Below are 57,671 nucleotides of genomic sequence, written 5' to 3'. Positions count from 1 at the left end.
GGCGCATCCTGCGCCTGAACGATCAACACTTCGAAGTGCTGGACGATCCGGTCACCGGACAACAGCGCATCCGCCATCCGCAGCGTTTCGATGCCTACGCACCGACCCTGCGCCACAATGGTCACGGGGCCTGGGTCTGCGAAACGGAAAACCCGCGCGAGTGGGAAGGCTCGACATTGATGCGGCGACTTGGTCACAGCGTCGACGGTTTCAACGATGAACAACTGGAACAGATTCGCCAGATCAGCGGCACCCATGAAGCCGCACTGCGGCGGATGCACATGGACAACTCGGCACCTCCGCCATTGCTGACCGATACCCTGCAACGCCTGGGCTCCCCCGTGCCTGCCAGCACCCCGCTACCCGCCGACAGCGTTGCACTGTTCAGCGAATTCCCCGACCTGCCCGACACGGTGGCGCAAGGCATTCTCGCCAACGCCAGCGCCGCGGAACGCCAACAGATCGAGCAGAAAAAGCGCCTGCCGCTGCGCCTGAAAGGCCTGGCGCGGGAACTGCAATTCGAGACGCAATCGGTGCGCGCCGCCCACGGTCTGTACGATAACGCGTTGATCAACATCGACACGGAACGCCTGGTGCTGGGCACCTTGCGCATCAACAGCGACACCTTCGGTGAGCTGCGCATCGAGATCAGGGAAGGCACATTCGACGGTGAACTGCGCTGCAGCGCCGGGCCTGAGAGCGCTGCGCGGGTCCGGGTGCTGATTCATGATGACGCGGGAAAATATGAGGTGCGTGACGGGTCGAATCAGCCAATCCATGCAGCGCAGGACTTTTTCGAAGCCTTGCTGCAGGCGACCCAGCACAATGGGCAAAACGCGCTGGGCTTCAAGCCGGGGGACGCCGAACGCCTCAGGCAGTGGGTCATGGTCAAGATCGAGCCTCTCGGCGAACGTCGAACGATACTCGCCGCACCGCCCATCCGCGCCGTGCCCGAGCATCAGACACTGCTGCTGGTGCGGGGCCCATTCACCAGCAGGGCCGGTGAAACCCTGCACGAGCGAATCCTTGACCTGCACGAGGATTTCAGCGACCGCGAAGTCGACGCCTTCGCCAATGCCCTGATTGCCAAAGGCGAGCCGATGCAAGCCATCGAGCAGCGGGAAAACGAACTCGATGAACTGCGCGTGATCCTCAATCGTTGGGAATATCAGCAGGAACCCACCTGGGGACCGGGCAGCACGGCTTTTCGTGATGAAGGCGGCCAACATATCGCCGAGAGCCTGCTCAACAGCTTCAAGCGTAAGTACAGCGATATCGGGCGCCGTGCCGATCCGGACAGCTACTCGCTGGACCTCTCCACCGAGATGCTGCCCCTGAACCTGGAAACCTGGTGGTCAAAACGCCCCCCGGAGCTGCAAAAGTTCCTCGACAAGATCACCGTCCTGAAACTCGGCAATACGCGGTTTTCCAGCGAGGCGAACGGCTTGCTCAAAGCCTTCCCGAACCTTCGCGAACTCAGCGCCAGACGTTGCGACCTGACCAGTCTTCCACACAGCATCGGTTCCCTGCACCGACTGGAACGCCTGCAACTGAGCGATAACGCGATCGTGCTGGATGCGGGCGCCGTCAAACAACTCAAGGACCTGACCTATCTGGAAATTCTCAGGCTCGACGATAATCCGCTAGGGTTGCCGCCAGACATCAGCCGCATGCCGAGGCTGAAAGTCGTGGGCCTGAAAAAAACCGGGCTGACCACATGGCCCGAGGGCACGCTGGCGAAGACCAGACCGCGCGGCTTCTTGCTGGACCTGCGGGAAAATCCGGTCGACCTGATCCCCGAAGTCGTCCCCGGCTCGGCAAAAGCCTGGGTGATCGCGCGTACCCGGCTGGATGTCGCCAGTCTGTCGGAGCTGAACCAGCTGCGGTACCAGGAAATCCGGCGCTCAGTGAATTTGCCGCCGGAGCCCCTCGTGGCCTCCACCAGTCCGATAAACGTGGTCATCCAGGCCACCGACCCGAACAACTGGACCGATGTGCCCGGCTGGGGAGTGGACCGGACGGCTCACTGGCTTGAACTGACCGACGACCCACAGGCCCATCGATTCCTGACCGTGGTGCACGAAACGAAAAACTCTGCCGATTATCTCGTCGGCGGTGAACCCCGCAGGCAACTGGTGCAGCGCGTGGCGCGCATGTTCGATGCCGTCTACATCGACAGCGCACTGCGGGAAAGGCTCTACACCATGGCAATCGCCCCGGTCGATTGCGCCGATGCCGGGGCGCAGTTGTTCAATAACATGGGCATACAGGTACTCGCATCCGAGGCTTACTCCTACTCCACGGACTCCGCGGAGCTGGAACGCAAACTGGTCACCCTGGCCCAAGGCGCTGCGCGGCTGGAGCACGTCAACGAGATCGCCCGCGCCGATGTCGCCAGTCGTGGCGGCAACCCGGATGATGTCGAGGTCTATCTGGCTTATCAGACCGGTCTGGCTGATCGCCTGCAGCTGCCCTGGCAATCCGAAGGCATGCTGTTCAGGCCAGTGTCCGGTGTCACCGACGCCATGATCGATCAGGCCTACAACACAGTTCTGGCGTTGAGCGAAGGTGACGGTCTGGTGAACAAGATGCTTGAGCAGGCATTCTGGAAAACTTATCTGGGTGAAACTTACCCGATTCAGATCGAGGCGAACAAACGGGAGTATCTGAACAAATACGAGTTGCTGGAGACCCTGCGATCCACCCAGCGCGAATGGGTCGAATCCACGCAATTGACGGACGTGGAACGAGCGGCGCTGCGCAACAGGCTTAAAGATCTGGCCAATGACCTGCCGGTCGCCGAGACGGTTGTCTTTGCCGATGAACCGATAAGCGACGCGAACTTCGACCGGTTCCTCGTCGATCTGGGGGACGGCGAAAAAGAACTGTCCAGGCGTTTTACGCGCGCGGCGTTGAGCAGGGCCGGGTTGTAATAGCCGTTGCATCCTGAGGCAAACCTGACAGCATTCGTTGCGGTCAGGTTTGCCGCAACCACGTCAGATATCCGAATCCCAGATCACGGTGACATTGCCGGAATAGCGGCTGGCCACGCCCGGCTGCAGCATGAATTCCATCTGGCTTTGTGCAATTTCGAAATGCAGAGTCCCGGGTGCCCGATCGACATAGAAACCAGGTTGAAACTGTTGCGATTGGGCTTGCCCGGTTCGCAGGCGCTGACGCCTGACCGGTTGCCCGGACAGGTCCGTCAGGCCATTGGGCAGACTGACGCTGACCTGAAGCTCGACCGATCGCCTGGAGACAGGATCATTCAACATGCATTCGTAGGGAAAGCCGCCGAACTGACATTCAATATGCATCTTGAAGCGCGATGAGGCCGAGATATTGAAGGTCTGGTCGCGGAACAGGCTCACTGGCCGGCGGCCTGCCTGCAGCCAGCTCGGCCAGCCACCGACCGGCACCAGGTGGACCTTGTTGCCACCCGGCGGAATATCGACCTTGAGCGTGTGTTGAACGTCGAGGTTGAAGTTCATGGTCAGCGTTGAACTGCTCGGCAGCATGACGTCACCAAAATCGAAGTCGCCGTTCGGGCCGACCGTGTAAGTCAGTGCGCCGAGGTAATGCCCCGAGGACATACCCAAAGGATTTGGGGTTTCCAGTTCATAGGCAAAGTCGAGGTAGTCCAGGCGCAGCCAGGGAATATCGAACTTGGCCTGTTTTGCGCACACCTCTGGTACCGGTGTTTTCCAGAAAAATCTGTAGGCGATCGAGTTAAACCAACCCACACCACTGTAAACACAGGGCGCCGGGCTATACACCCAGCTCGTTCCCCATAAAAGATTGTGCGCGACCCGGTAGTCTTCGGCGCCCCCCACCAATTGCATGACATCCTCAGTCACGTACTCGGAGCCGATACCCACGATCCGAACCCGTACCGTTTCCGGTTCGCCAGTGGTTTCGTGCGCGACCGTCAGCTCTCGCCATTGCGCCGGTACTTTCAACATCGCCCCCTCTCGAGGCGAGGCATGGTTGGCGCGAATGGGGGCGCGTGAATCAAACTGAATCGGCACCTGCAAACTGAAGGTCTGGTGTTCTTCGCATTGCCCTGGGTATTTGGCGCAATAACCACTGAGCGGCGTGGTATTGAGGAACTTGTTCATATGCGGGCGCGCCGAATCCGGCTTGAACAATGCGGTGATATCCACCTGCTCGGCCTGCACCGGCGCCGCGATCATCCCCAGCACCCAAGCGCTCGACAACCAATGAGCAATCTTCATCTTTCCCCGACTCCAGTCATGCTGTTCGTTTTGGAGCAAACCCGACTTCAAGGCGCCGCCGCACTGAAGACCAGATTCACATTGCCGTAGTAGCGACCCGGCTTGTACCCGCCGGCGGGCACCTGCGGCTGGATCTGCAGGGCAAAGCGCCCGCCCGCGACAGCCTGCTCGCGAGAAAGCACTTCAAGGGGTTGCGGGTCGTGGCTCAACGTCTTGCCGTTGAAGCTGACGAGCAAGTAAATGTTCTGCTCATCGCGGCCGTTGGACAGGTAGGGCTCGCTCTCGAGCCGCGCGTGGATGGCGCTGGTGTCGTGCTTGACGTCGAAGTTCTTGCGCATCCCCTCCAGCGACCGGGTGTGGATGTTCCACGGCAGAACTTGCTCGCGATGAATCCAGTCCGACTCGGCCGGTATCACGTAGAAACCCAAGGTCGGGATATCCACCGACACCTCGAATCGGTGCTCTTCTCGGGCGGCGAATACCGGGGAACTCATCAGTGCCGCGGCGCCTGTCCACAGGGCGATGGCCGATAGCTTGATCATTTCAGGTACCTGTTACGTCAAAAAAAGCGGCGGGCAACGGCGGCCACGTGCCGGTGGTTACTGGCTGGCAATGCGCAAGGCCTTTTTCGATGCGCCCTCGACCAGGTTGAAGCGGTATTCACGTCCCGGCTTCTTGTCGAATGCGAATTCTTTGCCCGCGCGTATGTGGTGTTTGGTGGTGGGCTCGCATTCGTTTTCCTGCTTGATCGAGCAGTTGCGGAATTCGTCGACGACCACCGATGTGTTGCCGTTATTGCGAATGCGATAAGTGCTGGCGCCGTTGTCGATCTGGCTGTCGTACCGGCTGTTGTTCGGCCTGACGAAGAACACCGTGCCGAACCCGGTCATGACGTTGACGCCGGCCGAGAGATTCTTTTTGTAGTCCTCGCGCTCGTCGCTGGACACCGCGAATTCGTCTTCCTTTTCCGGCACCACCGGGATGAAGCGCACGCGGAAATAACGCTCGGTGTCGCGCTCGCCCATGAACAACAGCCGCGTGCCCTGCATGCCGTTGGCTGGAACGATCAGGCGTGCAGGGCTGGCCATCAGTCCGTCGCGTGAGGTCGCGCCAGGGTCGCTTTTGACCGGTACTTCAGTGGCGTTGCCATCGGCGTCGTAGACGATTTCCAGAATGTTGACCTTGACGAAGGCCGTGCTGTCGCCGCTGTTGAACACGCGCTTGAGGTAGGTGCTTTTGTCTCCATCCAAATAGTCGTACACCGTTCCGATGTTGATTTGCGGGCCGGCTTGAAGCCCCAGGGGAAAAACACTCAAACCCATCAATAGAAATACACGCTTCATAACATTTGATCCTTGGTCATTGAACACACTGCCGGTACGACTGATCGATGCGTTGGCCATCAGATTTCCGAATCCCAGATCACAATGACAATGCCGGTATAGGTGCCGGCAACACCGGGTCTCAGCATGGATTCCATTTCCGATTGCGGGACCTCGAAATGCAGGGTTCCCGGTGCCCGGTCCACATAGAAGCCGGGCGTGAACTGCGGCGGCTCCACCGCACCGCGCAGCAGTCGCAGGCGTCTCACGGGTTGGCCGGAGAGGTCGGTCAGGCCGTTAGGCAGGCTGACGCTGATGTGTAAGCGGACTCGACGGTTCTCCGCACTATTCTCCAGTGCGCATCCGCCATCCAATCCTGGCCCGCAGTCCAACAGGAGCTTGAATCGCGTCGAGGCCGATATATTGAAAGTCTGGTCACGGAACAGTCGCACCGGCCGGCGTCCGGCTTGCAGCCAGCTTTGCCATCCGCCTTGCGGCTCCAATCGGATTTTGTTACCACCTGGAGGGATATCGACCTTGAGCGTGTGCTGAACATCAAGGACAAAACTCAGCGTCAGATCGGAATCGTTGGGCACCATCACGTCGCCCATGTCAAAGTCACCGCCCGGCCCGATGCGATAAGTCAGGTCGCCGGTGTAGAGCCCTGAAGACATACCAAGCGGATTGGGCGTACGCAGTTCATAGGCGAAATCCAGGTACTCGTAGTACATGGCCGGAATCTTGAAACTGGCGGTTTTTACGCAGGTACCCTGAATCGGGGTTTTCCAGAAAAACTGGTAAAAATCATCGGTGTACCAACCGACGCCGCTGTACTGGCACGGCGACGGGGGGTACACCCAGCTGCCGTACGGGCCGCCCCACAAGGCCCGGTGCCCTTCAAGCGTATTGGGTGCACCTGTAAGGTTGGTGACCTTGTCGTTGAGCACGTACCGCGATCCAAATCCGGCAATGCGCATCTCGACCTGTTCCGCCTCACCGGTTTCGGCATTCGTAACCGTCAATGCACGCCATTGCGCCGGCACGGTGAACATCGAACTGTTGCGCTGCGAGTCATGGGGTTGCATGGCCCTTACGGAATCGAACCGTATGGGCAGGCGGATGCTGAAGGTCGCGTTCTGTTCGCACTGATCGGGATAGTCCGCGCAGTAACCACTGACCGGAGTTTTGTTGATGAACGTATTACGTTGCGGGTTTGCCGGGTCAGGCCGGAACAACGCCCTGATCTCCTGATTGACCGCCTCGGCCGCAGGCGCCACAAACAGCGCCAGCAAGCACAGCCACTGCGGCATACACGTCTTGAAATTAACCATTCAACTGGCCTCCTGGCGAGTCAATGACGCATCCGCCAAGGTGTCCGGCGAGCAGCGCAGATCGCCGATCATCAACACGTTGTTTTCACTGCGGTGCTTATCGGTATCGAGCCGGAACTGGCACAGCAACTGGTCGGCGTAACGCACTTCGAGGGTCGGTGAACCGGCGTGCATTTCCATCGAGAAGAAGCCATCGACTTCACTCACCCCTCGACTGGCGTGATTGATCACGTGGTGGCCCTTGAGCGGCCGGCCTTGTGGGTCGACAAGACGTCCGAGCACGGTCAGGGTTTTCATCACGTAGACCTTGCGGTACTCCACGCCGCCCTTGTTCAGGTGATAGCGGGTGCGTGCCGGCTCGATGCTGGCCGCTGGCGCGTGATTGCCTTCGAAATCGAAGCTCACCGAGCTGTTCCTGTAGGCCGTCAGCGGTATGAAATTGCGCCCCGGACGCAATGCCGCGCTGCCGCCGCTGAGGTCGTCGGCGCGTAACGCGATGCCGTCGATATCAGACTCGACATCGACGATCATCCCGGCCCCTCGTCCTTGATGCTGACTGGTCAGGGCCATGCGCTGGCCACCGACGACCACGGTGCTGTCCAGGTTCAGGCCGCCGGTGAAGTTGTCGTTGAACGACGAGCGCTGGATAAAACCATCGCCGTTGATCGCGTCGGTGCGAAAGTTCGCCAGGCTCGACAGGCCGACGCCGTAGGTGTCGGTCAGCGCAGTCACCGAGACGCTCTGCAGAATGTGGTCTTGCAGGTCTTTGCGATAACCGAGCGAGGCGTTGGTGTCGCGGCTGCCATCACGGGCGGTGCGGCTGCCGATGCTGCCGGAAACCTGCTGCCCCGGCCCGCCGAGTGCCACGCTGATGCTCAGGTCGACCCCGCGATTGCGCGCGTCGCCGCTGCTGTAGCTGCCGGGACGATCGAACAGTGACAACCGCCAGTTGGCGTCGCTGCCCAGCAGCATCGTGCGTTGCGTCCAGCCGAGGTCGACGCCGACGCCTTCGACGTTGCCCTCACTGTGGGAGACCCGCGCGTTGAGCGAACTCTTGCGGCTGATGCGGTGGTTCAGCGCCAGCGATGAATTGCTGGTCTCGCCGGTGAACACATTGCGTTGGCGCACGCGGGTGCCGTCGGGCAGCGTGTCGAAGGTGTTGGTGGTGTCGAGCCAGCTGCGGTTGTGGCTCACCACCAGACTGCCGGAACCATAGTTGTAGAGCGCTTGCAGATCGGCGCCGGTGCCGTGGTCTTCGGTCTGGTACAGATTGGCATAGAGGCTGACGCTGTTGGCCAGGCTCCAGTCGATGGAGCTGCCGTACTGCAGCGTGTTACGCACCTGACGTGCCGACAGCCCGAGGATTATCCGTGGATGCAGCAGGTAGTTGATCGCGGCACCTGCCGTCGCATCGCCACTGTCCTGTTGATCCCAGTTGCTCAGCAGTTTGCTTTCCTGGCCGGCGAACAGGTTGTAGCGCCAGCGCTCCTCAATGTTGCGCCAGTTGGTCGGTTTGTAGATCAGCTCCTGAGTGGTCGAGGTGACCTGGCCGTCTTCTATCAAGCGCACTTCCACATCGTAGATACCGCCGGGTAACGGACGGGTATCGAGGGTTTGCAAACCGGCGGGCACCGCTTGGGTGTTGAGCAGCAGACCATCGCGATAAATCTCCACCGACGCCTGTCGATTGGCGGTGACATAGATCGGATAAACGCTGGGTTTGGGGCTGTCGATCGCCAGGCTGTCGGAACTGCCGTACATCACGCCCACGGCGGTGTCGGGGCTGGTGCCGAACGAACGGGGCTGACGGGTCAAGCCTTCGGAATTGGGGGTGAAATAGCCCAGGCGGAAAAAGCTGCCTTGCAGTTCGCGCTGGGTGTAGAGCTCGTGTACGGCGTGATAGGTCTTGTCATCCGGCCCGCCCAGACGCGCCAGTTGCATGTTGAAGGTCTGGCTCCAGTTGCCCAGGCTGCCGCTGGCCTCCAGGCCATAACGCCCGCCGAGGTTCTGATCCTGGCCGCCGTTGAGGTTGAGTTGGTTGCGCACCATCAGGCCGCTGCTGCCGCCTTCGGGCTGGTCGTAGAAACGTTTGGCCTCAGTGTCGCGCTCGGCATTTTCAGTGACGATCGACAGCAATGAGTTTTCCAGGTTGTAGTGCACCGCCAACATCTGCTCGGGGCATTGGCCGCTGCAGGTGCCCAAAGCCACGCCGGGTTTCAGAATGCTGGCCCAGGTGTCGCGTTCGCTGGCGCTGAAACGGCTGTCGCTGGTGTCGGTGAAATCGAGCAAGGTGACCCGATCATCCCGGGACAACACGATCATCGCCTCGCCGAGGGGTTGTTGATCAAGCTCGACCCGCACGGCTAATGGCACATCGAAGAAATGTTCCTCGAAATCGGCCGGCAGACCCTTGGCCTGGGCCAGTAAACTTCGAGGCGTATTATCAACGGAAGTCGGCGCCGCAAATGCGCTGCTACATAACAGCAACGCAAGCGTTGCCGCGATGGGCGTCATCGGGAACATGAACAAATACTCTGATTACAAGGAAGTCAAAGCCCGGTCGACAAACTTTATAGTTTGCCGACCGGTTACGTTACTTTGAGCAAGTAAACGCTTACCGTTGCAGTTGTTACTTATACGGAAGGTTCAACGACCAGCATGACGACACCGGTGTAGTCACCCGCATCTGGTTTACCGCCCAGCGCACTGATCTTGAACGGTGCGCGATAGCGGACGTTGGATTCAGCTTCGCCAACAACTTCCTGTGAAGTGGTCGTCAGGGTTTTACCGTTGAGCTCGACTTTCAGGTCGATGGTCTTGTTCCCGGCGATCAGTTTCGGCACGCCTTCCAGGCGGGCGTTCACTTTGCCGGCGGTGTGCAGCACATCAAAGTGCCCGTCGACGGTCTTCATGGAGTCAGTGCCCGGGTTGTAGCTCATGTCCTGGTCTTTGTTGACCAGGTCCGAATCAACCGGCACCGCGTAGAAATCGTCGGATGGAACATGGGCCACAATGCTGATGGAGTGTTTGGCTTCGGTGGCGGCAAACGCCATCGAGGAACTCAGAGCCAGAACAGCCAGAGGAGCAGCGAACGCGATTTTCTTGAACATCTTTCAGTACCTGTCGTTTAAAAAAAGGATCTAAGTATTGAAAGTTTCGCTGAAGCAAAACAGTCACGAGCAGTGATGTTCCAGCGCAACTCTCAACGCCGAAAGATGATCGATCAAACAATCTGGAAAGTAAGCAGGCAAGTTCCTCAAAGCGCGTAGCCAAAGGGCCACGACCATGGCATGAAAAATACTTGAATATTAATAAAGTCACTGTTCGGCTGTCAGATTCAGACTACATAAAGCCAATACACAGGCAATTAAGGTCGACAACGACACAGTAACTTCTGTAGGAGGGATATTACACAACCAATGTATTAAGGCGTGAATCGTCAATTTAGAGAGTTAACACTAATTTCAACTTGTTCGCCCGTTCTAAAAGCCTTTTTCGGCGCCGCGAAAGCGCCATTTTCAGCGGCGGTTTCGCCTGGCGTGGTGATCAGCCGTTGGTCGGGGGGGCTTGCGGACCACTTAAGATATATCTTAAGTTGTATCTAAACACGACGAGAGAGAACGCAAAAAATGAGAGACCATCATTCCCCCCATCGCGAACACGGCGACGGCCGCGACGGCTTCGAGAAACGCCCTGGCCGCGAACGCGGTGGGCGTGGCCCGCGGGTATTTGCCCCCGGCGACCTGAAACTGCTGTTGCTGGCGTTGATCGCCGAACAGCCGTGCCACGGCTACGACCTGATCCGCCAGATCGAAGGCATGTTCGACGGCGCCTACAGTCCCAGCCCCGGCGTGATCTACCCGACCCTGACGTTTCTTGAAGAAAGCGAATTGATTACCGGCGACGCCGAAGGCGGGAAAAAACGCTACAGCGTGACCGACGCCGGACGCCAGTCCCTGACCGAGCAAGCCGTCGCCCTTGAAGGTGTGCGGGTGCGCATCGATGTCAGCAAGCGTTCGTTGCGCGGCCATGATCGCCCGGCCGAAATCCACGAGGCGGTGCACAACCTGCGCCATGCCCTGCAACTGCATCACGGCCGCTGGAGCCCGGAAGAAATCCAGCGCGTCGCGGCCCTGCTCAACGACACCGCCAAAGCCATCGTCGACGGCCCTGCCGTTCAACCCGTTCAGGAGAAAGCCGAATGACTGAAGTGATCGCGCAAACCATTCACCGCGTCATGCACGAAATCAAACGCCGTCGCCTGGAGGTGTTGCGCGTGGTCGACCTGACCCCGCGCATGCGCCGGATTACCCTGGGCGGGCCGGAGCTGGCAGGCTTCGTCAGCCTGGGTACCGACGACCACGTCAAACTGTTGTTCCCGCAGAACGCCGAACAGGCTGCGGCCCTGGAAACCCTGGTGCTGGGCGCCGGCAAGGACAACGGTCCGCTGCCCGAGATGCGCGACTACACGCCGCGCCGCTATGACCTGAACACTCTGGAACTGGACATCGACTTCGTGCTGCACGGCGACGGCCCGGCCTCGACCTGGGCCGAACAGGCCAAACCGGGGCAGTTCCTGCACATCGGCGGGCCGCGGGGTTCGATGATCGTGCCGGACATGTTCGACAGCTACTTGCTGATCGGCGACGAAACCGCCCTGCCCGCCATCGCCCGGCGGCTCGAAGGCCTGGCGGCCAACCGCCGTGCGCTGGTGATCGTCGAGGTGGAGAACGGCAAGGAGCAGCAAGTACTGGAAAGCGCTGCCGAGGTCAACGTGATCTGGGTGCTGCGCGAAGGTGGCAAGGACAATCTGTTGACCACCGTGCGCCAGATCCAGGTGCCGGCCGGCAGCCTGTACGCCTGGGTGGCGACCGAGAGCAAGGTGTCGCGGCAGATTCGTCGGGTGTTGCTCGATGAGCATGGGCTGGATGAGCAGTTCGTCAAAGCGGTGGGTTACTGGCGGCTGGATGGCAGCGACGAGGAGTGACCACCGTACCTGTGGCGAGGGAGCTTGCTCCCGCTCGGCTGCGAAGCAGTCGCAAAATCAGCAACCGAAGTTATCCAGGCACAACCCGGTTGCAGGTTTTAGCACTGCTGCGCAGTGCAGCGGGAGCAAGCTCCCTCGCCACAAAAGTGCCTACATTCGAGCACGCCACCGATCCAGCCCCACCACCCCCAACGCAATCACCACAAACCCCAGTAACAATCCCCCGGCATTGATGAACACCTGTGGATAACCCAGTTTGTCCACATCAATGAACGGGTACGGATAAGTCGCCAGCACATGCCCGCGCAGCAACGAGTAAGCGAAGTACACCAGCGGATAAATCACCCACAACGCGATATGCCCCCCGCGCAATGAGCCTTTCGGTACACAGAACCACCAATACCCCAGGAACAGCAGCGGCATGACGTCATGCATCAACTCATCGGCCAGCCATTGCCAGCCCTCGGGATGCCATAGATGGCGAAGCAACACGCTGTACGCCAGGCCGACGACCGTGATGCTCACAGCAATGCCACTACTGACCCAGGGCTGTAAAAACCAGCGTCGCGCGGCGGACTCGCGGGACGTCAGTTCACAGGTCAGCACCGTCGCCACCAGGGTGTTGCTCAGCACGGTGAAATAGCTGAAAAAACTCATCAGCCCACCGATCAGACTGGCCCCCAGCGTCCAGCGCGAATAGAAAATCAGGTACATCTGGATACTCAATCCCGCCCAGCCGAGCATGGCAGCCACGACCACATAACGGCGGCGCAACGCGCACGGACTGACCATGTTCAGAGCGGTCGTTTGGTGCGCATCAACTTCACATACAGGCGTTCGACCTTCTCCCGGGCCCACGGGGTTTTACGCAGGAACGTCAGGCTCGACTTGATGCTCGGGTCGCTCTTGAAGCAGCGGATATCGATGCGTTCGGCCAGCCCCGACCATTCGTAGTGTTCAACCAGGGCGTTGAGGATTTGCTCCAGCGTCACGCCGTGCAGCGGGTCGATGTTGTGTTCGGTCATGCCGGGCCTTCAAGCAGAGTGGGAATTGGAAGTCGCGCACCTTACGTTAAATGTAGGTGAAACGGAAAAGATCGCAGCCTTCGGCAGCTCCTACAAAGGCATGCGATCTTTTGTCACTGTTACCAAATCCGAAAGGCTGCATGTCAGTAAAAGCCCTTTCTCTATTTGTAACAGATCATTATCCTTGCGCCCGCTTTAGCTGAAACGCTTCTGCTAGCCATTTCTTCCGTTTAATCCCCAGAAAAAGATCAAGAATTTCTTCTCTATGCCTGATTTCCAGCTTTCGAAAGACAGCGCTGTCTTCAAACCTGTTGCCTGTCGAAAAACCTTCAACCTGATAGGCGGACTCACCGCTTTGGGCTTTGCCACTTGCGCTCACTCGGCTCCGGCCTTCGATAGCGATTCGCCGTGGATGCTCGGCGACTGGAACGGCACTCGCAGCGAACTTGCGGAAAAAGGCTACGACTTCAAAGTCGACTACACCGGTGAAATGGGCAGCAATCTGCACGGCGGCTACGATCACGACCGCACGGCCCGCTACAGCGACCAGTTCGGCCTGGGCACCCATCTGGACTTGCAGAAAATCCTCGGCTGGGACGACGCCGAGTTCCAGTTGACCATCACCGAACGCAGCGGCAACAACATCAGCAACGACCGCATCAATGACCCGCGTGTCGGCGGCTTCACCTCGGCCCAGGAAGTCTGGGGCCGCGGCCAGACCTGGCGCCTGACGCAGATGTGGTATCAGCAGAAGTTCTTCGACGAAAAACTCGACATCAAGGTCGGCCGTTTCGGCGAAGGCGAAGACTTCAACAGCTTCCCTTGCGACTTCCAGAACCTGGCGTTCTGCGGCTCCCAGGTCGGCAACTGGGCGGGCGACATCTGGTACAACTGGCCAGTCAGCCAGTGGGCGATGCGGGTCAAATATCACCTCACGCCAGAGCTTTATGCACAGGTCGGCGCGTACGAGCAGAACCCGTCGAACCTCGATCGCAATAACGGCTTCAAGCTCAGCGGCAGCGGCACCCAGGGCGCAGTCCTGCCGGTGGAACTGGTGTGGACGCCGAAACTCAATGGCCTGCCGGGTGAATACCGCGCCGGTTACTACTACAGCAGCGCCAACGCCACCGACGTCTACAAGGACAGCAACGGCCAGCCTGCCGCCCTGAGTGGCGAAGCCTACCGCAGCGCTTCGAGCAAGCACGGCATGTGGCTGGGCCTCCAGCAGCAAGTCACCAGCCTGGCCAGCGATCATTCCCGCGGCCTGAGCCTGTTCGCCAACGGCACGATGCACGACAAGAAGACCAATGCCATCGACAACTACGTCCAGGCCGGTCTCGTCTACAAAGGTCTGTTCGATGCCCGGTCCAGGGACGACATCGGTTTTGCCATGGCCCGCGTCCACGTCAACCCGGCCTATCGCAAGAACGCCGAGGCGACCAACCAGGCCCACGCCGTCTTCGACTACGACAATCCGTCCTACCTGCCACCCCAGGACACCGAATACAGCGCCGAACTCTATTACGGCGTGCACGTGACCAACTGGCTGACCGTGCGCCCGAACCTGCAATACATCCGCCATCCCGGCGGCGTGAACGAGGTCGACGACGCGCTGATCGGCGGGATCAAGGTCCAGTCGTCGTTCTGAGCAACACCATAAAACCCTGTGGGAGCGGGCTTGCTCGCGAAGGCGTCATTACAGCCAACATTTGTGCTGCCTGAACCACCGCTTTCGCGAGCAAGCCCGCTCCCACAAGGGATTGCGTGAACCCAACAGCTTTTATCTGAACCATGCCCGCACAAGATCGTCATCTACAGTGAACTTGCGCGGGACTCTATGAAACATCACGGAGAATCACACTATGAGCACTGATGGTGCCTTGGGTCGAAGCCGTCTGTTGCCGACCCTGCTCGGCATACTGCTTCTGCTAATGGGCCTGGCCATGCTGGCCGGGGGGATCAAGCTGAGCATGCTCGGCGGCTCGCTGTACTACCTGCTGGCCGGCATTGGCATTGCGCTGAGCGGCGTGTTGCTGATCGCCGCCCGCCGCGCCGCGCTGGGCCTGTACGCACTGGTGCTGTTCGCCAGTACTGTGTGGGCGCTGTGGGAAGTTGGCCTCGACTGGTGGCAACTGGTGCCGCGCCTCGCGCTGTGGTTTGCCCTCGGCGTGGTGATGCTGCTGCCGTGGTTCCGTCGTCCATTGCTGATCAACGGCCCTGCCCCTATGGGCACTGGCGCCTTGAGCGTGGCCGTGGTCCTGGCCGGTGCCACCGCCGTGGCCAGCCAGTTCACCCACCCGGGCGAGACCTTGGGCGAACTGGGTCGCGACACCGCAGACATGACCAGCACCGCGCCGCAGATGCCCGAAGGCGACTGGCAGGCCTATGGCCGCAGCGAATTCGGCGACCGCTACTCGCCGCTCAAGCAGATCACCCCGGCCAACGTCGGCAAGCTGCAGGAAGCCTGGCGTATCCAGACCGGCGATCTGCCCACCGCCGATGACCCGGTGGAACTGACCAACGAAAACACCCCGCTCAAGGCCAACGGCATGCTCTATGCCTGCACCGCCCACAGCAAGGTGCTGGCGCTGGACCCGGACACCGGCAAGGAACTGTGGCGTTTCGACCCGCAGATCAAGAGCCCGGTGGGCTTCAAGGGCTTCGCCCACATGACCTGCCGGGGCGTGTCGTACTACGACGAAGCGGCCTACGCCCAGTCTGAAAACGCTGCCTCCGCCGTCATCTCTGAAGCCGGCAAAGCCGTCGCCCAGGCCTGCCCGCGTCGCCTGTACCTGCCAACTGCCGATGCACGCCTGATCGCGCTCAACGCCGACACCGGCAAGGTCTGCGAAGGTTTCGGTAAAAACGGCGTGGTTGACCTGACCCAGGGCATCGGGCCGTTCACCCCCGGTGGCTACTACGCCACCTCGCCGGCAGCGATCACCCGTGACCTGGTGATCATGGGCGGCCACGTCACCGACAACGAGTCGACCAACGAGCCCTCCGGCGTTATCCGTGCCTTTGACGTACACGACGGTCATCTGGTTTGGAACTGGGACAGCAACAATCCAGACGCCACCGAACCACTGCCAGAGGGCGAACACTACAGCCGCAACTCGGCCAACATGTGGTCGCTGGCCAGCGTCGACGAAAAACTCGGCATGGTCTACCTGCCACTGGGCAACCAGACCCCTGACCAGTGGGGCGCAGACCGCACCCCGGGCGCCGAGAAGTTCAGTGCCGGCCTGGTCGCGCTGGACCTGGCCACCGGCAAGGTGCGCTGGAACTACCAGTTCACTCACCATGACCTGTGGGACATGGACGTCGGCAGCCAGCCAACCCTGCTGGACATGAAGACCGCCGACGGCATGAAGCCGGCGGTGATCCAACCGACCAAGCAGGGCAGCCTGTACGTACTCGACCGTCGTGACGGCACGCCGATCATCCCGATCAAGGAAATCCCGGCTCCGCAAGGCGCCGTGAAAGGCGATCACACCGCACCGACCCAGGCCCGTTCGGACCTGAACCTGCTGGCCCCGGAACTGACCGAAAGAGCCATGTGGGGCGCCAGCCCGTTCGACCAGATGCTATGCCGCATCCAGTTCAAGGAATTGCGCTACGAAGGCCAGTACACCCCGCCGTCGGAACAGGGCAGCCTGATCTATCCGGGTAACGTCGGCGTCTTCAACTGGGGCGGCGTTTCAGTCGACCCGGTTCGCCAGATGCTGTTCACCAGCCCGAACTACATGGCCTTCGTCTCGAAAATGGTGCCTCGCGCCGAAGTCGCAGCCGACAGCAAGCGCGAAAGCGAAACAGCAGGCGTGCAACCGAACACCGGCGCACCTTACGCGGTGATCATGCACCCGTTCATGTCGCCGTTCGGCGTACCGTGCCAGGCGCCGGCCTGGGGCTATGTAGCCGGCATCGACCTGACCACAGGCAAAGTCGTGTGGAAACGCAAGAACGGCACCAGCCGCGACAGCTCGCCATTGCCTATCGGCCTGACACTCGGCGTGCCAAGCATGGGCGGTTCGATGGTCACCGCTGGCGGCGTCGGCTTCCTCAGCGGCACGCTGGACCAATACCTGCGCGCCTATGACGTCAATACCGGCAAGGAGCTTTGGAAATCGCGCCTGCCGGCTGGCGGTCAGGCTACGCCGATGACCTACACCGGCAAGGACGGCAAGCAGTACGTGCTGTTGGTCGTCGGTGGCCACGGCTCACTGGGCACCAAAATGGGTGACTATGTGATTGCGTACAAACTGTCCGAGTAAGTTTAAGTTTTAGCGGCAGTCAAAATGAAGGCGACTCCTGCGAAGGAGTCGCCTTTTTTATTATCACCACCATCCTCTGTAGGAGCTGCCGCAGGCTGCGATCTTTTGACCTTGGAAAATCAAAAGATCGCAGCCTGCGGCAGCTCCTACAAAAGCAAAGGCGCAGAGTGTGTGCCGAAATCCAGCTAACCTGTCTCTGCGCTGAACACGCCTTCGAAACACGGCGTTGCAGAAAATGACCGTTGAAACCACCGCCAACCTGCCCCATCTAAGACCCATACCCATTGTGCAGGTGCCCCCATGAGCGACCAGCAAGAATTCCCCGAAGACCCGAGCGAATACGCCGATCCGCAAAGCGCTCCACAGCACAAACCCGGCAAAGGCCTGGCCCTGCCCGGCCAGAACCTGCCGGACAAGGTCTACATCATCCCGATCCACAACCGGCCATTCTTCCCGGCCCAGGTCCTGCCGGTCATCGTCAACGAAGAGCCGTGGGCCGAGACCCTCGACCTGGTGGCCAAGTCCGAACACCACTCCCTGGCCCTGTTCTACATGGACACGCCCCAGGAGGACCCGCGCCACTTCGACACCTCGGCCCTGCCGCTCTACGGCACCCTGGTCAAGGTGCACCACGCCAGCCGCGAAAACGGCAAACTGCAATTCGTCGCCCAGGGCCTGACCCGTGTGCGTCTGAAAACCTGGCTCAAGCACCATCGCCCGCCGTACCTGGTGGAAGTCGAATACCCGCACCAGCCCACCGAGCCGACCGACGAGGTCAAGGCCTACGGCATGGCGCTGATCAATGCGATCAAGGAACTGCTGCCGCTCAACCCGCTGTACAGCGAAGAGCTGAAGAACTATCTCAACCGTTTCAGCCCCAACGATCCATCGCCGCTGACCGACTTCGCTGCCGCTCTCACTTCGGCCACCGGCAGCGAGTTGCAGGAAGTGCTCGACTGCGTGCCAATGCTCAAGCGCATGGAAAAAGTTCTGCCGATGCTGCGCAAGGAAGTCGAGGTCGCGCGCCTGCAAAAAGAGATTTCCGCCGAAGTTAACCGCAAGATCGGTGAACATCAGCGCGAGTTCTTCCTCAAGGAGCAACTCAAGGTCATCCAGCAAGAGCTGGGCCTGACCAAGGACGATCGCAGCGCCGACCTTGAACAGTTCGAGCAGCGACTGGTGGGCAAAGTCCTGCCGGCGCAGGTGCAGAAACGCCTTGAAGAGGAAATGAACAAGCTGTCGATCCTCGAGACCGGCTCGCCGGAGTATGCGGTCACCCGCAATTACATCGACTGGGCGACCTCGGTGCCGTGGGGCGTGTACGGCGAGGATAAACTCGACCTCAAGCACGCGCGCAAGGTGCTGGACAAACACCACGCCGGCCTCGACGACATCAAGGACCGCATCCTCGAATTCCTCGCCGTTGGTGCCTACAAAGGCGAGATCAGCGGCTCCATCGTGCTGCTGGTGGGGCCGCCGGGCGTGGGCAAGACCAGCGTCGGCAAGTCCATCGCCGAATCCCTGGGCCGGCCGTTCTATCGCTTCAGCCTTGGCGGCATGCGCGACGAAGCCGAGATCAAGGGCCACCGCCGTACCTACATCGGTGCGCAGCCGGGCAAGCTGGTGCAAGCGCTGAAGGACGTCGAAGTGATGAACCCGGTGATCATGCTCGACGAGATCGACAAGATGGGCCAGAGCTACCAGGGCGACCCGGCCTCGGCCTTGCTGGAAACCCTCGATCCGGAGCAGAACGTCGAATTCCTCGACCACTATCTGGACCTGCGGATGGACCTGTCGAAAGTGTTGTTCGTGTGCACCGCCAACACCCTGGACTCGATCCCCGGCCCGTTGCTCGACCGCATGGAAGTGATTCGCCTGTCGGGCTACATCACCGAAGAAAAAGTCGCCATCGCCAAGCGTCACCTGTGGCCCAAGCAGCTTGAGAAAGCCGGCGTGTCCAAGGGCAGCCTGAGCATCAGCGATAGCGCGCTCAAGGCGCTGGTCGACGGCTATGCCCGTGAAGCCGGCGTGCGCCAGCTGGAAAAAAACCTCGGCAAGCTGGTGCGCAAAGCGGTGATGAAACTGCTCGACGACCCAAAAGCGGTGATCAAGCTCGGCCCGAAAGATCTCGAAGCGTCGCTCGGCAAACCGGTGTTCCGCAACGAGCAGGTGCTGGCGGGGGTCGGCGTGATCACCGGCCTTGCCTGGACCAGCATGGGCGGTGCCACCCTGCCGATCGAAGCCACGCGCATCCACACCCTCAACCGTGGGTTCAAGCTCACCGGGCAACTGGGTGACGTGATGAAAGAGTCGGCGGAGATCGCCTACAGCTACGTCAGCTCGCACCTGAAGTCCTATGGCGGCGATCCGAAGTTCTTCGACGAAGCCTTCGTGCACCTGCACGTGCCGGAAGGCGCCACGCCGAAAGACGGCCCGAGCGCCGGCGTGACCATGGCCAGCGCCCTGCTGTCGCTGGCACGCAACCAACCACCGAAAAAAGGCGTGGCCATGACCGGTGAGCTGACGTTGACCGGGCATGTGCTGCCGATTGGCGGGGTGCGCGAGAAGGTGATTGCAGCGCGGCGGCAGAAGATTTTCGAGCTGATTCTGCCGGAAGCCAACCGGGGTAATTTCGAGGAACTGCCGGAGTACCTGAAGGAGGGGATTACCGTGCACTTTGCCAAGCGCTTTGCGGATGTGGCCAAGGTGTTGTTCTGATGCTCTTGTAGCGCCTGTACTGCCGTCTTCGCGGGCAAGCCCGCTCCCACAGGAAATTGAGTCGGTCACAAAACTTGTGTGCACCCTCAATCCCTGTGGGAGCGGGCTTGCCCGCGAAGGCGTCGGCACTGACAGCGCCAATCCCCAACCTGTCACACTTTGTCTCATCTTCAGTTATGCTCGCCGTTCGTCGCCAACGCCGGAGCCCCCGACCCCATGTCCTCCATTCGCCTGCTTGTCCCCCTCGCCCTAGCCTTGCTGGCCGCGTGCGCCACGCAACCTGCACACAACGTGACCGTGGAAAAACAGAGCGAATGCCCGGTGAAACTCAGCAACGGACAAAACCTGATCCTGACCCTGCCGAGCAATCCGACCACGGGTTATCGCTGGGCGATCCAGGATTCCGCCGGCGGCGTACTGCACGCCTTGGGGCCAGAGGTGTATCGAAATCCGGAAGATGCCGGCATCGTCGGTTCGGCCGGGGTTTCGACCTGGCGTTTCCAGGCTTTTGCAACCGGCACGGGACGTCTGCGCCTGACCTCGCAACAGCCGTGGGCGCCGGAAGTGCTGCCCGTGGACTCGTTCGACTGCGCGATCTCGGTTAACTGACCGTGGGCTGGCTGATTCTGGCGCTGATGGGCGCGGTGACCTTCCTTTATGGCCTGAGCGTACATGCCTCCATGCTGTGCCTGCTGGTCAAGCCGCTGCCGGTGCTGGCCTTGCTCGGCTGGCTGCACGACGCACCACCCGGCGAATATCGGCGCTGGATCAGCCTGGGCTTGATTTTCTCCTTGGTCGGCGACGTGTTGCTGGCCTTGCCGGGTGACTTGTTCGTGTTCGGCCTCGGCGCATTTCTGGTCGCCCACCTGGCGTATCTGAAAGCCTACCTCAGCGATTGCCGGCGCCTGGCCCTTTTACCCCTGATCATCGCCCTCGGCGTGGGTGCGGTGCTGTTGGGGATTCTGATTTCTCACGGGCTGGGCCCATTGCTGATTCCGGTGATCGTCTACGGCCTGGCGATCAGCGCCATGCTCTGGCGCGCGCTGGCCCGGCTTGGCAGTGATGTGCCCAAGCGTTCGGCCCTGCTGGCCGCCGGTGGTGCGGTGGCGTTTGTGTTTTCGGACAGTGTGATTGGCATCAGCCGGTTCGTGGTGCCGTTCGATGCGGCGCCCTACGTGATCATCCTCAGCTATTGGCTGGGGCAGTGGGGCATCACGGCCTCGGCGTTCTCCCAAGGCAAACGCTGATCCCTGTGGCGAGGGGGCTCGTCGGAATGCCGCACCACCCCGTTCGGCGGCGCAGCCGTCGTAAACCCTGTTAGTCGGGTGTATCTGTGATTACCCGGTTGCATGGTTTTGGGACTGTTTCGCAGTCCAACGGGGGCAAGCCCCCTCGCCACAAGAGCACTCTCGGCTTTCGAACTGCATCAACCCACCCGCTTTATCAGACAACCCGCGCATCCCCGCGCCAACTTGGCTAAAATGCCGGCCTTTTCACCGATACCGCTGGAACCGCCGTGAGCAAAGAACCCGATCGCCTTTTCGCCCAGCCTTTGGCCCAGGTGCCTGACTTCGCCTTTAACGAGGACGTGGTGCGGGTGTTCCCGGACATGATCAAGCGCTCGGTGCCGGGCTATCCGACCATCGTCGAAAACCTCGGCGTGCTCGCCGCGCAGTTCGCCCAACCGGGCAGCGTGCTCTACGACCTGGGCTCGTCCCTGGGTGCCGTGACCCAGGCCCTGCGCCGGCATGTGCGCACCGACGGTTGCCGCGTCATCGCTGTGGATAACTCCGCCGCCATGGTCGAGCGCTGCCGCGAATACCTCAATGGCCAGGACTCGATGTTCCAGGAGTTGCTGCCGGTCGAGGTGATCGAGGGCGACATCCTGGCGCTGGAGTTCCAGCCGGCCTCGGTGGTGGCGCTGAACTTCACCCTGCAATTCATCGCCCCGGACCAACGCACCGCGCTGTTGACGCACATCCGTCAGTCGCTGCTGCCTGGCGGCGCCCTGATTCTCTCGGAAAAACTGCGCTTCGAAGACGAGCAGGAACACGCGTTGCTCACCGACCTGCACATCGCCTTCAAACGCGCCAACGGCTACAGCGAGCTGGAAATCGCCCAGAAGCGCAGCGCCATCGAAAACGTCATGAAGCCCGACAGCCTCGAAGAACACCGCGAACGCCTGTTGGCCGCCGGGTTCTCGAAAGTCGTGCCGTGGTTCCAGTGTCTTAACTTTGCCTCGTTGATTGCCCTGCCATGATTGATCTGTCTCCCCTCGCCCGCCGTCTGGCCGGCACGCCGCTGGCCGAATGGGCCAACACCCTGCAGGCGCAACTCGACAAGAAAATGGAAAAGGGCCATGGCGACCTGGAGCGCTGGCAAAGCGCGCTGGACGCCCTGCCAAAGATCCAGCCGAGCGAAGTTGATTTGCTCAACGGCCTGAAGCTGGACACAGATTGCGACGATGAAACCCGCGCGCAAATGCGCTCCGCATTGATGGGCCTGTCGCCGTGGCGCAAGGGGCCGTTCGACCTGTTCGGGGTTCACGTCGACACCGAATGGCGCTCGGACTGGAAGTGGTCGCGGGTCGCCCCGCATCTGGACCTCGTGGGCAAGCGCATCCTCGATGTCGGCTGCGGCAACGGCTACTACATGTGGCGCATGCTCGGCGCCGGTGCCGACAGCGTGATCGGTGTCGACCCGAACTGGCTGTTCTTCTGCCAGTTCCAGGCGGTGCAGCGCTACCTGTCCGAACCGAACGCCTGGCACCTGCCCTTCCCCTTCGAAGACCTGCCGCCGAACCTAGAAGGCTTCGACACGGTATTTTCCATGGGTGTTTTCTACCACCGCCGCTCGCCCATCGAGCATTTGCTGGCGCTGAAGGACTGCCTGGTCAAGGGTGGTGAGCTGGTGCTGGAAACGCTGGTGGTCGAAGGCGACAAGCACCAGGTGCTGGTGCCGGAAGACCGCTACGCGCAGATGCGCAACGTGTGGTTCCTGCCGTCGGTGCCGGCGCTGGAGTTGTGGCTGCGACGTGCCGGGTTCAGCGATGTGAAGTGCGTGGATGTGAGCACCACCACTGTCGAGGAACAGCGTGGCACCGAGTGGATGAAGTATCAGTCGCTCAGTGACTTCCTCGATCCCGAGGATCACAGCAAGACGATTGAAGGGCTGCCGGCGCCGATGCGGGCGGTGATTGTCGCCCGTAAATAAAAGCAGGATCAAAAGATCGCAGCCTTCGGCAGCTCCTACACGTGTATCGCGATCCCCTGTAGGAGCTGCCGAAGGCTGCGATCTTTTGACTTCAAGCACCACTACCGTCGAGGAACAGCGGGACGCAGTGGATGAAGTATCAGTCGCTGAGCGATTTTCTCGATCCCGACGATCACAGCAAGACGATTGAAGGGCTGCCGGCGCCGATGCGGGCAGTTATCGTCGCCCGTAAATAAAAGCAAGATCAAAAGATCGCAGCCTTCGGCAGCTCCTACATGACCCCTGTAGGAGCGAGCCTGCTCGCGATGGACTCAAGAACACCGCGGGGAACCAGATTGCCCGCGTAATCGTTCACGACCATCGCGAGCAGGCTCGCTCCTACAGGGGGGTCTGTGTTTAGTCGGAAGGTTTTGCTCTTCGAGCCTTGAAGAACTCACTTAAAACAGCCCCGCACTCCTCCGCCAACACCCCACCCTCATGCAACACCCGGTGATTCAAAAAGCCCTGGGTAAAGAATTGCCCCTGGCTCTGCACAATCCCCGCCTTCGGCTCCAGCGCGCCATACACCACCCGCGTGATCCGCGAATGCACGATCAGCCCGGCGCACATGCTGCACGGCTCCAGCGTCACATACAGCGTGCTGCCGGGCAGGCGATAGTTGCTGACAGCCTCGGCGGCGGCACGAATCGCGACCATCTCGGCGTGGGCGCTGGGATCGCTGGTGCTGATCGGGCAGTTGAAACCTCGCCCGATGATTTCACCGTCCTGCACCAGCACCGCGCCCACCGGCACTTCGCCCAGGGCCGCGCCTTGGGCGGCCAGGGCCAGGGCTTCACGCATGAATTCGCGATCACGGCTGCGATCGATGATGGCGGCGGGACGAATCTGACGCATCACGCCACCTCGATGGCGGCCATCAGGCCGGTTTCCATGTGATCGATCACATGGCAGTGGAACATCCAGACCCCGGGGTTATCCGCCACCAGCGCCACTTGCGCGCGCTCGTTCTTGCCCAGCAGATAAGTGTCGGTGAAGTACGGAATCACCTTGTGCCGGTTCGAGGCGATGACCTTGAAGCTCATGCCATGCAGGTGAATCGGGTGCTGATACTGGGTCATGTTCTTCAATTCGAAAATGTAGCTCTTGCCCTTTTCCAGCTTGGCAATCGGGCGGTCGGCGCAGGTCTTGTCAGTGATGTCCCAAGCCTTGCCGTTGATCTGCCACAGGCTCGGCGGCTTGCCGTTGTCGACGTTGACCGACACCGAGCCGACCCATTCGAAATTGAAGTTGAGTTTCTCGGCATTGGCCAGGTCCGGTTCGGCGATCGGGTTGGCCGGCAGTGCCGGTGGCCATTCGCTCGGTGCGTCGGTATTGGCCACTGAACGCAAGGTACCCAGGCGCACCGGACCGTTGCGCAAGGACAATTCTTCACCGGCCGCAGGCGCCTTGATTGCCAGGCAAATGCGCATGCCGGGGCCGAGCCAGTATTCCTTGCCCAGCGGGCGCGGTTCGATGGGGTTGCCGTCGAGCGCATAGATCTGCGCTTCGACGCCGGGAATGTTCAGGCGATAGGTCAGGGTGTTGTCGAGGTTGAGAATGCGCACCCGGGTGATCTGCCCGGCCGGCAAGTCGATCACCGCCTGCGGCACACCGTTGATGGTCGCCAGGCGTCCCGCCGTGCCGCCACGGGCCGCTTCCCGGGGGATGCTGAACTCGACGAAATTGCCGACCTCGTCGACATGCCAGCTCTTCAGGCTCAGGGTCTTTTCGTACTTGAAACCGGTGGGCTCGCGCTCTTCGATGATCAGCGGGCCGACCAGGCCACGGCCGAGTTCTTCGCTGCTGTTCACATGCGGGTGATACCAATAGCTGCCGGCATCCGGTACGCGGAATTTGTAGTCGAAGTACTCGCCCGGCAGCACCGGCAATTGCGAGACGTAGGGTACGCCGTCCATCTCCAGCGGCAGGCGGATACCGTGCCAATGAATGGTGGTCGCCACCGGCAAGTGATTGATGAAGCGCACCCGCAGCCATTCACCCTGGCGCACCCGCAACTCGGTGCCCGGCGCCGACGGGCCGAAGGCCCAGGCCTGGGTCTTGTGCCCGGCCACCAACTCCACGTCCAACGGCGCGGCGATCAACTCATAGTCGTGACCGGCATCCGCATCGGCCATCTTGCCTAGCCAGTAACGCGACGCACCACCGGCTCCCACGCCAACCACCACAAGACCGGCCAGACCACCGAGTATTTGTCGACGGGAAAAGGACATTAACCAACCACCTCGCGAATCGGACAGGCCCCGGGGGCCCGCAAAAGGCGAATACGATACACCTGCGATTGCGAAACAGTAAGGGCTGCGCGGCGGATGGACGCAGATGGCCGTGTCTCTACACCCATTGCGCGGATAAAGAGACATAACTATGCAGCGCACCTTCATCGAACGAGGGCAGCATCCTCGGCATTCGAATTCTCAAGGAAAGAGAGTGCAATGAACACGACACAAACCCAGCCGTTGCCCAACGCCGCCGACAAGACCGCCCTCAAGGCGATCGCCACCACCGTGATCCAGACCTGCCCGAGCCTGCAGGACACGGCCCACGAAGTCGCCAGCGATTTGCTGAAGAAGTACCACGTCACCGGCCTCGATCCGGACGAGGTCTATTTCCATCGTTTCGACGCTTCCCAAAGCAGCTCGAAAGCCTTCACCGGTTGGGAGCACGTGCACGCAACGCCCACGTCGACCATGACCCTGACGCAACTGGTGATCCAGCGTTTTCGGGTCGGCGACCAGGACAACGCCGACCTGCTCGACGTGTATGGCGGCTTCTACACCGCGGGGCCCCACGCAGAGATCTACAACGAAAGCAATGAAGTGCGCCTGCACGGCAACGACGTGCTGAAGGACTTCTGGAGCATCAATTTCAGCGCGCTGTACGAAGAACGCCTGACCACCTTCTGGACCCGATCCGGCGACGATTTCCGCACCCTCGCCAAGTGCAACTTTCTCATCAAAGCCGTTAAAGCACGGGACAAAGGCCAGTTGAGTGACGAGGATTTCCAGTACGTCACTCAAGCCGTGATCGGCCCTGTCACCTGGCCCGTCAGCCTGCCGATGCTGCAAGCGCTGCACCCTTGCGCCGGCAACGTTCGCAGCCTCGATGTCGCCGGCTACGTCGCCATCAATGCGCTGCGCATTGTCGCGCCCAAGGGTCGCCAGATCGTCTACCTGCCCGGTGAGATCAATGCGTTCACAGTATTGGAAACCGCGACGGACATGCACTTCTGGGTGTTGCAGCAGATGAACAAAAAACAAGTGCGCCGACAGTTCATGACGCACTTCTCCCAGGCTGACCGGCAGGCAATCGACGAGAACATCACCGACCTCATGAACCGGCTGGTGAACTCCTGGGGCCAGTACGATCATCACCTGATCAACCAGGAAGATCAGGTCGTCAGCGGCGATGCCTTCACCTGGTTGCGCGACTCGACCAAGGACGCGATGTTCGCTGAAGCCGCGCTCTCGCTGACCTCCAATGGCGACCTGCGCAAAAAACTCTGGCTCGGCTACCTCAGCGCCGGTATGAAAGTCTTCGGCCCGATGGCAGTGGTCGGTTGGCCGGTCGCCCTGCCCGTGATCGGCGCCAGCATCGCCAGCATCGGCCTGAACATCGATCAGGCGGTGAACGGCAAAACCCCACAGGAGCTCAAGGCCGGTATCCTTGGTGCGGTGCTCAGCGGCATTGATCTGCTGTTCAATCTGCTCGTTCTCAAGGGGCCGGGCTCGCTGGAAGAAATCGGCCCTGAAATCGAAGCCGCCGAAGCCAAGGAAATGTCCGACCTGATTGATTCGACCAAACCCACGGTTGAGCCAACACAGATCGACACCGCTCGTAACGACCTGATTCGCGATGCCAACGCCTGGTATGAACTCAATCCTCCGGCGCCCCGCCTGCCGGTGACTGCAGCGGCGCAGATCACAACGCCAGCCGAGTTGCTCGACAGCGCATTTGCGGAAAAACCGGGGCTGATCATCGGAGAAAGCCGCGGCAGTATCGGCAGCAAACAATGGCTGATCGACAACATGCCCGCGCTGGCCCGGCGCGGAGTGAAGACGCTTTACCTGCAGGAGCTGCTGACAAACGTCAATCAGCTTGATCTGGACACCCTCGCCCGTACCGGTGAGATGCCCGCAGAACTGGACACCTACCTGAAGAAACTCGACCTCAAGGCAGGTAACGATCCCGAAGGCAGATTCAACCTCAGGCAGCTGGTGAGAACGGCCAACGCCCAGCGAATCCGGGTACAGGCCATCGATATGTCGAGTACCTATGACATCAACAGAAACACCTTCGATCCGGAACCGGACCGGCAAATGGCCAGGAGTTTTTTCGCCAGCCAGGTCATCCGCCACAACCAAGCGATCAATGGTTCCGCCAACTGGGTGGCGTTGGTGGATCGGGAAAACCTGTCGACCTTCAGGGGCTATCGCGGTATCGGCGAACAGACCGATGCCCTGAGCATCCGCATCGATGATGTAAAACCTGGCGCCGCGCAGCCCATCACGACGGACCTCGGGCTGGCCATGGAGTACGCCGACTATCCGCATTCCCCAGCGGTTGAAGTCGAAGGCCAGGCCGATCCCGGCAGCATCCCGTCGCTGATCAAAGGCGACTGGCGTGTGCAAGTGGAAACCCCATGGGCCTACAGAACGCCACAGGACCTGCGGGCGCTGTTGCCGGAACCGGGGATGTTCACCTTCCAGCGCTACCGCAGCAGCGTGCTGGTGGTCTATCGCAACGCCGAGGGGCGCATGGCCGACAGTGTTATCCGTTTGACTCCCGGCGGCAGGATCAATCTGGATACCCCGCTCGCACCGACCTACGAGTCCATGACGGTGGATAGTTACGAGGAACTGAAACAGGCACTGATCGCAAAAGGCATGCGGCCAATGGGCTGGCCAGTACTTCAAGACGTGGCACAGGCACTGCCCGACATCCCGCGACCGGCCATTCCCTCCAACTGGCAGGCCAACGAACTGCTTGAAGGTGAAACGATGGTTGATGAGCCCGGAAAATTCCAGGGCATCTATCGACTCAACTCCAATCCTTCAACCGCCATCATGCTCAATCACACGCCTTACTACGTGCGTTGGGAAGCCGACCTCAACGGCGGCGGGCACTGGGCCGTCATCGACCCGGAAAACCCTCACGCGTTCTCCAACTCGATCCCCGTGCGCCTGAACGCTGAGGGTGAATGGCAAACCATGCCGCGCGGCGGGCTCAACGGTGGTGGCAAGACACCCATGCTGCGCTTGCCCGCCTCGGAGTACGACATGCCCGAGCAGTTGAAGGCCGAACTGAAAGGTGGCGCGAACGGCCAGGACGACGAGTCGTTGCGCGACTTCTACGACAGCCTCAACGAGCACGATCCCTACCGCGATTTCAAGGCGATCAGAAAACGCCTGCATCGCGATGCCGTGCGCTTTTACGCCGAGCTACAACTTCCCGCACGTCCGCCGATCCCGGCGCTTGCTCCCGAGGCCAGTGCCAAAGACATCATCGCGAAAAGCCTCGAACATGCCCGAGGCCTGGTGATCGGCGAAAGCCATAGCTCCATCGCCAGCAAGCAGTGGCTGATCGAGAACATGGAGCTGCTGGCCAACAAGAACGTGAAGACCCTGTACATGGAACATCTGCTGACCGACTTCCATCAAGCGGCGCTGGATACGTATTTCGAAACAGGGACGATGGCGAAAGACCTGGAGAGCTACCTCAACGCACTCGATGTCGGCAACATGACCGATCCGCTAGGGCGCGACACGTTTCTGCAACTGGTCAAACAGGCCCGTCGTTTCAAGATTCGTGTGCAGGCCATCGATTGCATGGCGAGCTACCGGCTCAACGGCATGGAGAAGGTCGGATCGCTGGAGCCTGCGGTTGAGCCCACGGCGCGACAGAAAATGATGAACTACTTCGCTCGCTCGATCATTCGCAGCGACCAGGCCCTGCGTGGCGCACACAAATGGGTGGCGCTGATGGGCAACTCCCACTCCAACACCTTCGAAGGCGTGGCGGGTGTCAGCGAACTGGAAGAAGCCATCGGCATACGCGTTGAAGATGTCGCCGAAGGCGCCCCGGTGGGCATCGAGGCCGACCCGGGAAGGATCCTGCCGCTGGGCGGAACCGCGTTCGATCGCAGCGCCTTGGTCAAAGGTGATTTGCTCCTGCGAATGGCAACGCCATGGACAGCGCAGACCCAGTCGGAAATCGAAGCGGCCTTGCCCCACCGCGGGATGTACACCTTGAAACTGCAACCGCGCATGACCTTCCTGGTGCACCGCAGCCGCAGCAATGCAGTCGTGCGTACGCTCATCGAGAACGATAACGGCCGCTTCTACATCGAACGCCCCGAATGGCCTTCGATCAATGGCAAACGCTTTGGCAGCATGAAAGCGCTATTGAATGGGCTGGATCAAATGGGCATGACACTGGCCGGCTGGTCGAAACCGCTGTAACCGGCGCACAAAAAAACCGTGTGAAATCGGATTTCACACGGTTTTTGTGTTCCAGCCTTCAGCACATCAAGGCTGGCGCGGGATCATTCCCACTCAATGGTCGCCGGCGGCTTGCTCGACACGTCGTAGGTGACGCGGGAGATGCCTTCGATTTCATTGATGATGCGGCCGGATACGGTTTCCAGCAGTTCGTAAGGCAGGTGAGCCCAACGCGCGGTCATGAAGTCGATGGTTTCCACGGCACGCAGGGCCACGACCCAGGCGTAACGACGGCCATCGCCGACCACGCCAACCGATTTCACCGGCTGGAACACCACGAAGGCCTGGCTGACCTTGTGGTACCAGTCGGCCTTGCGCAGTTCTTCGATGAAAATGTGGTCGGCACGACGCAGCAGGTCGGCGTATTCCTTCTTCACTTCACCGAGGATGCGCACGCCCAGGCCCGGGCCCGGGAACGGGTGACGGTAGACCATGTCGTACGGCAGACCCAGCTCGAGGCCCAGACGACGGACTTCGTCCTTGAACAGTTCGCGCAGTGGCTCGACCAGTTTCAGGTTCATCTCTTCCGGCAGGCCGCCCACGTTGTGGTGCGACTTGATCACGTGGGCCTTGCCGCTTTTCGCGCCAGCCGACTCGATCACGTCCGGGTAGATGGTGCCCTGGGCCAGGTACTTGATGTTGTCCAGCTTGCAGGATTCGGCATCGAACACGTCGATGAAGGTGCGGCCGATGATCTTGCGCTTCTTCTCCGGGTCGGCTTCGCCGGCCAGGTTGTTGAGGAACTGGTCTTCAGCGTTGGCGCGGATCACCTTGACGCCCATGTTCTCGGCGAACATGGCCATCACTTGCTCGCCTTCGTGCAGGCGCAGCAGGCCGTTGTCGACGAACACGCAGGTCAGCTGATCGCCGATGGCCTTGTGCAGCAGTGCGGCAACCACGGACGAGTCGACACCGCCGGACAGACCCAGCAGGACGTTGTCGGTGCCGACCTGAGCGCGAACCTGGGCGATGGCGTCTTCAGCGATCTTAGACGGGGTCCACAGCGCTTCGCACTCGCAGATGTCGAGGATGAAGCGCGACAGGATGCGACCGCCCTGCTTGGTGTGGGTCACTTCCGGGTGGAACTGCACGCCGTAGTAACGACGCTCGTCGCTGAACATGCCGGCGATCGGGCAGCTCGGGGTGCTGGCCAGGATGTGGAAGTCTTCCGGCATCCGGGTGACCTTGTCACCGTGGCTCATCCATACGTCGAGGCCGAACAGGCCGTCGGCGTCGATGTGGTCTTCGATGCCGTCGAGCAGACGGCTCTTGCCGACCACGTCCACGCGGGCGTAACCGAACTCACGCAGCTCGGAACCTTCAACCTTGCCGCCCAGTTGCTCGGCCATGGTCTGCATGCCGTAGCAGATACCGAAGACGGGGACGCCCAGGTCGAAAACGGCTTGCGGGCAGCGAGGGCTGTTGGCTTCGTGAACCGACTCCGGGCCACCGGCGAGGATGACGCCTTTAGGAGCGAATTCGCGGATCGCATCTTCGTCCATGTCGAACGGGTGCAGTTCGCAATACACGCCGATTTCACGCACGCGGCGGGCGATCAGCTGGGTGTACTGGGAACCGAAGTCGAGGATCAGGATGCGGTGAGCGTGAATGTCGAGGGCCATGGGGGAAACTCTTAAAAGCAGTTGCAAGCTTCAAGCTGCAAGCTGCAAGTAATCGGAAACCGCGCGGCACTGCACTATCACAGCACCGCTTGCAGCTTGTAACTTGTGGCTTATAGCTGTCGGCGTCAGCCGACCCGATAGTTCGGCGCTTCCTTGGTGATCTGCACGTCGTGAACGTGGGACTCGGCCATGCCGGCGCCGGTGATCCGCACGAACTCGGGCTTGGTGCGCATCTCTTCGATGTTGGCGCTACCGGTGTAGCCCATCGAGGAGCGCAGGCCGCCCATCAACTGGTGGATGATCGCGCTCAGGGTGCCCTTGTACGGAACACGCCCTTCGATTCCTTCCGGAACCAGCTTCTCGGCGCCTGCCGAGGAGTCCTGGAAGTAACGATCGGAGGAACCCTGGGCCTGGGACATGGCGCCCAGCGAACCCATGCCGCGATAAGCCTTGTACGAACGGCCCTGGAACAGTTCGATCTCGCCCGGCGCTTCTTCGGTACCGGCGAACATCGAGCCCATCATCACGCAGGAAGCACCGGCTACGATGGCCTTGGACAGGTCACCGGAGAAACGGATACCGCCGTCGGCGATCAACGGTACGCCAGTGCCTTCGAGGGCAGCGGCGACGTTGGCGATGGCACTGATTTGCGGTACGCCGACACCGGCGACGATACGGGTGGTGCAGATCGAGCCAGGGCCGATACCGACCTTGACCGCGTCAGCGCCGGCTTCGGCCAGGGCCTTGGCGGCAGCGCCGGTGGCGATGTTGCCGCCGATGACCTGCACTTCAGGGAAGTTCTGCTTGACCCAGCGAACGCGATCGATCACGCCCTTGGAGTGACCGTGAGCGGTGTCGACCACCACCACGTCAACGCCGGCGTTGACCAGGGCAGCGACGCGGTCACCGGTGTCTTTACCGGTACCGACGGCAGCACCCACGCGCAGACGACCTTGATCGTCCTTGCTGGCCAGCGGGTAAGCCTTGGCTTTTTCGATGTCGTTGACGGTCATCATGCCCTTGAGGGCGAACTTGTCGTCGACGATCAGCACGCGCTCGATGCGGTGCTTGTGCAGCAGCTCACGCACATCGTTCTTGTCGGCGCCTTCCTTGACCGTGACCAGACGCTCTTTAGGCGTCATCACTTCACGGACAGTGGCTTCCAGACGGTTCTCGAAACGCACGTCACGGGAGGTGACAATGCCGACCAGGTCGCCATTGTGCAGTACCGGAACGCCGGAGATGTTGTGCAGGCGGGTCAGTTCGAACAGGTCGCGCACCGTGGCATCAGCCTCGATGGTGATCGGGTCTTTTACGACGCCGGCTTCGAACTTCTTGACCTTGCGGACTTCGGCAGCTTGCTGCTCGATGGTCATGTTCTTGTGGATGATGCCGATACCACCTTCCTGAGCCATGGCAATTGCCAGACGGGCTTCAGTGACGGTGTCCATGGCGGCGGAGACCAGTGGAATATTCAGCTCGATGCCACGGGTAAGGCGGGTCTTGAGACTGACTTCGTTAGGAAGCACCTCGGAATAACCGGGCACTAGGAGAATGTCGTCGAATGTCAGAGCTTCTTGGCTGATACGCAGCATCGCGGGGGCTCCCGAGCGGGAAAATGGAAGCGCGCCATTATAGTCAGACACCCCCTCGGGTTCAATGTAAAACTCTGACTATTATTGGCATTACTGACATACGGGAATTAATGCCCGAATCCAAGGGATTCACCACGTTCCTGTAGGAGCTGCCGAAGGCTGCGATCTTTTGACTTTGATTTTCAGAAACAAGATCAAAAGATCGCAGCCTTCGGCAGCTCCTACAGTCAGAGTTCGACTTTGACCCAGCTCACCGGCTGATCGAGCCAATCGGCGAATTCGTCGAGAAAGCTTTGCTTGAACCCGGCTTCGGCCCAGTTGTTGAAGATGAATCCGAGGTTGGAGAAGCCGCACTCCTGTAGGAACAGAAAGCCGTTGATGTCGTCTTCATGCCCGCATTCCGGGCAGGTGAAGTTATCGGTGCGCCCCGGCATCCAGTCTTCCAGGCTTTCGAACAGCGCTTCACCGACTTCCTTGCGACACTCGGCGCAGCCTGCTTCTTCAAGGAAACCCTTGGCCGGCGTATAGATGCAGCGTTTGGTAATGATCTCCAGACCATTGACCGGCTCGCCGAACGGCAAGGCTTCGGGGTGCAGGACCACTGCGCGGGCGCCGTCGGCGATGGCATGGGCCATGCGATTGCCGGTGCGGCCACAGGTGGTCAGCTCTTCCTGGATGATGTTCTTGCGCACCAGCCAGCGCACAACGGCCCGGGCCCGGGGCTCGTGCACCGGCAGAGTGGAGATTTTCGGGACGATGATGCTTTGGGAATTCATGGATACAGGCCTGGAGCATTGATGAAGGGTCTTGGGCATCCACAAATTATAGAGACTGAACACCGAACCTGTGGGAGCGGGCTTGCTCGCGAAAGCGGTGTGTCAGACACATTGATGTTCACTGACACTCCCTCTTCGCGAGCAAGCCCGCTCCCACAGAGTTTCGGGTTTTACAGCTCTACCACAACCGCTTGCGAAGCACGGGTCGCCTTGGCGCGGGCGGCTTCGATCGACTCGTCGCGCGCCAGGGCCACGCCCATGCGGCGCTGGCCGTTGACTTCAGGCTTGCCGAACAAGCGCAGCGCGGTATCCGGCTCGCTCAAGGCGGCACCGAGGTTGGCGAATGCGGTCTGGGTCGACTGCCCTTCCACCAGAATCACCGCCGAAGCCGATGGCCCGAACTGACGGATCAACGGGATCGGCAGGCCGAGAATGGCCCGTGCATGCAGGGCGAACTGCGACAGGTCCTGAGAAATCAGCGTGACCAAGCCGGTGTCGTGCGGGCGCGGCGAGACTTCGCTGAACCACACCTGATCACCCTTGATGAACAATTCGACGCCGAACAGACCACGGCCACCCAGGGCTTCGGTCACGGCTTTGGCAACACGTTCGGATTCAGCCAGGGCAATCGGGCTCATGGCCTGCGGCTGCCAGGATTCCTGGTAATCGCCCTTCTCCTGACGGTGACCGACCGGCGCGCAGAACGTAGTGCCGCCGACGTGACGCACGGTCAGCAGGGTGATTTCGTAGTCGAAATCGATGAAGCCTTCGATGATCACCCGACCTTTACCGGCACGGCCACCTTCCTGGGCGTAGTCCCAGGCTTTCTGCACGTCATCGACGCTGCGCAGCAGGCTCTGGCCCTTGCCCGAGGAACTCATGACCGGCTTGACCACGCACGGGAAACCGAGGTCTTCGACGGCTTTGCTGTAGTCCTCGAAGGTGTCGGCGAAGTGGTACGGCGAGGTCGGCAGGTCCAGCTCTTCAGCGGCCAGGCGACGGATGCCTTCGCGGTTCATGGTCAGTTGCGCGGCGCGGGCGGTCGGGATCACGGTGAAACCTTCGGCCTCCAGCTCCACCAGGGTCGCGGTGGCGATGGCTTCGATTTCCGGAACGATGAAATGCGGCTTCTCGGCCTCGATCACGGCACGCAGGGCAGCGCCATCGAGCATGTTGATCACGTGGCTGCGGTGCGCCACCTGCATGGCCGGCGCGTTGGCGTAGCGATCCACGGCAATCACTTCAACGCCCAGGCGTTGCAGCTCGATCACCACTTCCTTGCCCAACTCGCCACAGCCACACATCAATACGCGGGTCGCGGTGGGCGACAATGGGGTTCCGATACGGGTCATCTGAAGGTCCTCAAGAAGCGGATCATCGAGGGAAGCACGCTTCCCATGGGGAGAAAGCGCGGCATTTTACATGAACTTCAGCTGACGACAGCCTGTTTGCGCAGGCGCCAGGCCATGATCAGCCACACGACGGTGACCCCGGCGAATTTCGACCCCAGTGCGGTGAGGATCACCCCCGGCGTCAGGGCGTCGATCATGCCGAAAAAGATAAAGGTGTCGAGGGGAATGCTCAGGGCCGAACTTATCCACAGGCGATCATGCAGCGGGCGCTTGGTGATGCTGAACACCAGCCAGTCGATGCACTCGGAAACCGCGAACGCCGTGGCGCTGGCCAGGGCGATGGACGGATCGGAGGTAGCGTAGGACAACACCAGCGCCACCAGCATGGCCACGAGGGCGCCATGCCCGAAACGGGTTTGCACCATGTCGCGCAAAATAAACACCAGCCCGCCCCAGGCCGACCAGATGATGTCCAGATGGGGGGCGGTGGAGAAGGCGAAGTTGATCAGCACGACGCTACTGATGTAGGTGATCAGGAAGAGCATGGGAGTACCTGTAATTTGGTGTGCAGGGTACTTCAGCCCAACGCAAAATCAAAAGATCGCAGCCTGCGGCAGCTCCTACATGGAATGCGATCCCCTGTAGGAGCTGCCGAAGGCTGCGATCTCTTGATCTTCAATTATCGACCAGGTGTCTTGCCGATCATCCACACCAGCCCACTGGCCTTGGCCCGCTCATGACACAACCCCAGCACCTTGCGCCGTTCGTCGTTGGTCATGCGGCTCCAGCGGGTAATTTCCTCAACCGTACGCTGGCAACCGGTGCAGATATCATCGTCATCCAGCGCACAAATGCTCACGCAGGGCGATGCCACCGGGCGTTCTGGCGTGCTCATTCTTCCTGCTCGACCAGATCGCGGGCATAACGCTGCGAGTTGTGCACATAGTGGGCAGCGCTGGCTTCCAGCATCCTGATTTGCGGTTCGGTCAATTCGCGCACCACTTTGCCGGGCGACCCCATGACCAGCGACCCGTCCGGAATCTCCTTGCCTTCGCCGATCAGCGAATTGGCGCCGATGATGCAGTTCCTGCCGATCTTCGCGCCATTGAGAATCACCGCGTTGATGCCGATCAGGCTGTTGTCGCCGACGGTGCAGCCGTGAAGCATGGCGTTGTGGCCGATGGTCACGCCGGTGCCGATGGTCAGCGGATAGCCCATGTCGGTGTGCATCACGGTACCGTCCTGGACGTTGCTGTTCTTGCCGATCAGGATCAACTCGTTGTCGCCGCGCAGCACGGCGTTGAACCAGACGTTGGCGCCCTCCTCCAGCTTGACCTTGCCCACCAGCACGGCATTGGGGGCGACCCAGCTCTGTGGATGGGTTTCGACACGGGCGTCGCCCAGGCGGTATTTCATTGTTGTATTCCTCAGGGCTCGGGCTGTGCCATTCGAACGATGGCTTCAGATATTGATAAAGCTTTTGGGAGGTTGGTGCAGGCTGATTTTGGCGTCATACAGCAGGTTGATCAACTCGACGATCATGATCGCCGTCAGCCCCCAGATCTTGTATTCGCCAAAACGATAGCTCGGCACGTACCAGCTGCGGCCCTGATAGTCGATGCGATGGGTATGTTCGCGGGGGTCTTTGCGGAAGAACTCCAGGGGCACGCTGAATACCGCGGCGATCTCGGCATCGTTGGCCCGGTATTCGACAAAATCCGGGATCACCCCAACATAGGGCGTGACCATGATGCCATGCAGGCTGATCAGCGGGCTGAGCGGGCCGATCACCTCGACCAACCCCGGCGGCAGGCCGATCTCTTCCTCGGCTTCACGCAGGGCGGTGAACATCAGGTCGGGGTCTTCGGGGTCGCGGCGACCGCCGGGGAAGGCGACTTCGCCGCCATGGGTCGACAGGCCACTGGCACGCAGGGTCAACACCAGCTCGGGCTCGTCACTGCGGGTGATGGGCACCAGCACTGCGGCCTCGGGAAAACGACGATCGGTCTCCAGCGTGCGTGGAGTGTGGTGACTAACCCGATGCAGTAGCTCGTCCAGCATGAGTGTTCTCGATTTGTGCCTTACCCGGCATCATGCACCAATCGCTGCGGTCGCCCAACCCCCGCAACCGCCCCATGTCGCGAAACGACAACTTGCCGACCGGCACCGCCGCACGCCAAGATAGGCGCAGCATTCAGGAACCCCAGCATGAAATTTTGCAGCCAGTGCGGTAACCCGGTGACCCAGCGCATTCCCGAGGGCGATTCACGCCTGCGTTTTGTCTGCGACAGCTGTCAGGCCATCCACTACCAGAACCCCAATATCGTCGCCGGCTGCGTGGCGACCTGGGGCAGCAAGGTGTTGCTGTGCCGGCGGGCCATCGAGCCGCGCCGGGGCTACTGGACCCTGCCCGCCGGTTTCATGGAGAACGGCGAGACCATCGAACAGGCCGCCATTCGCGAAACCGCCGAGGAAGCCTGCGCCCGGGTGCGCAACCTGAGCATCTATACCCTGATCGATGTGCCGCACATCAGCCAGGTGCATGTGTTCTTCCGTGCCGAGCTGGCCGATCTGGATTTTTCTGCCGGCCCCGAGAGCCTGGAAGTGCAACTATTCGACGAAGCGGACATTCCTTGGGATGAGCTGGCTTTCCGCACGGTGGGCCGTACCTTAGAATGCTTCTTCGCTGACCGGCGGACCGAGATCTATCCCGTACGGTCTGAATCGATTCCGCCGCTTGCCCAGCCTGCCATTATCTGATGCCATATTGGTATCATTGGTAGCGGCTGAAGAATCGTCCGAACGCGGCTTGAGCCTTCGGCAGCTCCTACATAAAACATCTATAAATGAATAGTCGCGACACCTCCTGGGGAATCGTTTCAATGCGCTGGTTGCTTGCCCTGTTCTGTTTGTCTTTCGTCGCGGTGTCCCAGGCTTCTGCCCTGGAACCCCTGGACGGCAAGGTCATCGAGAAAATCCTGGTTCTCAAGTCGTCCCATCAATTGCAATTGATCAATGACGGCAAGCCGCTCAAGACCTATCGCATTTCCCTGGGCAAGCGTCCCAAGGGGCCGAAACTGATGGAAGGCGACAAGCGCACCCCGGAAGGCCTCTACTGGGTCGACTGGCGCAAGGTCAGTGATAAATTCAACCTGGCGATGCACATTTCCTACCCGAACATCAGCGACTCGGCCCGCGCCCGCCGTGAAGGCGTCGAGCCCGGCGGCATGATCATGATCCACGGCACCCCGGACACCGAGGACACCCCGGAAGACCTGTTCCACACCCTGGACTGGACCGACGGCTGCATCGCCATGCGCAACATGGACATGCGTGAAGTCTGGAACCTGGTGCCGGACGGCACGATGATCGAGATTCGTCCGTAATTCCCTCGACCATTGGTCGGCATCAAAAAATAAAATCAAAAGATCGCAGCCTGCGGCAGCTCCTACAGGGTTGATACCAATCCCACCTGTAGGAGCTGCCGCAGGCTGCGATCTTTGTCGTTTTAAAGCCCACCGCTAATACCACTTCAAACCACCCCACCTCCACCCGGCCACAATCAGCCAATTCTTGTAAAACACCCGCGTTGACATGGTATGCAAGTGGTATTAGTTTCGCCTCACAACCGGGCGACAACAATCCTATATCCGCATCGGACAATGCCTACATGAACGACCTACAGGCCCTGCGCCCCGACGACACTCAACCCACGCCGTTGTACCTGCAACTGGCACGCAATCTGGAAGCGGCGATCCATGCCGGCCAGTGGAAAGCCGAACAGGCCATGCCGTCGGAACGCCATCTGAGCGAGACCCTGGGTATCTCCCGCGTCACCGCCCGCAAGGCGCTGGAAGTGTTGTTCGAACAGGGCCTGATCCGCCGTAACCAGGGCTCCGGCACCTTCATCACGCCGCGCCTCGAACAACCGCTATCGCGACTGTCCGGTTTCAGTGAAATGCTCCGCCTCAAGGGTTTCGTGCCCGGTTCGCAATGGCTGGAGCGGGAAATCACCCTGCCGACCCACGAAGAGCTGATCCGCCTCGGCCTGTCGCCCAACGACAAGGTCGCGCGGCTCAAACGCCTGCGCAAGGCCGACGACACCGTGATGGCCATCGAGATGAGCACTCTGCCCGCCTCGATCATTCCCAAGCCGCAATCAGTGGGTGATTCCCTCTACGAATTTCTCGACGGCATCGGCAAGCCGGTGGTGCGCGCCTTGCAGCATATCCAGGCGATCAACGCCTCGGAAGAGTTCGCCGCGCTGGTCGGCATCGCCCCCGGCACCGCCATGCTGCTGATGACCCGGGTCGGCTACCTGGAAGACAACACACCCATCGAAGTCACCGACACCTATTGCCGCAACGACTACTACGACTTTGTGGCCGAACTGCGTCGCTGACAAAACAGCCGGTCGCTAAAAACCGAGATCCCGACATGTCCGAAGACAACATCCTCACCGCCCGCGGCTGGGTTCGCGGCCGACTGGTCCACGCCCACGGCAAGGTCGTGTCCATCGAAGGCGTCCCTTGCGATCCGGCGGACAACGACCTGCCTTATCTGCTGCCGGGTTTCATCGACCTGCACGTTCACGGCGGTGGCGGCAAAGACATCATGGAAGGCACGCCCGCCTTCGAAACCATCACCCGCACCCACGTGCGCTTCGGCACCACCTCGCTGCTGGCCACCACCATGACGGCGCCGAGCGACGAGATCACCAGCGTACTCAAAGCCGTCGGCGAATTCTGTGAGCAGCGACCACAAGGCTGCGCCCGGGTGCTCGGCGTGCACCTCGAAGGCCCCTACATCAACCCCGGCAAGCTCGGCGCGCAACCCAACTTCGCCCACACCGCGTTGATGGCCGAGGTCGAAGCGTACCTGGCACTGGCGCCGATCCGGGTGATCACCATTGCCCCGGAAATAGCCGGTCACGATGCCTTGATCCGCGACCTCAGCCGCCGCGGCATCCGCATGCAGATCGGCCACACCCTGGGCAGTTACGAGGAAGGCGTCGCGGCGCTGGAGGCCGGCGCCAGCAGCTTCACCCACCTCTACAACGCCATGAGTCCGCTGCATCACCGCGAGCCGGGGATCGTCGGCGCGGCACTGGCCCACGCCAAATACGCCGAACTGATCCCGGACTTGCTGCACGTGCACCCCGGCGCCATCCGCGTCGCCCTGCGCTCGATCCCGTGCCTGTACTGCGTCACCGACTCGACCGCCGCCGCCGGCATGCCCGACGGCGAGTACAAACTCGGCAGCCACACCGTGACCAAGTGCCTGGGCGGCGTGCGCCTGCCCGACGGCACCCTGGCCGGCAGCACCCTGACCATGGATCAGGCGTTGCGCAACCTGGTGAAAATCGGCCTGCCCATCGCCGAAGCCTCGCAGCGCCTGTCGCAATTCCCCGCCGACTACCTCGGCCTCACCGAACGCGGGCGCCTGCAACCGGGGGCCTGGGCCGACTGCGTGCGGCTGGATCGCTCACTGAAACTGACCGCCGTCATGGTCGAAGGAGAAGACATTGACTTCAAAAATGCTTGAAGAGGCGCTATCCTCGTTCGAGGCCGTGCAAACCCAACTGCAGCAACTCGACCCGCAGATGATCGAGATCGCCGGACGCCTGCGTCGTCAGCCCCCGCAAGTGGCCATGACCGTGGCGCGCGGCAGCTCCGACCACGCCGCCAGTTACTTCGCCTATCTGACCATGCAGCTGCTGGGCATCCCGGTGGCATCGTTGCCGATGTCGGTGGTGACCATGCAGCAGGCGCCGCTGAAGGTCAGCGGCCAGGTGGCATTCGCCTTCTCGCAATCGGGGCAAAGCCCGGACCTGGTCAACAGCCTGCGCCTGTTGCGCAAGCGCGGCGCCTTGAGCATTTCGCTGGTCAATGCCGAGGACTCGCCGCTGGAAGCCGCCTGTGAGTTCAGCCTGCCGCTGTGTGCCGGCACTGAAAGCAGCGTCGCCGCGACCAAGAGTTTCATCGCCACCCTGAGCGCCAGCGCGCGGTTGATCGGGCACTGGAAGGACGACGCCGAACTGCTCGAGGCCGGCTTGGCCTTGCCCGACGGCCTGCGCAACGCCGCGCAGCAGGACTGGAGCCCGGCCATCGAGGTCTTGCGCGATTGCCAGCGGCTGATGGTGATCGGCCGTGGCGCCGGTTTCGCCATCGCCCAGGAAGCGGCGCTCAAATTCAAAGAGACCTCGGCGATCCAGGCCGAAGCCTTCAGCAGCGCCGAAGTCCGTCACGGCCCGATGGCCCTGATCGGCGACAACTACCCGCTGCTGGTGTTTGCCCCACGGGGCGCCGAACAGGCCGGTCTGCTGAGCCTGGCCGCCGACATGCGCCAGCGCGGCGCCCGTGTCCTGCTGGCCGCACCGGATGACGTGCTCGAGCGCGACCTGACCCTGACCCGCGCCGAACACCCGGCCCTCGACCCGATCCTGGCGATCCAGAGTTTCTACGTGATGGCCGCCGGCCTGGCCGTGGCCCGCGGCATGGACCCGGACCAGCCGCGGCACTTGAGCAAAGTCACCCGCACCCACTGATGACCGGTGTCCCGTGTGTAGGAGCTGCCGCAGGCTGCGATCTTTTGATTTTGAAGATCAACAGATCGCAGCCTGCGGCAGCTCCTACACAAGCGTGCCAAGCGAACCTTTATTTGATGAGACCGAGCCATGCATAACAACAATAAAGAGCTGACTTTAAGCGCCCCGCTCAGCGGCCCGGTGCTTACACTCGCCAAAGTCCCGGACCCGGTGTTTGCCAGCGGCGCCATGGGCGACGGCATCGCCATCGATCCGCTCAACGACACGCTCCACGCCCCCTGCGCGGGTGTGGTGGTGCATGTCGCGCGCACCGGTCACGCGCTGACCTTGCGTGCCGACAACGGCGCGGAATTGCTCCTGCACCTGGGCCTCGACACGGTCGAGCTGCAGGGCCAGGGTTTCTCGATGCTGGTCAAGGAAGGCGCGCGCGTCGCCAATGGCCAACCCCTGCTGCGCTACGACCTGGACAAGGTCGCGCAACAATGCAAAAGCCTGGTCAGCCTGCTGATCCTCACCAACAGCCAGGACTTTCAGGCGCGGCCCATCACCCTCAAATCGGTGAAAGTCGGTGAGCCGCTGCTGCACATCATTCGTCGACAGACATCGACCGCAGAGGTCGATGTCGAGTTTGCCGGCGCCGAGATTGTCGGTCACGTGCGCATTGCTCACCGTGGCGGCCTGCACGCGCGGCCGGCGGCGTTGATCCGCCAGACCGCGCAAGGTTTCAAAAGCAAATCGCAGCTGCACTTCGCCGGCAAGTCGGCCACCTGCGACAGCTTGATCGGCCTGATGGGGCTGGCCATCGGCGAGCAGGCAGAAGTCCAGGTCAGTTGCCAGGGCCCGGATGCCGAAGCCGCGCTGCAAGCCTTGCTCACCGCGTTATCCACAGCCCTGGCTGAAGACAGTCACGCCGCCGCGCCACCAACAATCGCCCAACGCAATCGCCCCGCCGAAGCCGGTGTGTTGCACGGCGTCTGTGCGGCGCCCGGCCTGGTCGGCGGGCCGCTGATTCGCCTGAATGCGATCAGCCTGCCAGTGGATGCCGGCGATCATGATCCGCAACAGCAACGCCAGGTTCTGGACGCGGCACTGGGCCAGGTGCGCAGCGAAATCGACCACACCCTGGCCCTGGCAAAAAAACACAAGGACAGCGCTGAAGAGGCCATTTTCGCCGCACACCTGGCGCTGCTCGAAGACCCGGCCTTGCTGGACGCTGCCAGCCAATCCGTCGACCAGGGCACAGCCGCGACCCACGCCTGGAGCCAGGCCATCGACGCGCAATGCGAAGTGCTCCAGCAAACCGGCAGCACATTGCTCGCCGAACGCGCCAACGACCTGCGCGATCTCAAGCAACGGGTGCTGCGCGTATTGCTCGGCGATACCTGGCATTACGACGTGCCGGCCGGCGCCATCGTCGCGGCCCATGAACTGACCCCCTCCGATCTGCTGCAACTGAGCCAGCAAGGCGTCGCCGGGCTGTGCATGGCCGAGGGCGGTGCGACCTCCCACGTGGCGATTCTGGCCCGGGGCAAAGGCCTGCCGTGCATGGTCGCACTGGGCTCGACGCTGCTGGATCAGCAACAGGGGCAACCGGTGGTGCTGGACGCCGACGGCGGCCGCCTCGAACTGGCACCCGGCACTCAGCGCCTGGCCGACGTGCGCCAGCTGCAACTGCAACAGCGACAACGCCGGGCCGAACAACAGGCCCAGGCGCACACACCGGCGCTGACCACCGATGGCCTGCACATCGAAGTCGCCGCCAACGTGGCGTCCAGCACGGAAGCGGCAGACGCATTGGCCAATGGCGCCGACGGCGTCGGCTTGCTGCGCACCGAGTTTCTCTTCGTCGACCGCCTCACCGCCCCGGACGAACAGGAACAACATCAGGCCTATCAGGCCGTGCTCGATGCCATGGGCGACAAGTCGGTGATCATCCGCACCATCGACGTCGGTGGCGACAAGCAACTCGACTACCTGCCACTGCCCGCCGAGGCCAACCCGGTGCTCGGCCTGCGCGGCATTCGCCTGGCCCAGGTCCGCCCGGAACTGCTCGACCAGCAACTGCGCGCGCTGCTGCACCTGAGCCCATTGTCACGCTGCCGGATCCTGCTGCCGATGATCACTGAGGTCGATGAACTGCTGCACATCCGCCAACGCCTCGACGCCTTGTGCACCGAACTGGGTCTGGCGCAGCGCCCGGAGCTGGGGGTGATGATTGAAGTGCCGGCCGCCGCGTTGCTGGCCGAGCAACTGGCGGAGCACGCGGACTTCCTGTCCATCGGCACCAATGACCTGTCGCAATACACCCTGGCCATGGACCGCGATCATGCCGGCCTTGCCGCGCGCGTCGATGCGTTGCACCCGGCCCTGCTGCGGTTGATCGCCCAGACCTGCGCCGGTGCGGCACAGCACAAGCGTTGGGTCGGTGTGTGCGGTGCACTGGCGTCCGATCCGCTGGCCACGCCGGTGTTGATCGGCCTGGGGGTCAGCGAGCTGTCGGTGAGCCCGGTACAGATCGGTGAAATCAAGGACCGCGTGCGTCATCTCGACGCCAGCGAATGCCGGCGTATCAGCCAGGGCCTGCTCAAGCTGAGCAGCGCCAGCGCCGTGCGTCATGCCTGCCACCAGCATTGGCCTCTGAGCTGAGCTCTTTACAAAAGAAGAACAAAATCCAGGGAGATCCGCCATGTACCAACTTTTCATTGAAGGCCTGCAACGCCTCGGCCGCGCACTGATGCTGCCGATCGCGATCCTGCCGATTGCCGGCCTGCTGCTGCGCCTGGGCGATACCGACCTGCTGAACATCGCGATCATCCACGACGCCGGCCAAGTGATCTTTGCCAACCTGGCGATGATCTTCGCCATCGGCATCGCGGTCGGTTTCGCCAAGGACAACAACGGTACGGCGGGGCTTGCCGGGGTGATCGGCTACCTGGTGATGATCGCCACCCTCAAGGTGCTCGACCCGAGCATCAACATGGGCATGCTCGCCGGGATCGTCAGCGGCCTGATGGCCGGCGCGCTGTACAACCGCTTCAAGGACATCAAGCTGCCGGAATACCTGGCGTTCTTCGGTGGGCGACGGTTCGTGCCGATTGTCACCGGGTTCGCCGCCGTGGGCCTGGGCGTGGTGTTCGGCTATATCTGGCCGCCGATCCAGCACGGCATCAACAGCTTCGGCACACTGATGATGGAGAGCGGCAGCCTTGGTGCGTTCGTCTTCGGCGTGTTCAACCGCCTGCTGATCGTCACTGGCCTGCACCATATCCTCAACAACATGGCGTGGTTCGTGTTCGGCAACTTCACTGACCCCACCACCGGTGCGCTGGTCACCGGCGACCTGTCGCGCTACTTCGCCGGCGACCCGAAAGGCGGCCAGTTCATGACCGGTATGTTCCCGATGATGATCTTCGGCCTGCCCGCCGCGTGCCTGGCGATGTACCGCAACGCCCTGCCGGAACGGCGCAAGGTGATGGGCGGGATTTTCCTGTCGATGGCCCTGACCGCGTTCCTGACCGGCGTGACCGAGCCGATCGAATTCGCCTTCATGTTCCTCGCGCCGCTGCTGTTTCTGCTGCATGCGCTGCTGACCGGCCTGTCGATGGCCATCACCAATGCGCTGAATATTCACCTGGGCTTCACGTTCTCCGGTGGCTTCATCGACATGGTGCTGGGCTGGGGCAAGTCCACCAACGGCTGGCTGGTGTTCCCGGTGGGCCTGGCGTATGCCGTGATCTATTACGTGGTGTTCGATTACTGCATCCGTCGTTTCGACCTGAAGACACCGGGACGCGAAACCAGCGCTGCCGCCCCGCAGGCAGCGGTGGCCGACAATGAGCGCGCCGGGGCTTACATCAAGGCCTTGGGCGGCGCGGAGAACCTGATCACCGTCGGCGCCTGCACCACGCGGTTGCGCCTGGACATGGTGGATCGCAACAAGGCCTCGGATGCCGATCTGAAGGCGCTCGGCGCCATGGCCGTGGTGCGTCCGGGCAAGGGCGGGAGTCTGCAGGTAGTGGTCGGGCCGATGGCCGATGCGATTGCCGACGAAATTCGCCTGGCGATGCCGGCGCTGGGGCGTGCCATTGTGTCGTCGCCAGCAGCAGAAATCGACGCGCCTCCACCTGTCGCCGTGGCAACACCCGAGGCGCAGCTATGGCTCAATGCGCTGGGGGGTGGCGACAATGTGCTGCAACTCGACTGCATCGCCATGACGCGCCTGCGCCTGCAACTGGCCAATGGCAAGGCGTTGTCGGAGTGTGATTTGAAAGCGCTGGGTTGCCAGGGAGTGAGTCAGCTGGAAGGCGGGATCTGGCACCTGTTGATCGGCGACAAGGCGCCGAGTTTGAGTGATGCGCTGGAAGCGCTGGTCAATCGCAATGAGGTCAGTGCCAAGGTTTGATCGACGACGTACACATTGTAGGAGCTGCCGAAGGCTGCGATCTTTTGATTCTGTTTTTAAGATCAAAATCAAAAGATCGCAGCCTTCGGCAGCTCCTACAGTGTTTTTTCATTTCGGCAGTGGGGGATCAGAAATCCTCCAGGCGCCACACTTCATAAGCCGGTGTCTCGTAGGGATGGCTCTGTTTCAAAGCCGCCACCACCGCGTGAATCAACTCATCAGCCACTACAAGCTCGACTTTCCATTCCTCGACCTGTTCGACCTGCCCTGCCTCGCCAATGAACGGCTGACTGCCGTCCAGTGGACGAAACTGGCCCAGACCCAACACTTGCCATGCACAGTGATCGTAAGCACCGATCCGTCCGCCACCGGCAGCGAATACGGCACTTTTGACCTGTTCCACATGACTGGTCGGAACAAAGAAGCTGAGCTTGTACACGACGCTTAGTTCACCCACACGCGAGCGTTACGGAACATGCGCATCAACGGTGCATCTTCGTTCCAGTCATCCGAGCGCCACGAGTTCTGCACGGCGCGGAACACACGCTCCGGGTGCGGCATCATGATGGTCACGCGGCCGTCGCGGCTGGTCAAACCGGTGATCCCGCGCGGCGAGCCGTTCGGGTTGGCCGGGTAGCTTTCGGTGACCTTGCCGTGGTTGTCGACGAAACGCATCGCCACGCAACCGGACAGATCGGCTTCCAGCAACGCTTCTTCGCTGGCGAACTCGGCATGACCTTCGCCGTGGGCGATGGCGATCGGCATGCGCGAACCGGCCATGCCCTGCAGGAAGATCGAGTTCGACTCCTGGATCTGCACCATGGCAACACGGGCTTCGAACTGTTCGGAACGGTTGCGCACGAAGTGCGGCCAGAACTCGCTGCCCGGGATCAGCTCGTGCAGGTTGGACATCATCTGGCAACCGTTGCACACACCGAGGGTGAAGCTGTCGTTGCGCTCGAAGAAGCCCTGGAACGCATCGCGGGCACGGCTGTTGAACAGCGCGGATTTCGCCCAGCCTTCACCGGCACCCAATACGTCGCCGTAGGAGAAGCCGCCGCAAGCGACCATGCCCTTGAACTCGTTCAGGTCGACACGGCCGGCCAGGATGTCGCTCATGTGCACGTCGATCGCGTTGAAACCGGCGCGGTCGAACGCCGCCGCCATTTCCACCTGACCGTTGACGCCCTGCTCACGCAGCACGGCAACCTGTGGGCGGATGCCTTTCTTGATGTAAGGCGCGGCGATGTCCTGGTTGATGTCGTAGCTCAGCTTGACGCTCAGGCCAGGGTTGTCTTCTTCCAGCAGCACGTCGAACTCTTGCTCGGCGCAGTCGGCGTTGTCACGCAGGCGCTGGATCTGGTAGCTGGTCTCGGCCCATTGACGCTGCAGCAGACGACGCTGGCCTTCGAACACGGTGTCACCGTTGAAGGTGATGCTGATCTCGCCGTTGTTCATCGGCTGACCGATCACCGACACGCAATCGCCCAGGCCGGCAGCGCTGAACTGCGCGAGGATGTCCGGGGTGGCGTCCTGGCGAACCTGGATCACGGCACCCAGTTCTTCGTTGAACAGGATGGCGGCGATGTCGGCGGAGGTTTCTGCCAGACCGTCGAGGTTCAGGCTCAGGCCGCAGTGACCGGCGAACGCCATCTCGACGACGGAGGTCAGCAGACCACCGTCGGAGCGGTCGTGGTAAGCCAGCAGGTGACCGTCGGCGTTGAGGCCCTGGATCACGGCGAAGAAGGCCTTCAGGTCTTCGGCGTCGTCGACGTCCGGCGCCTGCTTGCCGAGCTTGCCGTGGACCTGCGCGAGGATCGAGGCGCCCATGCGGTTCTGGCCGCGGCCCAGGTCGATCAGGATCAGGTCGGTGGTGCCCTTGTCCATGCGCAGTTGCGGGGTCAGGGTCTGACGGATGTCAGTCACTGGCGCGAAACCGGTCACGATCAGGGACATCGGCGACGTGACGGACTTGTCCACGCCTTCATCGTTCCAGCGCGTGGCCATGGACATCGAGTCCTTGCCCACCGGAATGGTGATGCCCAGCTCAGGGCACAGCTCCATGCCGACCGCTTTCACGGTGTCGTACAGGCGCGCGTCTTCGCCCGGGTGACCGGCAGCGGACATCCAGTTCGCCGACAGCTTGATGTCGGAGATCTTGCCGATGCGCGAGGCCGCGATGTTGGTCAGGGTTTCGCCGATGGCCATGCGGCCCGACGCCGGAGCGTCCAGCAGCGCCAGCGGAGTCCGCTCGCCCATGGCCATGGCTTCACCGGTGTAGACGTCGAAGCTGGTGGCGGTGACGGCAACGTCGGCCACCGGAACCTGCCACGGGCCGACCATCTGGTCACGGGCCACGAGGCCGGTGATGGTGCGGTCGCCGATGGTGATCAGGAAGCTCTTGCTGGCCACGGCCGGGTGATGCAGGACGCGCTCGACGCAGTCGGCAATGTTCAGGGTCGACGGATCGAAATCGTCGCCCAGCTCGGCTTCACGCACCACCGAACGGTGCATGCGCGGCGCCTTGCCCAGCAACACTTCCAGTGGCATGTCCACCGGGCTGTTGCCGAAGTGGCTGTCCGTGACAGTAAGCTGCGGCTCGGCAGTGGCTTCGCCGACCACGGCAAACGGGCAACGCTCACGTTCGCAGATCGCTTTGAAACGCTCGAAGTCAGCCGGGCCGACCGCCAGAACGTAGCGTTCCTGGGATTCGTTGGACCAGATTTCGTGCGGGGCCATGCCCGGCTCGTCGTTTGGAATGTTGCGCAGTTCGAAACGGCCACCGCGGTCGCCGTCGTTGACCAGTTCCGGGAAGGCGTTGGACAGACCGCCCGCACCCACGTCGTGGATGAAGCTGATCGGGTTCCTGTCACCCAGTTGCCAGCAACGGTCGATGACTTCCTGGCAGCGACGTTCCATTTCCGGGTTTTCGCGCTGAACCGAAGCGAAGTCCAGGTCCGCCGAGCTGGTGCCGGTGGCCATGGAGGAAGCCGCGCCGCCGCCCAGGCCGATCAGCATCGCCGGGCCGCCGAGCACGATCAGCTTGGAGCCAACGACGATCTCGCCTTTCTTGACGTGTTCTTCACGGATGTTGCCCATGCCGCCTGCCAGCATGATCGGCTTGTGGTAGCCGCGAACTTCGTCACCGTGCGGGGTGGTGATCGACTGTTCGAAGGTACGGAAGTAGCCGGTCAGGGCCGGACGCCCGAATTCGTTGTTGAACGCGGCGCCGCCCAATGGGCCTTCGATCATGATGTCCAGCGCGGTCACGATGCGCTCAGGCTTGCCGTACGGCACTTCCCACGGCTGTTCGAAGCCCGGGATCTGCAGGTTGGACACGGTGAAACCGGTCAGGCCGGCCTTTGGCTTGGCGCCACGGCCAGTCGCGCCTTCGTCACGGATCTCGCCACCGGAACCGGTGGACGCGCCCGGGAACGGGGCAATCGCGGTCGGGTGGTTGTGGGTCTCGACCTTCATCAGGATGTGCACCGGTTCCTGCACCGCGCCGTACTGACGGGTTTCAGGGTCCGGGAAGAAACGACCGGCCACGGAGCCAACGATCACCGAAGCGTTGTCCTTATAAGCCGACAGGACACCTTCGCTGTGCATCTGGTAGGTGTTCTTGATCATGCCGAACAGGCTTTTTTCCTGGCTCTCGCCATCAATATCCCAACTGGCGTTGAAGATCTTGTGACGGCAGTGCTCGGAGTTCGCCTGGGCGAACATCATCAGTTCGATGTCATGCGGGTTGCGCGAAAGGCCCACGAAGGCGTTGACCAGGTAGTCGATCTCGTCTTCGGCCAGGGCCAGGCCCAGCTCGGTGTTGGCTTTTTCCAGCGCGGCGCGGCCGCCACCCAGCACGTCGATGGCGGTCAGGGGTTTCGGTTCGGCGTGGCTGAACAGGCCGGCGGCCTGTTCGAGGTTGCCCAGCACGATCTGGGTCATGCGGTCGTGCAGACCGTCAGCGATCAACCGGGCTTCAGCATCGCTGAACTGGCCGGCCACGTAGAACGCGATGCCGCGCTCCAGACGCTGGATTTTCGCCAGGCCGCAGTTGCGGGCGATGTCGCTGGCCTTGCTCGACCATGGCGAAATGGTGCCGAAACGCGGCAGCACCAGAAACAGACGACCGGTCGGTTCTTGTACCGGAACGCTTGGACCGTACTTCAGAAGGCGCGCGAGCACCTGCTGTTCGTCGCCGGTCAGGACGCCGGTAACTTCGGCGAAGTGAGCGAATTCAGCATACAGGCCGCTGACAGCCGGAACCTTCTGGCTCAGTTGCTCAAGGAGCTTGCTGTGGCGAAAGGCGGAAAGGGCAGGAGCGCCGCGCAGGATCAACATCTTCGGGACAGCCTCGGGAAGGGGTGTGCTTTGAGGCCGTGCATTCTAGCCTAAACAGCCCGCGACATCACCCGAAACGCTACGCACGGTTGCACTCGGGTGTCGATCTGTGTTTCTGCCCCGAAAGTCAGGTTAACCGGGCGTGTGACGACAGCTTATTTTTACTGTAACAAAACCCAGACAAGGCCCGTTCCTGCGGGGTTTCGGCCGAATTTGTGATCTCTAGCAGACAAGCCACTCGCTGTCGAGATATGGCGCCCGTGGTCCTTTGCGTATACTGCGCAGATGTTTTTCCCAATGGCTTTGCGTCCGCGGTACGCCAAATGGCTGATCGCAACCGGACTCTTCCTGATGCTCGGCGCCTGTGTTGATAAACCCAACACGCTCGAGCGCGTAAAGGAGGATGGTGTGCTGCGGGTGGTTACCCGAAACAGCCCCGCCACCTACTTTCAGGATCGCAACGGTGAAACCGGCTTCGAATACGAGCTGGTGAAGCGCTTCGCCGACGATCTGGGGGTCGAGCTCAAAATCGAGACCGCCGACAACCTCGATGACCTGTTCAATCAGGTCGGCAAGCCCAACGGCCCGGTGCTGGCGGCGGCCGGCCTGGTCAGCAGCGAAGAACGCAAGAAGCAGGTGCGCTTCTCGCACTCCTATCTGGAAGTCACCCCGCAGGTCATCTACCGCAACGGCCAGTCACGGCCGACCGACGCCAAGGATCTGGTGGGCAAGAAGATCATGGTGCTCAAGGGCAGCACCCACGCCGAACAGCTGGCGCAGCTGAAACAGAAATTCCCCGGCATCGAGTACGAAGAGTCTGACGCAGTCGAGGTCGTCGATCTCCTGCGCATGGTCGACGAAGGTCAAATCGACCTGACGCTGGTCGACTCCAACGAAGTCGCGATGAACCAGGTGTACTTCACCAACATCCGGGTCGCCTTCGACCTCGGTGACGCCAGCAACCAGAGCTGGGCCGTAGGGCTGGGCGACGACAACAGCCTGCTCAACGAAATCAACGACTACCTCGACAAGGTCAAGAAAAACGGCACCCTGCAACGCCTCAAGGATCGTTACTACGGGCACGTCGACGTGCTCGGCTACATGGGTGCCACCACCTTTGCCCAACACTTGCAGCAGCGTTTACCCAAATACGAACAGCACTTCAAGTCGTACGCCAAGAAGGAGAAAGTCGACTGGCGCCTGCTGGCGGCCATCGGCTATCAGGAATCCCTGTGGCAACCGGCCGTCACGTCCAAGACCGGTGTGCGCGGCCTGATGATGCTGACCCAGAACACCGCGCAGGCCATGGGCGTGTCCAACCGCCTCGACCCGAAACAAAGCATCATGGGCGGCGCCAAGTACCTGGCCTACATGAAGGACCAGCTCGACGACTCGATCCAGGAACCGGACCGCACCTGGTTTGCCCTGGCGGCCTACAACGTCGGTAGCGGCCATCTGGACGACGCGCGCAAACTGGCGGCCAAGGAAGGATTGAACCCGGACAAATGGCTGGACGTGAAGAAGATCCTGCCGCGCCTGTCCGAGAAGAAGTGGTACAGCAAGACCCGCTACGGCTACGCCCGCGGCGGCGAACCGGTGCATTTCGTGGCGAACATCCGTCGCTACTACGACATCCTGACCTGGGTAACCCAGCCGCAGCTTGAAGGCGACCAGGTCGCCGAGGGCAAACTGCTTGTGCCGGGGATCGACAAGACCAAGCCGGCTCAAGAGCCAGCGCCGCTTTAAAGCAACAGATCGCAGCCTTCGGCAGCTCCTACAGGTGTACACAAAACCCTGTAGGAGCTGCCGCAGGCTGCGATCTTTTGATCTTAACCCTTCAAGGCAGCCGCCAGAATCAGCGCCTTCATCTCCGACACCGCCGACTTGAAGCCAACGAACAACGCATGGGCCACCAGCGCATGCCCGATGTTCAGCTCGTTGATGCCCTTGATCGCCGCCACGGCTTCAACGTTGTGATAATGCAGGCCATGCCCGGCATTGACGATCAGGCCCTGGGCCAGGCCAAAGGCCACGCCATCGGCGACACGCTTGAGTTCTTCGGCGACTTCGGTCGGTGTCTCGGCATCGGCATAACGCCCGGTGTGCAGTTCGATGGCCGGGGCGCCAACACGGCGCGAGGCTTCGATCTGGCGCTCGTCGGCGTCGATGAACAACGACACTTCGGAGCCGATCTTCGACAAGCGTTCAACCGCCGCCTTGATCCGCGCTTCCTGCCCCGCCACATCCAGTCCGCCTTCGGTGGTCAGCTCCTGACGGGTTTCCGGCACCAGGCAAATGTGCGCCGGGCGGATGCGTTCAGCGAACTGCATCATTTCTTCGGTGACGCCCATTTCGAAGTTCATGCGGGTTTGCAGCACGTCCTTGAGCACCAGAACGTCGCGCTCCTGAATGTGCCGGCGGTCTTCGCGCAGGTGCACGGTGATGCCGTCAGCGCCCGCCTCTTCCGCGTCCAGCGCTGCCTTGACCGGGTCCGGATAACGGGTGCCCCGGGCCTGACGCAGGGTGGCAACGTGGTCGATGTTCACGCCAAGAAGAATACGGGTGCTGGTGGTCACGGAAAGCGCTCCAGAAGAAGAGAAAGTTCGGTGCACAGCATACGGTGTGATCAGGGCTTGCGAAACAGCTCGCGACTGACAAGTGGACGGCCGCCCAGGTGTACGGCCAACGCCTGGCGCATCAAGCGCTTGGCGGCAGACAAAGCGCCAGGGGCAGACCAGTCGGCCTCAGCCATGGCCAGCAGTTCGGCGCCGTTGAACAGACCCGGTTGCAGCAGGTAGACCCGCTCCAGCCCGGCATCCACTTGCAAACGGTAGAGGCCGTCCGGTGCGATGGGCTGATCGTGAATATCCGTCGTCAGGGAAAACCCGTAGCCAAGGTCATCGAGCAAGCGCCATTCGAAGGAGCGCAGCAAGGGCTCCAGGGGTCGACCTTCGGCCAGGGCCAGCAAGGTGGCGGCGTAATGATCGAACACCGAGGGGAGCGGATCTTCAGCGGGCAACAGGCGAATCAGCAGTTCATTGAGGTAAAGACCGCTGAACAGCGCCTCGCCATTGAGCCAGGTGGAAACACCGGCACTTTCCATGCGCCCGACGTTCTTCAGCTCACCCTTGCCCCGGAACTCGACTTCCAATGGCACGAACGGCCGCGCCAGCGTCCCGGCCTTGCCCCGCGCACTGCGCAACACCGCCCGCAGCCGGCCTTGCGGCGTCAGGAAATCCACCAGCGCACTGTTTTCACGGTAGGCGCGCGAATGCAGGACGTAAGCGGGTTGGGCGATGGGAGCGGTCGACATGGTGATGGGTTTACCTGTCAGGGATAGCAAAAAGATCGCAGCCTGCGGCAGCTCCTACAGGTATGCACAAAACCCGTATAGGAGCTGCCGCAGGCTGCGATCTTTTGATCTTTGAATCCAGTTACAGGTCGCCATAACCCAGCGAACGCAGCGCACGCTCGTCATCGGACCAGCCGCCCTTAACCTTGACCCACAGGTTGAGCATGATCTTGGAGTCGAACAGCAGCTCCATGTCCTTGCGCGCTTCGGTGCCGATACGCTTGATGCGCTCGCCCTTGTCGCCAATGATGATTTTCTTCTGGCCATCGCGCTCGACGAGGATCAAGGCATGGATGTGCAGGGTCTTGCCCTGCTGCTTGAACTCTTCGATCTCGACGGTGATCTGGTACGGCAGCTCGGCGCCCATCTGGCGCATGATTTTCTCGCGCACAAGCTCCGCGGCGAGGAAGCGGCTGCTGCGGTCGGTGATCTGGTCTTCCGGGAAGAAGTGATCGTTTTCCGGCAAGTGCTCGGCAATCACCCGCTCCAGTGCATCGAGGTTGTGCCCGTGCTGTGCGGAAATCGGGATGATCTGCGCATTCGGCAGCTGCTCCTGCAACCAGCTCAGGTGCGGCATCAGCTCGGCCTTGTCTTCGATGCGATCGGTCTTGTTCAGCGCCACGATCAGCGGGCCGGTCACGTACTGGACGCGCTCGAGTACCATCTGGTCCTCTTCGGTCCACTTGGTGCGGTCGACCACGAAGATCACCACGTCGACGTCTTTCAACGCCGCCGAAGCGGTCTTGTTCATGTAGCGGTTCAGGGCCTTCTCGCCACCCTTGTGCATACCGGGGGTGTCGACGTAGATCGCCTGCACGTCACCCTCGGTCTTGATACCGAGCATGTTGTGGCGGGTGGTTTGCGGCTTGCGCGAGGTGATCGCCAGCTTCTGACCCAGGATGTGGTTCAGCAGCGTGGACTTGCCCACGTTCGGACGGCCGACGATGGCAACATAGCCACAGCGCGTTGCGTTTGTATCAGTCATTGCCATTCTCCACACCCAGGGCAATCAGTGCTGCGGCGGCCGCTACCTGTTCGGCAATACGACGGCTCACACCCTGACCTCGGCTTTTTTCATTCAGTAAGATGATTTCGCATTCGACGAAGAACGTCCGGCAATGCGGCTCACCCTGGATATCCACCACTTCGTAACGCGGCAGCTCACAACCACGGGACTGCAGGAACTCTTGCAGGCGGGTCTTCGGATCTTTGTTGGTGTCGACCAGCGTCAGGCCTTCGAACTCACCGGCCAGCCAGGCGAGCACACGCTCGCGGGCCACTTCCATGCCGGCATCGAGGTAGATCGCTCCGATCAGCGCTTCGAGGGCATCGGCCAGAATCGACTCGCGACGGAAACCGCCGCTTTTCAGCTCGCCCGAGCCCAGGCGCAGGTACTCGCCCAGATCGAAACCACGGGCCAGTACAGCCAGGGTCTCACCTTTCACCAGGCGTGCGCGCAAACGCGACAACTGGCCTTCGCGGGCCAGCGGGAAACGCTCGAACAACGCCTCGCCGGCGACGAAATTGAGGATGGCGTCACCGAGGAATTCCAGGCGCTCATTGTTACGCCCGGCAAAACTGCGGTGAGTCAGGGCCAGGACCATCAGTTCCTGATCCTTGAAGGTGTAGCCGAGCTGACGCTCTAGACGGCTTAAGGAGACGCTCACGGTTTACCCACGCTGAGTTCGTGGTTCGATTGCACTGCCATCGTCGTGAGGCGGCGCAGGCTTGGGACAATTAACGCTGTGTTCAAAAATAACGTCCTGAATATCATTGGCTTCATGCTTTTTTCCGTCACCTTCTTCAGGTTCCAGAAATGCATTCGGCGCTGTGTTCAACAGCGCCGTGTTTGATTACTTGATCAGGCCAACCCGCGAGAAATTCGGCAGGTGACTGAGTTTGGGTTCCGGCCAGCTCATCCAGACCGCGAAGGCCTTGCCGACGATATTCTTGTCGGGAACCATGCCCAGCAGATCCTTGGGAATGTTCGGATCATCCCAGTAGCGACTGTCGTTCGAGTTGTCGCGGTTGTCGCCCATCATGAAGTAGTGCCCGGCCGGCACGGTCCACGAATGGTCCGGCATGGCGCGGTAGCGACTCATCTCCTTACGGATCATGTGCTCGGCGGCGCCGAGTTTTTCCTTGTAGAGCTCGGCGCTACCCAGCGTGCCCGGCTCGGAGCCCACCAGTTGCTCGGCAATCGACTGACCGTTGACGAACAGACGCTTGTCCGCGGTGTAGCGAACCGTGTCGCCCGGCAAGCCAACCACACGCTTGATGTAGTTGACGTTCGGATCGCTCGGGTAGCGGAATACCATGACATCGCCGCGCTGCGGATCACCGACTTCGATGACTTTCTTGTCGATCACCGGCAAGCGGATCCCGTAGGAAAACTTGCTCACCAGGATGAAGTCGCCGACATCCAGGGTTGGCTTCATCGAACCGGAAGGAATCTGGAACGGTTCCACCAGGAACGAACGCAGCACCAGCACGATGAACAACACCGGGAAGAACGACTTGCCGTATTCGACCAGCAGCGGCTCTTTGTTCAGCTTCTCGACCACGACCATGTCAGGCTGGCTGACGCTGCCCTGATAGGAAGCGATGGCGGCACGCCGACGCGGGGCCAGGATCAACAGATCGAGCAACGCCAACAGGCCGCAGACAAATACGGCGATGACCAGCAACAGCGGGAAATTTAGTGACATAGGACCTAACTATCCAACCTGAGCACTGCAAGGAAGGCTTCCTGTGGAATTTCCACGTTGCCGACCTGCTTCATGCGTTTCTTACCGGCCTTTTGCTTTTCCAGCAGCTTTTTCTTACGGCTGACGTCACCACCGTAGCATTTGGCCAATACGTTCTTTCTGAGCGCCTTGACGGTTGTCCGCGCCACAATCTGCCCGCCAATGGCGGCCTGGATTGCCACGTCGAACATCTGCCGCGGAATCAGATCCTTCATCTTCTCGGTCAACTGGCGACCTTTGTAGTGCGAATTGTCACGGTGCACGATCAGCGCCAGGGCGTCGACCTTGTCACCGTTGATCAGCACGTCCAGTTTCACCAGGCTGGCCGATTGGTAACGATCGAAATGGTAGTCCAGAGAAGCATAGCCGCGACTGGTGGATTTCAGACGATCGAAGAAGTCCAGCACCACTTCGTTCATCGGCAAGTCGTAGGTCACTTGTACCTGAGAGCCGAGGAACAGCATGTCGACCTGTACACCGCGTTTTTCGATGCACAGGGTAATGACGTTGCCCAGATGCTCTTGCGGCACAAGAATATTGGCGCGCACGATCGGCTCGCGCATGTCTTCGATGGCAGACAGGTCCGGCAGCTTCGACGGGTTATCGACGTAGATCGTCTCGCCGGTCTTGAGCAGCAGCTCGAAGATTACCGTCGGCGCCGTGGTGATCAGGTCCAGGTTGTACTCGCGCTCCAGGCGCTCCTGGATGATTTCCATGTGCAACATGCCGAGGAAGCCGCAACGGAAGCCGAAGCCCAGGGCGTCGGAGCTTTCCGGCGTGTATTGCAGCGACGAATCGTTGAGGGTGAGCTTTTGCAGCGCCTCGCGGAAGTCTTCGAAGTCGTCGGAGCTGACCGGGAACAGGCCGGCGTACACCTGCGGCTGAATGCGTTTGAAGCCCGGCAGTACGTCGACGTCCGGCGTCGAGCTCAAGGTCAGGGTATCGCCCACTGGCGCACCGTGAATGTCCTTGATGCTGGCGATGATGAAGCCCACTTCGCCGGCCTTCAGGTCAACGGTCGGGGTGTGTTTCGGGTTGAAGACACCGACGCTGTCCACCAGGTGGATCTTGCCGGTGGACTTGACCAGGATCTTGTCGCCCTTCTTCACGCGGCCGTGGCGCACGCGCACCAGGGAGACAACGCCCAGGTAGTTGTCGAACCAGGAGTCGATGATCAACGCCTGCAGCGGATCTTCGATGTTGCCGGTCGGCGCCGGAATGGTGGTCACCAGGCGCTCGAGCACTTCATCGACGCCCAGACCGGTCTTGGCAGAGCAA

General features: G+C 61.2%; 45 protein-coding genes and 1 pseudogene (2 of these 46 cut by a window edge). 20 read left to right on the top strand and 26 right to left on the bottom strand.

Annotated elements, in window-relative coordinates; genetic code table 11:
- Window positions 1-2,933, top strand: partial view of a dermonecrotic toxin domain-containing protein gene (locus ACEN83_RS04755; protein ID WP_495579628.1) — the 3' portion only. Its footprint begins 1,717 nt before the window's first position; the window shows 2,933 of its 4,650 coding nt (coding positions 1,718-4,650); its start codon lies beyond the left edge, outside the window; it ends in the stop codon at window positions 2,931-2,933.
- A gap of 63 nt (window positions 2,934-2,996) precedes the next feature.
- Here ACEN83_RS04755 and ACEN83_RS04750 read toward each other — a convergent pair whose 3' ends face one another.
- The 6 genes from ACEN83_RS04750 to ACEN83_RS04725 form a co-directional block, all read right to left on the bottom strand.
- On the bottom strand, window positions 2,997-4,235 hold the full coding sequence (locus ACEN83_RS04750; RefSeq protein ID WP_495580846.1) for a hypothetical protein: 1,239 nt from the start codon (window positions 4,233-4,235) through the stop codon (window positions 2,997-2,999).
- Window positions 4,236-4,282: 47 nt separating this feature from the next.
- A complete protein-coding gene (locus ACEN83_RS04745; RefSeq protein ID WP_495579627.1) occupies window positions 4,283-4,777 on the bottom strand; it encodes a CS1 type fimbrial major subunit in 495 nt (164 codons plus the stop codon).
- Window positions 4,778-4,834: 57 nt separating this feature from the next.
- On the bottom strand, window positions 4,835-5,578 hold the full coding sequence (locus tag ACEN83_RS04740; RefSeq protein ID WP_495579626.1) for a molecular chaperone: 744 nt from the start codon (window positions 5,576-5,578) through the stop codon (window positions 4,835-4,837).
- Window positions 5,579-5,637: 59 nt separating this feature from the next.
- The gene (locus ACEN83_RS04735; RefSeq protein WP_495579625.1) at window positions 5,638-6,888 is read right to left on the bottom strand and encodes a hypothetical protein; all 1,251 of its coding nucleotides are present in this window, start codon (window positions 6,886-6,888) and stop codon (window positions 5,638-5,640) included.
- Window positions 6,889-9,411 carry a CS1-pili formation C-terminal domain-containing protein gene (locus tag ACEN83_RS04730; RefSeq protein ID WP_495579624.1) on the bottom strand — a complete coding sequence of 841 codons (2,523 nt, stop codon included), beginning with the start codon at window positions 9,409-9,411 and terminating at the stop codon, window positions 6,889-6,891.
- Window positions 9,412-9,521: 110 nt separating this feature from the next.
- Window positions 9,522-9,998, bottom strand: a complete 477-nt coding sequence (locus ACEN83_RS04725; RefSeq protein ID WP_102699083.1) for a CS1 type fimbrial major subunit — start codon at window positions 9,996-9,998, stop codon at window positions 9,522-9,524.
- Between the two features lie 519 nt (window positions 9,999-10,517).
- Here ACEN83_RS04725 and ACEN83_RS04720 point away from each other — a divergent pair.
- Both ACEN83_RS04720 and ACEN83_RS04715 read left to right on the top strand, forming a co-directional pair.
- On the top strand, window positions 10,518-11,093 hold the full coding sequence (locus ACEN83_RS04720; protein WP_015093673.1) for a PadR family transcriptional regulator: 576 nt from the start codon (window positions 10,518-10,520) through the stop codon (window positions 11,091-11,093).
- Window positions 11,090-11,875 carry a siderophore-interacting protein gene (locus ACEN83_RS04715; protein WP_495579623.1) on the top strand — a complete coding sequence of 262 codons (786 nt, stop codon included), beginning with the start codon at window positions 11,090-11,092 and terminating at the stop codon, window positions 11,873-11,875. Before ACEN83_RS04720 ends, ACEN83_RS04715 begins: the two co-directional genes overlap by 4 nt.
- Before the next feature lie 150 nt (window positions 11,876-12,025).
- Here ACEN83_RS04715 and ACEN83_RS04710 read toward each other — a convergent pair whose 3' ends face one another.
- Window positions 12,026-12,667 carry a Pr6Pr family membrane protein gene (locus ACEN83_RS04710; protein WP_495579622.1) on the bottom strand — a complete coding sequence of 214 codons (642 nt, stop codon included), beginning with the start codon at window positions 12,665-12,667 and terminating at the stop codon, window positions 12,026-12,028.
- Window positions 12,668-12,669: 2 nt separating this feature from the next.
- A complete protein-coding gene (locus tag ACEN83_RS04705; protein WP_007975135.1) occupies window positions 12,670-12,900 on the bottom strand; it encodes a VF530 family protein in 231 nt (76 codons plus the stop codon).
- A 265-nt stretch (window positions 12,901-13,165) separates the two neighbouring features.
- Between ACEN83_RS04705 and ACEN83_RS04700 the strand changes: the two genes are divergently transcribed.
- From ACEN83_RS04700 to ACEN83_RS04665, 8 genes and pseudogenes are all read left to right on the top strand, one after another.
- A complete protein-coding gene (locus ACEN83_RS04700) occupies window positions 13,166-14,548 on the top strand; it encodes a carbohydrate porin (protein ID WP_495579621.1) in 1,383 nt (460 codons plus the stop codon).
- A gap of 214 nt (window positions 14,549-14,762) precedes the next feature.
- Window positions 14,763-17,174, top strand: a complete 2,412-nt coding sequence (locus ACEN83_RS04695; RefSeq protein WP_495579620.1) for a glucose/quinate/shikimate family membrane-bound PQQ-dependent dehydrogenase — start codon at window positions 14,763-14,765, stop codon at window positions 17,172-17,174.
- A gap of 300 nt (window positions 17,175-17,474) precedes the next feature.
- The gene (gene lon, locus ACEN83_RS04690) at window positions 17,475-19,892 is read left to right on the top strand and encodes an endopeptidase La (RefSeq protein ID WP_256358810.1); all 2,418 of its coding nucleotides are present in this window, start codon (window positions 17,475-17,477) and stop codon (window positions 19,890-19,892) included.
- 216 nt (window positions 19,893-20,108) lie between these two features.
- A complete protein-coding gene (locus ACEN83_RS04685) occupies window positions 20,109-20,501 on the top strand; it encodes a protease inhibitor I42 family protein (protein WP_495579619.1) in 393 nt (130 codons plus the stop codon).
- Window positions 20,502-20,503: 2 nt separating this feature from the next.
- Window positions 20,504-21,139, top strand: a complete 636-nt coding sequence (locus tag ACEN83_RS04680; protein WP_495579618.1) for a lysoplasmalogenase — start codon at window positions 20,504-20,506, stop codon at window positions 21,137-21,139.
- Between the two features lie 269 nt (window positions 21,140-21,408).
- Window positions 21,409-22,152: a carboxy-S-adenosyl-L-methionine synthase CmoA gene (gene cmoA, locus ACEN83_RS04675; RefSeq protein ID WP_428608324.1), complete on the top strand. Its 744-nt coding sequence runs from the start codon at window positions 21,409-21,411 to the stop codon at window positions 22,150-22,152.
- Entirely contained in the window at window positions 22,149-23,105 is a 957-nt protein-coding gene (gene cmoB / locus ACEN83_RS04670; RefSeq protein WP_495579617.1) for a tRNA 5-methoxyuridine(34)/uridine 5-oxyacetic acid(34) synthase CmoB, read from the top strand. The genes cmoA and cmoB overlap by 4 nt, the downstream gene beginning before the upstream one ends.
- 94 nt (window positions 23,106-23,199) lie before the next feature.
- Window positions 23,200-23,341, top strand: a pseudogene (locus tag ACEN83_RS04665) (DUF1698 domain-containing protein); the annotation flags it as partial.
- Between the two features lie 160 nt (window positions 23,342-23,501).
- Here ACEN83_RS04665 and tadA read toward each other — a convergent pair.
- Together tadA and ACEN83_RS04655 are read right to left on the bottom strand one after the other, a co-directional pair.
- The gene (tadA, locus tag ACEN83_RS04660; protein WP_007973921.1) at window positions 23,502-23,999 is read right to left on the bottom strand and encodes a tRNA adenosine(34) deaminase TadA; all 498 of its coding nucleotides are present in this window, start codon (window positions 23,997-23,999) and stop codon (window positions 23,502-23,504) included.
- Window positions 23,999-25,375 carry a multicopper oxidase family protein gene (locus tag ACEN83_RS04655; protein ID WP_007973923.1) on the bottom strand — a complete coding sequence of 459 codons (1,377 nt, stop codon included), beginning with the start codon at window positions 25,373-25,375 and terminating at the stop codon, window positions 23,999-24,001. Before ACEN83_RS04655 ends, tadA begins: the two co-directional genes overlap by 1 nt.
- Before the next feature lie 219 nt (window positions 25,376-25,594).
- Between ACEN83_RS04655 and ACEN83_RS04650 the strand changes: the two genes are divergently transcribed.
- Window positions 25,595-29,620 carry a membrane-targeted effector domain-containing toxin gene (locus ACEN83_RS04650; protein ID WP_495579616.1) on the top strand — a complete coding sequence of 1,342 codons (4,026 nt, stop codon included), beginning with the start codon at window positions 25,595-25,597 and terminating at the stop codon, window positions 29,618-29,620.
- 83 nt (window positions 29,621-29,703) lie between these two features.
- Here the strand turns inward: ACEN83_RS04650 and guaA are convergent, their stop codons facing one another.
- The 8 genes from guaA to ACEN83_RS04610 form a co-directional block, all read right to left on the bottom strand.
- Window positions 29,704-31,281, bottom strand: coding sequence for a glutamine-hydrolyzing GMP synthase (guaA, locus tag ACEN83_RS04645; RefSeq protein ID WP_007973927.1), 1,578 nt, complete (start codon window positions 31,279-31,281; stop codon window positions 29,704-29,706).
- A 125-nt stretch (window positions 31,282-31,406) separates the two neighbouring features.
- On the bottom strand, window positions 31,407-32,876 hold the full coding sequence (gene guaB / locus ACEN83_RS04640; RefSeq protein ID WP_007973930.1) for an IMP dehydrogenase: 1,470 nt from the start codon (window positions 32,874-32,876) through the stop codon (window positions 31,407-31,409).
- Window positions 32,877-33,103: 227 nt separating this feature from the next.
- Window positions 33,104-33,652, bottom strand: a complete 549-nt coding sequence (locus ACEN83_RS04635; protein ID WP_007973932.1) for a hypothetical protein — start codon at window positions 33,650-33,652, stop codon at window positions 33,104-33,106.
- Between the two features lie 170 nt (window positions 33,653-33,822).
- Window positions 33,823-35,004 (bottom strand): formate-dependent phosphoribosylglycinamide formyltransferase, encoded by a 1,182-nt coding sequence (gene purT, locus ACEN83_RS04630; RefSeq protein ID WP_007982831.1) that lies wholly within the window; start codon window positions 35,002-35,004, stop codon window positions 33,823-33,825.
- Window positions 35,005-35,081: 77 nt separating this feature from the next.
- Window positions 35,082-35,549: a preQ0 transporter gene (locus tag ACEN83_RS04625; RefSeq protein ID WP_495579615.1), complete on the bottom strand. Its 468-nt coding sequence runs from the start codon at window positions 35,547-35,549 to the stop codon at window positions 35,082-35,084.
- Between the two features lie 134 nt (window positions 35,550-35,683).
- Complete coding sequence (locus tag ACEN83_RS04620) at window positions 35,684-35,899, bottom strand: DUF1289 domain-containing protein (RefSeq protein WP_102699097.1); 216 nt, start codon at window positions 35,897-35,899, stop codon at window positions 35,684-35,686.
- Window positions 35,896-36,420, bottom strand: coding sequence for a gamma carbonic anhydrase family protein (locus ACEN83_RS04615; RefSeq protein ID WP_495579614.1), 525 nt, complete (start codon window positions 36,418-36,420; stop codon window positions 35,896-35,898). The genes ACEN83_RS04620 and ACEN83_RS04615 overlap by 4 nt, the downstream gene beginning before the upstream one ends.
- Before the next feature lie 45 nt (window positions 36,421-36,465).
- Window positions 36,466-37,065, bottom strand: coding sequence for a CoA pyrophosphatase (locus tag ACEN83_RS04610; RefSeq protein WP_495579613.1), 600 nt, complete (start codon window positions 37,063-37,065; stop codon window positions 36,466-36,468).
- 147 nt (window positions 37,066-37,212) lie between these two features.
- On the opposite strand from ACEN83_RS04610, the gene ACEN83_RS04605 reads away from it, so the two are divergent.
- The 7 genes from ACEN83_RS04605 to nagE all read left to right on the top strand — a co-directional run bounded on the left by ACEN83_RS04605 (window position 37,213) and on the right by nagE (window position 45,953).
- Window positions 37,213-37,764: an NUDIX hydrolase gene (locus ACEN83_RS04605; RefSeq protein WP_116581918.1), complete on the top strand. Its 552-nt coding sequence runs from the start codon at window positions 37,213-37,215 to the stop codon at window positions 37,762-37,764.
- A 122-nt stretch (window positions 37,765-37,886) separates the two neighbouring features.
- Window positions 37,887-38,390 carry a L,D-transpeptidase family protein gene (locus ACEN83_RS04600; RefSeq protein ID WP_007973946.1) on the top strand — a complete coding sequence of 168 codons (504 nt, stop codon included), beginning with the start codon at window positions 37,887-37,889 and terminating at the stop codon, window positions 38,388-38,390.
- A gap of 284 nt (window positions 38,391-38,674) precedes the next feature.
- A complete protein-coding gene (locus ACEN83_RS04595; protein ID WP_218485921.1) occupies window positions 38,675-39,406 on the top strand; it encodes a GntR family transcriptional regulator in 732 nt (243 codons plus the stop codon).
- A gap of 35 nt (window positions 39,407-39,441) precedes the next feature.
- On the top strand, window positions 39,442-40,548 hold the full coding sequence (gene nagA / locus ACEN83_RS04590) for an N-acetylglucosamine-6-phosphate deacetylase (protein ID WP_495579612.1): 1,107 nt from the start codon (window positions 39,442-39,444) through the stop codon (window positions 40,546-40,548).
- Window positions 40,529-41,551, top strand: a complete 1,023-nt coding sequence (locus ACEN83_RS04585) for an SIS domain-containing protein (RefSeq protein ID WP_495579611.1) — start codon at window positions 40,529-40,531, stop codon at window positions 41,549-41,551. The genes nagA and ACEN83_RS04585 overlap by 20 nt, the downstream gene beginning before the upstream one ends.
- A gap of 129 nt (window positions 41,552-41,680) precedes the next feature.
- Window positions 41,681-44,197: a phosphoenolpyruvate--protein phosphotransferase gene (gene ptsP / locus ACEN83_RS04580; protein WP_495579610.1), complete on the top strand. Its 2,517-nt coding sequence runs from the start codon at window positions 41,681-41,683 to the stop codon at window positions 44,195-44,197.
- A 40-nt stretch (window positions 44,198-44,237) separates the two neighbouring features.
- A complete protein-coding gene (gene nagE / locus ACEN83_RS04575; protein ID WP_495579609.1) occupies window positions 44,238-45,953 on the top strand; it encodes an N-acetylglucosamine-specific PTS transporter subunit IIBC in 1,716 nt (571 codons plus the stop codon).
- Between the two features lie 127 nt (window positions 45,954-46,080).
- Here the strand turns inward: nagE and ACEN83_RS04570 are convergent, their stop codons facing one another.
- Both ACEN83_RS04570 and purL read right to left on the bottom strand, forming a co-directional pair.
- The gene (locus ACEN83_RS04570; protein ID WP_495579608.1) at window positions 46,081-46,392 is read right to left on the bottom strand and encodes an NGG1p interacting factor NIF3; all 312 of its coding nucleotides are present in this window, start codon (window positions 46,390-46,392) and stop codon (window positions 46,081-46,083) included.
- 5 nt (window positions 46,393-46,397) lie between these two features.
- Window positions 46,398-50,294 carry a phosphoribosylformylglycinamidine synthase gene (gene purL / locus ACEN83_RS04565; RefSeq protein ID WP_495579607.1) on the bottom strand — a complete coding sequence of 1,299 codons (3,897 nt, stop codon included), beginning with the start codon at window positions 50,292-50,294 and terminating at the stop codon, window positions 46,398-46,400.
- A gap of 285 nt (window positions 50,295-50,579) precedes the next feature.
- On the opposite strand from purL, the gene mltF reads away from it, so the two are divergent.
- Window positions 50,580-52,040, top strand: coding sequence for a membrane-bound lytic murein transglycosylase MltF (gene mltF / locus ACEN83_RS04560; protein ID WP_104450772.1), 1,461 nt, complete (start codon window positions 50,580-50,582; stop codon window positions 52,038-52,040).
- Between the two features lie 83 nt (window positions 52,041-52,123).
- Here mltF and pdxJ read toward each other — a convergent pair whose 3' ends face one another.
- The 6 genes from pdxJ to lepA all read right to left on the bottom strand — a co-directional run.
- Window positions 52,124-52,870 carry a pyridoxine 5'-phosphate synthase gene (gene pdxJ / locus ACEN83_RS04555; protein ID WP_407800598.1) on the bottom strand — a complete coding sequence of 249 codons (747 nt, stop codon included), beginning with the start codon at window positions 52,868-52,870 and terminating at the stop codon, window positions 52,124-52,126.
- Between the two features lie 50 nt (window positions 52,871-52,920).
- Window positions 52,921-53,607 carry a DNA repair protein RecO gene (gene recO, locus ACEN83_RS04550; RefSeq protein ID WP_116581910.1) on the bottom strand — a complete coding sequence of 229 codons (687 nt, stop codon included), beginning with the start codon at window positions 53,605-53,607 and terminating at the stop codon, window positions 52,921-52,923.
- A gap of 121 nt (window positions 53,608-53,728) precedes the next feature.
- Window positions 53,729-54,631, bottom strand: a complete 903-nt coding sequence (era, locus tag ACEN83_RS04545; protein ID WP_007973959.1) for a GTPase Era — start codon at window positions 54,629-54,631, stop codon at window positions 53,729-53,731.
- Entirely contained in the window at window positions 54,624-55,313 is a 690-nt protein-coding gene (rnc, locus tag ACEN83_RS04540) for a ribonuclease III (protein WP_007973960.1), read from the bottom strand. The genes era and rnc overlap by 8 nt, the downstream gene beginning before the upstream one ends.
- Window positions 55,314-55,499: 186 nt before the next feature.
- Window positions 55,500-56,354 carry a signal peptidase I gene (gene lepB / locus ACEN83_RS04535; protein ID WP_008053222.1) on the bottom strand — a complete coding sequence of 285 codons (855 nt, stop codon included), beginning with the start codon at window positions 56,352-56,354 and terminating at the stop codon, window positions 55,500-55,502.
- 5 nt (window positions 56,355-56,359) lie between these two features.
- Window positions 56,360-57,671, bottom strand: partial view of a translation elongation factor 4 gene (lepA, locus tag ACEN83_RS04530; protein ID WP_007973962.1) — the 3' portion only. The gene runs 488 nt beyond the window's last position; only the last 1,312 of its 1,800 coding nucleotides appear in the window; its start codon lies beyond the right edge, outside the window; its stop codon occupies window positions 56,360-56,362.

It is taken from the genome of Pseudomonas sp. Pseusp49, assembly GCF_059491875.1.
The sequence above is the reverse complement of the archived record's forward strand: the minus strand, read 5'-3'. Positions and strand labels throughout refer to the sequence as shown.

Coding starts and splice junctions, on each gene's coding strand:
- ACEN83_RS04750 (WP_495580846.1), bottom strand. CDS start 4,235: ATGAAGATTGCTCATTGGTTGTCGAGCGCTTGGGTGCTGGGGATGATC.
- ACEN83_RS04745 (WP_495579627.1), bottom strand. CDS start 4,777: ATGATCAAGCTATCGGCCATCGCCCTGTGGACAGGCGCCGCGGCACTG.
- ACEN83_RS04740 (WP_495579626.1), bottom strand. CDS start 5,578: ATGAAGCGTGTATTTCTATTGATGGGTTTGAGTGTTTTTCCCCTGGGG.
- ACEN83_RS04735 (WP_495579625.1), bottom strand. CDS start 6,888: ATGGTTAATTTCAAGACGTGTATGCCGCAGTGGCTGTGCTTGCTGGCG.
- ACEN83_RS04730 (WP_495579624.1), bottom strand. CDS start 9,411: ATGTTCCCGATGACGCCCATCGCGGCAACGCTTGCGTTGCTGTTATGT.
- ACEN83_RS04725 (WP_102699083.1), bottom strand. CDS start 9,998: ATGTTCAAGAAAATCGCGTTCGCTGCTCCTCTGGCTGTTCTGGCTCTG.
- ACEN83_RS04720 (WP_015093673.1), top strand. CDS start 10,518: ATGAGAGACCATCATTCCCCCCATCGCGAACACGGCGACGGCCGCGAC.
- ACEN83_RS04715 (WP_495579623.1), top strand. CDS start 11,090: ATGACTGAAGTGATCGCGCAAACCATTCACCGCGTCATGCACGAAATC.
- ACEN83_RS04710 (WP_495579622.1), bottom strand. CDS start 12,667: ATGGTCAGTCCGTGCGCGTTGCGCCGCCGTTATGTGGTCGTGGCTGCC.
- ACEN83_RS04705 (WP_007975135.1), bottom strand. CDS start 12,900: ATGACCGAACACAACATCGACCCGCTGCACGGCGTGACGCTGGAGCAA.
- ACEN83_RS04700 (WP_495579621.1), top strand. CDS start 13,166: ATGCCTGATTTCCAGCTTTCGAAAGACAGCGCTGTCTTCAAACCTGTT.
- ACEN83_RS04695 (WP_495579620.1), top strand. CDS start 14,763: ATGAGCACTGATGGTGCCTTGGGTCGAAGCCGTCTGTTGCCGACCCTG.
- lon (WP_256358810.1), top strand. CDS start 17,475: ATGAGCGACCAGCAAGAATTCCCCGAAGACCCGAGCGAATACGCCGAT.
- ACEN83_RS04685 (WP_495579619.1), top strand. CDS start 20,109: ATGTCCTCCATTCGCCTGCTTGTCCCCCTCGCCCTAGCCTTGCTGGCC.
- cmoB (WP_495579617.1), top strand. CDS start 22,149: ATGATTGATCTGTCTCCCCTCGCCCGCCGTCTGGCCGGCACGCCGCTG.
- tadA (WP_007973921.1), bottom strand. CDS start 23,999: ATGCGTCAGATTCGTCCCGCCGCCATCATCGATCGCAGCCGTGATCGC.
- ACEN83_RS04655 (WP_007973923.1), bottom strand. CDS start 25,375: ATGTCCTTTTCCCGTCGACAAATACTCGGTGGTCTGGCCGGTCTTGTG.
- ACEN83_RS04650 (WP_495579616.1), top strand. CDS start 25,595: ATGAACACGACACAAACCCAGCCGTTGCCCAACGCCGCCGACAAGACC.
- guaA (WP_007973927.1), bottom strand. CDS start 31,281: ATGGCCCTCGACATTCACGCTCACCGCATCCTGATCCTCGACTTCGGT.
- guaB (WP_007973930.1), bottom strand. CDS start 32,876: ATGCTGCGTATCAGCCAAGAAGCTCTGACATTCGACGACATTCTCCTA.
- ACEN83_RS04635 (WP_007973932.1), bottom strand. CDS start 33,652: ATGAATTCCCAAAGCATCATCGTCCCGAAAATCTCCACTCTGCCGGTG.
- purT (WP_007982831.1), bottom strand. CDS start 35,004: ATGACCCGTATCGGAACCCCATTGTCGCCCACCGCGACCCGCGTATTG.
- ACEN83_RS04625 (WP_495579615.1), bottom strand. CDS start 35,549: ATGCTCTTCCTGATCACCTACATCAGTAGCGTCGTGCTGATCAACTTC.
- ACEN83_RS04620 (WP_102699097.1), bottom strand. CDS start 35,899: ATGAGCACGCCAGAACGCCCGGTGGCATCGCCCTGCGTGAGCATTTGT.
- ACEN83_RS04615 (WP_495579614.1), bottom strand. CDS start 36,420: ATGAAATACCGCCTGGGCGACGCCCGTGTCGAAACCCATCCACAGAGC.
- ACEN83_RS04610 (WP_495579613.1), bottom strand. CDS start 37,065: ATGCTGGACGAGCTACTGCATCGGGTTAGTCACCACACTCCACGCACG.
- ACEN83_RS04605 (WP_116581918.1), top strand. CDS start 37,213: ATGAAATTTTGCAGCCAGTGCGGTAACCCGGTGACCCAGCGCATTCCC.
- ACEN83_RS04600 (WP_007973946.1), top strand. CDS start 37,887: ATGCGCTGGTTGCTTGCCCTGTTCTGTTTGTCTTTCGTCGCGGTGTCC.
- ACEN83_RS04595 (WP_218485921.1), top strand. CDS start 38,675: ATGAACGACCTACAGGCCCTGCGCCCCGACGACACTCAACCCACGCCG.
- nagA (WP_495579612.1), top strand. CDS start 39,442: ATGTCCGAAGACAACATCCTCACCGCCCGCGGCTGGGTTCGCGGCCGA.
- ptsP (WP_495579610.1), top strand. CDS start 41,681: ATGCATAACAACAATAAAGAGCTGACTTTAAGCGCCCCGCTCAGCGGC.
- nagE (WP_495579609.1), top strand. CDS start 44,238: ATGTACCAACTTTTCATTGAAGGCCTGCAACGCCTCGGCCGCGCACTG.
- purL (WP_495579607.1), bottom strand. CDS start 50,294: ATGTTGATCCTGCGCGGCGCTCCTGCCCTTTCCGCCTTTCGCCACAGC.
- mltF (WP_104450772.1), top strand. CDS start 50,580: ATGTTTTTCCCAATGGCTTTGCGTCCGCGGTACGCCAAATGGCTGATC.
- recO (WP_116581910.1), bottom strand. CDS start 53,607: ATGTCGACCGCTCCCATCGCCCAACCCGCTTACGTCCTGCATTCGCGC.
- era (WP_007973959.1), bottom strand. CDS start 54,631: ATGACTGATACAAACGCAACGCGCTGTGGCTATGTTGCCATCGTCGGC.
- lepB (WP_008053222.1), bottom strand. CDS start 56,354: ATGTCACTAAATTTCCCGCTGTTGCTGGTCATCGCCGTATTTGTCTGC.